This window comes from Marinobacter sp. F3R11 (assembly GCF_003318275.1).
In the GTDB taxonomy this organism is placed as follows: Bacteria; Pseudomonadota; Gammaproteobacteria; order Pseudomonadales; family Oleiphilaceae; genus Marinobacter.
The window spans coordinates 2,003-59,673 of record NZ_QOCH01000014.1 but is presented as its reverse complement, the minus strand read 5'-3'; the positions used below and the strand labels follow the sequence as shown (position 1 = coordinate 59,673).

General features: G+C 53.9%; 52 protein-coding genes, 2 rRNA genes, 1 other RNA gene and 1 pseudogene (1 of these 56 cut by a window edge). 12 read left to right on the top strand and 44 right to left on the bottom strand.

What is annotated here, in order from left to right; genetic code table 11:
• Window positions 1-194: the 3' portion of a dihydroxy-acid dehydratase gene (gene ilvD / locus DS878_RS08305; RefSeq protein WP_113815521.1), read on the top strand. The gene continues 1,642 nt to the left of window position 1, outside the view; 194 of the gene's 1,836 nt are visible here — the last part of the coding sequence; its start codon lies beyond the left edge, outside the window; it ends in the stop codon at window positions 192-194.
• Between the two features lie 95 nt (window positions 195-289).
• Here the strand turns inward: ilvD and DS878_RS08300 are convergent, their stop codons facing one another.
• Window positions 290-1,360: an AI-2E family transporter gene (locus tag DS878_RS08300; RefSeq protein ID WP_113815520.1), complete on the bottom strand. Its 1,071-nt coding sequence runs from the start codon at window positions 1,358-1,360 to the stop codon at window positions 290-292.
• A 119-nt stretch (window positions 1,361-1,479) separates the two neighbouring features.
• Between DS878_RS08300 and DS878_RS08295 the strand changes: the two genes are divergently transcribed.
• Window positions 1,480-1,821 (top strand): hypothetical protein, encoded by a 342-nt coding sequence (locus tag DS878_RS08295; RefSeq protein ID WP_113815519.1) that lies wholly within the window; start codon window positions 1,480-1,482, stop codon window positions 1,819-1,821.
• 151 nt (window positions 1,822-1,972) lie between these two features.
• On the top strand, window positions 1,973-2,872 hold the full coding sequence (locus tag DS878_RS08290) for a haloalkane dehalogenase (protein ID WP_113815518.1): 900 nt from the start codon (window positions 1,973-1,975) through the stop codon (window positions 2,870-2,872).
• Window positions 2,873-2,877: 5 nt separating this feature from the next.
• On the opposite strand, the gene DS878_RS08285 is transcribed toward DS878_RS08290, so the two are convergent.
• A complete protein-coding gene (locus DS878_RS08285; protein ID WP_113815517.1) occupies window positions 2,878-3,666 on the bottom strand; it encodes an acyl-CoA thioesterase in 789 nt (262 codons plus the stop codon).
• A gap of 197 nt (window positions 3,667-3,863) precedes the next feature.
• On the opposite strand from DS878_RS08285, the gene DS878_RS08280 reads away from it, so the two are divergent.
• Window positions 3,864-5,387: a DEAD/DEAH box helicase gene (locus DS878_RS08280; RefSeq protein ID WP_113815516.1), complete on the top strand. Its 1,524-nt coding sequence runs from the start codon at window positions 3,864-3,866 to the stop codon at window positions 5,385-5,387.
• Here DS878_RS08280 and DS878_RS08275 read toward each other — a convergent pair.
• The 4 genes from DS878_RS08275 to DS878_RS08260 all read right to left on the bottom strand — a co-directional run bounded on the left by DS878_RS08275 (window position 5,366) and on the right by DS878_RS08260 (window position 8,494).
• The gene (locus tag DS878_RS08275; protein WP_113815515.1) at window positions 5,366-5,881 is read right to left on the bottom strand and encodes a dihydrofolate reductase; all 516 of its coding nucleotides are present in this window, start codon (window positions 5,879-5,881) and stop codon (window positions 5,366-5,368) included. The genes DS878_RS08280 and DS878_RS08275 overlap by 22 nt on opposite strands.
• Before the next feature lie 180 nt (window positions 5,882-6,061).
• Window positions 6,062-6,901 carry a thymidylate synthase gene (locus tag DS878_RS08270; RefSeq protein WP_113815514.1) on the bottom strand — a complete coding sequence of 280 codons (840 nt, stop codon included), beginning with the start codon at window positions 6,899-6,901 and terminating at the stop codon, window positions 6,062-6,064.
• Window positions 6,898-7,686 carry a prolipoprotein diacylglyceryl transferase gene (gene lgt, locus DS878_RS08265; RefSeq protein ID WP_113815513.1) on the bottom strand — a complete coding sequence of 263 codons (789 nt, stop codon included), beginning with the start codon at window positions 7,684-7,686 and terminating at the stop codon, window positions 6,898-6,900. Before lgt ends, DS878_RS08270 begins: the two co-directional genes overlap by 4 nt.
• A gap of 10 nt (window positions 7,687-7,696) precedes the next feature.
• Window positions 7,697-8,494, bottom strand: coding sequence for a sulfite exporter TauE/SafE family protein (locus tag DS878_RS08260; RefSeq protein ID WP_113815512.1), 798 nt, complete (start codon window positions 8,492-8,494; stop codon window positions 7,697-7,699).
• Window positions 8,495-8,583: 89 nt separating this feature from the next.
• Here DS878_RS08260 and DS878_RS08255 point away from each other — a divergent pair, with 89 nt between their 5' ends.
• From DS878_RS08255 to dxs, 4 genes are all read left to right on the top strand, one after another.
• The gene (locus tag DS878_RS08255) at window positions 8,584-9,357 is read left to right on the top strand and encodes an NRDE family protein (RefSeq protein ID WP_113815511.1); all 774 of its coding nucleotides are present in this window, start codon (window positions 8,584-8,586) and stop codon (window positions 9,355-9,357) included.
• Between the two features lie 55 nt (window positions 9,358-9,412).
• Complete coding sequence (locus DS878_RS08250) at window positions 9,413-9,667, top strand: exodeoxyribonuclease VII small subunit (RefSeq protein WP_113815510.1); 255 nt, start codon at window positions 9,413-9,415, stop codon at window positions 9,665-9,667.
• On the top strand, window positions 9,667-10,566 hold the full coding sequence (gene ispA, locus DS878_RS08245) for a (2E,6E)-farnesyl diphosphate synthase (protein WP_113815509.1): 900 nt from the start codon (window positions 9,667-9,669) through the stop codon (window positions 10,564-10,566). Before DS878_RS08250 ends, ispA begins: the two co-directional genes overlap by 1 nt.
• 169 nt (window positions 10,567-10,735) lie before the next feature.
• On the top strand, window positions 10,736-12,667 hold the full coding sequence (gene dxs, locus DS878_RS08240; RefSeq protein ID WP_113815508.1) for a 1-deoxy-D-xylulose-5-phosphate synthase: 1,932 nt from the start codon (window positions 10,736-10,738) through the stop codon (window positions 12,665-12,667).
• A gap of 80 nt (window positions 12,668-12,747) precedes the next feature.
• Here dxs and ribA read toward each other — a convergent pair whose 3' ends face one another.
• The 6 genes from ribA to DS878_RS08210 form a co-directional block, all read right to left on the bottom strand.
• Window positions 12,748-13,362, bottom strand: coding sequence for a GTP cyclohydrolase II (ribA, locus tag DS878_RS08235; RefSeq protein WP_113815507.1), 615 nt, complete (start codon window positions 13,360-13,362; stop codon window positions 12,748-12,750).
• Between the two features lie 106 nt (window positions 13,363-13,468).
• Window positions 13,469-13,945 carry a cyclic pyranopterin monophosphate synthase MoaC gene (gene moaC, locus DS878_RS08230; protein WP_113815541.1) on the bottom strand — a complete coding sequence of 159 codons (477 nt, stop codon included), beginning with the start codon at window positions 13,943-13,945 and terminating at the stop codon, window positions 13,469-13,471.
• Between the two features lie 109 nt (window positions 13,946-14,054).
• Window positions 14,055-15,044, bottom strand: coding sequence for a Nudix family hydrolase (locus DS878_RS08225; RefSeq protein ID WP_113815506.1), 990 nt, complete (start codon window positions 15,042-15,044; stop codon window positions 14,055-14,057).
• A 2-nt stretch (window positions 15,045-15,046) separates the two neighbouring features.
• Window positions 15,047-16,264 (bottom strand): bifunctional glutamate N-acetyltransferase/amino-acid acetyltransferase ArgJ, encoded by a 1,218-nt coding sequence (argJ, locus tag DS878_RS08220; RefSeq protein WP_113815505.1) that lies wholly within the window; start codon window positions 16,262-16,264, stop codon window positions 15,047-15,049.
• Window positions 16,265-16,385: 121 nt separating this feature from the next.
• A complete protein-coding gene (gene secA, locus DS878_RS08215) occupies window positions 16,386-19,130 on the bottom strand; it encodes a preprotein translocase subunit SecA (RefSeq protein ID WP_113815504.1) in 2,745 nt (914 codons plus the stop codon).
• A gap of 179 nt (window positions 19,131-19,309) precedes the next feature.
• A complete protein-coding gene (locus tag DS878_RS08210; protein WP_113815503.1) occupies window positions 19,310-20,263 on the bottom strand; it encodes a M23 family metallopeptidase in 954 nt (317 codons plus the stop codon).
• Window positions 20,264-20,475: 212 nt separating this feature from the next.
• Here DS878_RS08210 and DS878_RS08205 point away from each other — a divergent pair, with 212 nt between their 5' ends.
• Entirely contained in the window at window positions 20,476-20,922 is a 447-nt protein-coding gene (locus DS878_RS08205) for a DciA family protein (protein ID WP_113815502.1), read from the top strand.
• Window positions 20,923-20,933: 11 nt separating this feature from the next.
• On the opposite strand, the gene lpxC is transcribed toward DS878_RS08205, so the two are convergent.
• The 18 genes and pseudogenes from lpxC to rsmI form a co-directional block, all read right to left on the bottom strand.
• Window positions 20,934-21,851, bottom strand: coding sequence for a UDP-3-O-acyl-N-acetylglucosamine deacetylase (lpxC, locus tag DS878_RS08200; RefSeq protein WP_113815540.1), 918 nt, complete (start codon window positions 21,849-21,851; stop codon window positions 20,934-20,936).
• A gap of 323 nt (window positions 21,852-22,174) precedes the next feature.
• Window positions 22,175-23,216, bottom strand: a pseudogene (gene ftsZ, locus DS878_RS08195) (cell division protein FtsZ); the annotation flags it as partial.
• Between the two features lie 96 nt (window positions 23,217-23,312).
• Window positions 23,313-24,548: a cell division protein FtsA gene (gene ftsA, locus DS878_RS08190; protein WP_113815500.1), complete on the bottom strand. Its 1,236-nt coding sequence runs from the start codon at window positions 24,546-24,548 to the stop codon at window positions 23,313-23,315.
• Between the two features lie 36 nt (window positions 24,549-24,584).
• The gene (locus DS878_RS08185; protein WP_113815499.1) at window positions 24,585-25,424 is read right to left on the bottom strand and encodes a cell division protein FtsQ/DivIB; all 840 of its coding nucleotides are present in this window, start codon (window positions 25,422-25,424) and stop codon (window positions 24,585-24,587) included.
• Window positions 25,417-26,391, bottom strand: coding sequence for a D-alanine--D-alanine ligase (locus DS878_RS08180; RefSeq protein ID WP_113815498.1), 975 nt, complete (start codon window positions 26,389-26,391; stop codon window positions 25,417-25,419). Before DS878_RS08180 ends, DS878_RS08185 begins: the two co-directional genes overlap by 8 nt.
• The gene (gene murC / locus DS878_RS08175) at window positions 26,384-27,832 is read right to left on the bottom strand and encodes a UDP-N-acetylmuramate--L-alanine ligase (protein ID WP_113815497.1); all 1,449 of its coding nucleotides are present in this window, start codon (window positions 27,830-27,832) and stop codon (window positions 26,384-26,386) included. Before murC ends, DS878_RS08180 begins: the two co-directional genes overlap by 8 nt.
• Entirely contained in the window at window positions 27,825-28,931 is a 1,107-nt protein-coding gene (gene murG / locus DS878_RS08170; protein WP_113815496.1) for an undecaprenyldiphospho-muramoylpentapeptide beta-N-acetylglucosaminyltransferase, read from the bottom strand. Before murG ends, murC begins: the two co-directional genes overlap by 8 nt.
• On the bottom strand, window positions 28,924-30,126 hold the full coding sequence (ftsW, locus tag DS878_RS08165) for a putative lipid II flippase FtsW (RefSeq protein ID WP_113815495.1): 1,203 nt from the start codon (window positions 30,124-30,126) through the stop codon (window positions 28,924-28,926). Before ftsW ends, murG begins: the two co-directional genes overlap by 8 nt.
• Entirely contained in the window at window positions 30,126-31,481 is a 1,356-nt protein-coding gene (gene murD / locus DS878_RS08160) for a UDP-N-acetylmuramoyl-L-alanine--D-glutamate ligase (RefSeq protein ID WP_113815494.1), read from the bottom strand. Before murD ends, ftsW begins: the two co-directional genes overlap by 1 nt.
• Window positions 31,482-31,496: 15 nt before the next feature.
• Window positions 31,497-32,582, bottom strand: coding sequence for a phospho-N-acetylmuramoyl-pentapeptide-transferase (gene mraY, locus DS878_RS08155; RefSeq protein WP_113815493.1), 1,086 nt, complete (start codon window positions 32,580-32,582; stop codon window positions 31,497-31,499).
• Window positions 32,567-33,958, bottom strand: coding sequence for a UDP-N-acetylmuramoyl-tripeptide--D-alanyl-D-alanine ligase (gene murF, locus DS878_RS08150; protein WP_113815492.1), 1,392 nt, complete (start codon window positions 33,956-33,958; stop codon window positions 32,567-32,569). Before murF ends, mraY begins: the two co-directional genes overlap by 16 nt.
• Window positions 33,955-35,439 (bottom strand): UDP-N-acetylmuramoyl-L-alanyl-D-glutamate--2,6-diaminopimelate ligase, encoded by a 1,485-nt coding sequence (locus DS878_RS08145; protein WP_113815491.1) that lies wholly within the window; start codon window positions 35,437-35,439, stop codon window positions 33,955-33,957. Before DS878_RS08145 ends, murF begins: the two co-directional genes overlap by 4 nt.
• A 4-nt stretch (window positions 35,440-35,443) precedes the next feature.
• Window positions 35,444-37,183 (bottom strand): peptidoglycan D,D-transpeptidase FtsI family protein, encoded by a 1,740-nt coding sequence (locus DS878_RS08140; protein ID WP_113815490.1) that lies wholly within the window; start codon window positions 37,181-37,183, stop codon window positions 35,444-35,446.
• A gap of 32 nt (window positions 37,184-37,215) precedes the next feature.
• Window positions 37,216-37,620, bottom strand: a complete 405-nt coding sequence (gene ftsL / locus DS878_RS08135) for a cell division protein FtsL (RefSeq protein ID WP_113815489.1) — start codon at window positions 37,618-37,620, stop codon at window positions 37,216-37,218.
• Window positions 37,621-37,622: 2 nt separating this feature from the next.
• Window positions 37,623-38,606: a 16S rRNA (cytosine(1402)-N(4))-methyltransferase RsmH gene (gene rsmH, locus DS878_RS08130; protein ID WP_113815488.1), complete on the bottom strand. Its 984-nt coding sequence runs from the start codon at window positions 38,604-38,606 to the stop codon at window positions 37,623-37,625.
• Window positions 38,603-39,055 carry a division/cell wall cluster transcriptional repressor MraZ gene (mraZ, locus tag DS878_RS08125; protein WP_113815487.1) on the bottom strand — a complete coding sequence of 151 codons (453 nt, stop codon included), beginning with the start codon at window positions 39,053-39,055 and terminating at the stop codon, window positions 38,603-38,605. The genes rsmH and mraZ overlap by 4 nt, the downstream gene beginning before the upstream one ends.
• 306 nt (window positions 39,056-39,361) lie before the next feature.
• An RNA gene (gene rnpB / locus DS878_RS08120) (RNase P RNA component class A) lies at window positions 39,362-39,723 on the bottom strand.
• 57 nt (window positions 39,724-39,780) lie between these two features.
• On the bottom strand, window positions 39,781-40,677 hold the full coding sequence (gene rsmI, locus DS878_RS08115; protein ID WP_113815486.1) for a 16S rRNA (cytidine(1402)-2'-O)-methyltransferase: 897 nt from the start codon (window positions 40,675-40,677) through the stop codon (window positions 39,781-39,783).
• Window positions 40,678-40,809: 132 nt separating this feature from the next.
• On the opposite strand from rsmI, the gene DS878_RS08110 reads away from it, so the two are divergent.
• Genes DS878_RS08110 through DS878_RS08100 form a run of 3 tightly spaced genes read left to right on the top strand, consistent with a single transcriptional unit; the run spans window position 40,810 to window position 43,668 of the window.
• On the top strand, window positions 40,810-42,672 hold the full coding sequence (locus DS878_RS08110; RefSeq protein ID WP_113815485.1) for a penicillin-binding protein activator: 1,863 nt from the start codon (window positions 40,810-40,812) through the stop codon (window positions 42,670-42,672).
• Between the two features lie 30 nt (window positions 42,673-42,702).
• Window positions 42,703-43,071, top strand: a complete 369-nt coding sequence (locus tag DS878_RS08105) for a YraN family protein (protein WP_113815484.1) — start codon at window positions 42,703-42,705, stop codon at window positions 43,069-43,071.
• 6 nt (window positions 43,072-43,077) lie between these two features.
• The gene (locus DS878_RS08100; RefSeq protein ID WP_113815483.1) at window positions 43,078-43,668 is read left to right on the top strand and encodes an SIS domain-containing protein; all 591 of its coding nucleotides are present in this window, start codon (window positions 43,078-43,080) and stop codon (window positions 43,666-43,668) included.
• A 54-nt stretch (window positions 43,669-43,722) separates the two neighbouring features.
• On the opposite strand, the gene DS878_RS08095 is transcribed toward DS878_RS08100, so the two are convergent.
• The 14 genes from DS878_RS08095 to DS878_RS08030 all read right to left on the bottom strand — a co-directional run bounded on the left by DS878_RS08095 (window position 43,723) and on the right by DS878_RS08030 (window position 57,427).
• On the bottom strand, window positions 43,723-44,136 hold the full coding sequence (locus DS878_RS08095; protein ID WP_261977700.1) for a ClpXP protease specificity-enhancing factor: 414 nt from the start codon (window positions 44,134-44,136) through the stop codon (window positions 43,723-43,725).
• Between the two features lie 59 nt (window positions 44,137-44,195).
• The gene (locus tag DS878_RS08090; RefSeq protein ID WP_113815481.1) at window positions 44,196-44,825 is read right to left on the bottom strand and encodes a glutathione S-transferase N-terminal domain-containing protein; all 630 of its coding nucleotides are present in this window, start codon (window positions 44,823-44,825) and stop codon (window positions 44,196-44,198) included.
• Between the two features lie 109 nt (window positions 44,826-44,934).
• The gene (locus DS878_RS08085) at window positions 44,935-45,690 is read right to left on the bottom strand and encodes a cytochrome c1 (RefSeq protein ID WP_113815480.1); all 756 of its coding nucleotides are present in this window, start codon (window positions 45,688-45,690) and stop codon (window positions 44,935-44,937) included.
• The gene (locus DS878_RS08080) at window positions 45,690-46,922 is read right to left on the bottom strand and encodes a cytochrome b (RefSeq protein ID WP_113815479.1); all 1,233 of its coding nucleotides are present in this window, start codon (window positions 46,920-46,922) and stop codon (window positions 45,690-45,692) included. The genes DS878_RS08085 and DS878_RS08080 overlap by 1 nt, the downstream gene beginning before the upstream one ends.
• Window positions 46,922-47,515, bottom strand: a complete 594-nt coding sequence (petA, locus tag DS878_RS08075; protein ID WP_113815478.1) for a ubiquinol-cytochrome c reductase iron-sulfur subunit — start codon at window positions 47,513-47,515, stop codon at window positions 46,922-46,924. Before petA ends, DS878_RS08080 begins: the two co-directional genes overlap by 1 nt.
• Window positions 47,516-47,759: 244 nt before the next feature.
• Complete coding sequence (gene rpsI, locus DS878_RS08070) at window positions 47,760-48,152, bottom strand: 30S ribosomal protein S9 (RefSeq protein ID WP_113815477.1); 393 nt, start codon at window positions 48,150-48,152, stop codon at window positions 47,760-47,762.
• 12 nt (window positions 48,153-48,164) lie between these two features.
• Complete coding sequence (rplM, locus tag DS878_RS08065; protein ID WP_113815476.1) at window positions 48,165-48,593, bottom strand: 50S ribosomal protein L13; 429 nt, start codon at window positions 48,591-48,593, stop codon at window positions 48,165-48,167.
• A 237-nt stretch (window positions 48,594-48,830) separates the two neighbouring features.
• Window positions 48,831-49,604 carry a TatD family hydrolase gene (locus DS878_RS08060; RefSeq protein WP_113815475.1) on the bottom strand — a complete coding sequence of 258 codons (774 nt, stop codon included), beginning with the start codon at window positions 49,602-49,604 and terminating at the stop codon, window positions 48,831-48,833.
• A gap of 22 nt (window positions 49,605-49,626) precedes the next feature.
• Complete coding sequence (gene prfC, locus DS878_RS08055; protein WP_113815474.1) at window positions 49,627-51,207, bottom strand: peptide chain release factor 3; 1,581 nt, start codon at window positions 51,205-51,207, stop codon at window positions 49,627-49,629.
• An 87-nt stretch (window positions 51,208-51,294) separates the two neighbouring features.
• Window positions 51,295-51,786 carry a ribosomal protein S18-alanine N-acetyltransferase gene (gene rimI / locus DS878_RS08050; RefSeq protein ID WP_113815473.1) on the bottom strand — a complete coding sequence of 164 codons (492 nt, stop codon included), beginning with the start codon at window positions 51,784-51,786 and terminating at the stop codon, window positions 51,295-51,297.
• A complete protein-coding gene (locus DS878_RS08045; RefSeq protein ID WP_113815472.1) occupies window positions 51,783-52,592 on the bottom strand; it encodes a 2-isopropylmalate synthase in 810 nt (269 codons plus the stop codon). The genes rimI and DS878_RS08045 overlap by 4 nt, the downstream gene beginning before the upstream one ends.
• A gap of 45 nt (window positions 52,593-52,637) precedes the next feature.
• Complete coding sequence (locus tag DS878_RS08040; protein ID WP_113815471.1) at window positions 52,638-54,188, bottom strand: 2-isopropylmalate synthase; 1,551 nt, start codon at window positions 54,186-54,188, stop codon at window positions 52,638-52,640.
• A 145-nt stretch (window positions 54,189-54,333) separates the two neighbouring features.
• Window positions 54,334-54,448, bottom strand: a 5S ribosomal RNA gene (gene rrf / locus DS878_RS08035).
• An 84-nt stretch (window positions 54,449-54,532) separates the two neighbouring features.
• A 23S ribosomal RNA gene (locus DS878_RS08030) occupies window positions 54,533-57,427 on the bottom strand.
• Between the last annotated feature and the right edge of the window lie 244 nt (window positions 57,428-57,671).

Below are 57,671 nucleotides of genomic sequence, written 5' to 3'. Positions count from 1 at the left end.
ATATTCCTCAGAGGTCCATCAATGTTCAGCTGGACCAGCAGGAACTGGATCGTCGCCGCGAAGCGCGGGATGCCAAGGGCTGGAAGCCCGAGCTACCCAGAGAGCGTGCGGTATCTGCCGCATTGAAAGCCTACGCCCTGCTGGCAACCAGCGCCGACAAAGGGGCTGTAAGGGATCTGGAAAAACTCGGTTAAGCCGGGCTTTTGCATAAAAAAACCGCGCAGGTTGCCTGCGCGGTTTTTTTAAATATCCCGGTCAGAACAACGACCAGTCACAATCCTCAGCAGCTTTACTCGGCATTATTACTCTGCTCTTGTGCCTCTTCGCTGAACTCTCTGATAAAGATTCCCCAGAACGCCATAAACAACGCCGCAACCAGCGGGCCCATTACAAAACCATTTATACCAAACATGGCAATACCGCCCAAGGTGGAAAGCAGCACAATGTAATCCGGTAACTTGGTATCCCTCCCAACCAGAATCGGACGCAGGAGATTATCAGCAAGCCCTATCACGACTACGCCAAATATAGTGAGTACCACAGCCGGGACAATATCGCCCACGGCAGCCAGATAGATCGCCGCAGGCACCCACACCAACGCTGCACCTACAGCTGGCAGCAATGAAAACATGGCCATCACCACGCCCCACAGCAGCGCCCCGCCAATCCCGAGAATCCAGAAAATAATGCCGCCCAAAGCCCCCTGAATGATCGCAATCAGAAGGTTACCTTTAACTGTTGCGCGGGTTACTTCCGCAAATTTTGCAAACAGCAGGCGCTCACGCTCATCACCCAGAGGCAATGCACGGATCATCAGATCAATCAGTTTGCTGCCATCCCGTAACAGGAAGAATGCCAGATACACCATAAGAGCCAGCCCAAGGAAAAACTGGAAGGTATTCTGGCCAAACCCCAGAGCCTGTTTGGCAAGGAACTGACTACCACCTACAAACAGATTGACGGCCCGATCACGGATTTCGCTAAAGCTGATATCAAACTGAGCCAGCAATGACTGAATTGCCGGAAAGGACTTGTTCACCTGATCAATATACTCACCGGGGTTTATCTGTCCGTCCTGAATCTTCTGATATAGCCCCAGCCCCTCAGCCACAAGAGACGTCACCAGAACCAACACTGGAATCACCACGATCAGCATACAGACAGCTAATGTAATCAAAGCATTCACGTTTGGCCGTTCACCAATCCGGCTTACCAGAAATACCTGGAAGGGGGAAAAAATCAACGCGATAGCAATTGCCCAGAAGATGGGGCCAAAAAAAGGCTTCATAAGAAACACGAAAGCCAGAGATACTCCGACCAACATGGCTAGAAAAGTTCGTGTCTCAAGTTTTTCGTACATAATTCCATTTATCCCAGTAAAGTTCAGACGCGCGTTAGCCTAACATGACCGCGTGGCCACTGGCGTGTGCTTCAGGTTATAGTGAACGGCTGTTGATCGGCAATTAAACAGGTCATGCGTTGGAACTGGAAACCTTTACCATAGAAACGGCTCTGGAAGCCGCGGCAGAATTGCGGCGGGTTTTGGCAGCCAGAACTCATCGCCGCAAAGTTCTGGGGCAGGAAGTTCTTGTACCGGGCCAGTTGGGCGAGGCACTGCAACTGCCACGAATTATAAACCGCCTCCAGAGCAAACAGCAGCGTTTCCGCGACCAGGGGCTGGACGACTTTCAGGAGCTCTGGCCAACCCTTTCGGCATCCACACGTGAAAAAGTCCTCAATGCGATCGGCTGGTACGACCCCAAGAATCTGGACTGGGATGACAAACGCTCCAACCGACGCCCAAAAATCGATCCTGACTAAATCTGATTCAAAGCCGCAACGCTCTGTTACGCAACTCAAACACATAAAATCCCCAACTGATTTATTCTTTTGCCTTGAAGAGTGTTGTAGCGGTTCCGGAAACTGGAAACCCTGGCAATCACGCAACCAATCAGTCAGGACAGTCGATGGCATGCGTATTCTGAGAACCGATGAGGACCGCTTTACGGGTCTCTTGGATTATCCCTTCAGCCCGCATTATCGGGAGGTCGAGCCTGGCCTGCGAATGCACTATGTTGACGAAGGCCCGGCAGGTGCATCACCCGTGCTTATGCTCCATGGAGAACCTTCCTGGTCTTATATTTACCGCCATATGATTCCTCTGGTAGTTGATGCCGGGCACAGGGTGTTGGCGCCAGATCTTGTGGGTTTTGGTAAATCTGACAAGCCTGCATCCGTTGATGATTACAGCTACAGCCGCCACATGACATGGCTTAAATACTGGCTTGAGACCCTGGATCTCAGGAACATAACCCTGGTGTGCCAGAACTGGGGTTCACTTCTGGGTTTGCGACTTGCAGCAGAACTGCCAAACCGGTTCCAGCGCATCATTGTTGCCAATGGCATGCTGCCAACCGGAGATACCAGAGCGCCTGCAATGTTCACGGTATGGAAGGCTTTTGCGACGCACAGCCCCTGGTTTCCGGTTAGCCGGATTGTGCAGCTCGGAACCGAGCGGACACTGAACAAGCATGAGCTGGCTGCCTACGAGGCGCCCTTCCCGTCTGCAGAGTACAAGGCAGGAGCACGTGCCTTCCCCAAGCTTGTACCCGTCTCACCAGATGATCCGGCGAGTAACGCCAACAAGGCCGCATGGAAAGTTCTGGACACCTGGAGGAAGCCTTTCATTACCTGCTTCAGCAGTGGCGATCCTATAACCCGTGGCGTAGACCGCGACATGCAGCGGCGTATCCCGGGGGCACTCGGACAGCCCCACATCACACTGCGGGGCGGGCACTTCCTGCAGGAAGACTCTCCTGAGGCTTTTGCCCGGATTATAATTGATGCACTAAGATCAGAAATGGCAGCCTGAGTCAGTTAACCGAATACAGTTACAGTCTGGCGGCTGATGGCCAGTAGCTCGCCTCGGGGCGTCCAGACCTCGGCGTCGAAATGACAATAGCCATTCCCGGCCTGATCAATTTTTGCCTTATATAACAACCAGTCACCAGGTTCGACGGGTGGTCTCGGGTGAATGATATCCAATGTCCACGACAACGAACTGGCTGGCACTCGGGACTTGAGGTGCTGAAGAACCGGCGCAGGCCATGCATCAATCAGCGCCACAATGTGGGCATCAGTCATAACCTCAGGAACTTCCCGGAACCGCATCCAGCCGCCCATTTCACGCCCACTTCCACCGGTGAACGGCATGCTGCCGTATGCCAGGCGCATTTCGATGTACCTGATAAACCCGGGGGTCACCCCTTCGATGAAGGGCAGGCTCTGGCACTGGTCCACAGGCTTTGCCTCCGGAGCAGGCGTTCCGTCAATGCACACAGCTGACTCCCGGTCACCCGCAAAACCTGCAAGACACACGAGCCGGGGCTCTCCATTCTGGACAATTCGGCCCTCCACCTGACTCACCGACCTACCTTCGCGCAGAATCTCCGCATCGAAAACCGCGGAAGCACCAGGCTCTACCGGCCCCACAAAAGACACAAGCATGGAGCGCACAGGCCGGTTTTCAGCAACCACCCGCTCCATCCGGTCAAAGAGCAGAGCGGTTACCAGCCCACCAAACGTTGCGCGCCCCTGAGACCAGGTTGCAGGCATTTCCAGCTCTTTACCGGTGCGGCCAAGGGCAATAAGTTCATCAAAGGTCATAGCGAATTCCTGTTAGCAACCTATCAGCGAAAACAGGAGATTGCCCAAAATGCCGACGCAACGCAATGCCAGCGCACCGGCAACTACCTACAGGTCGGGAAAGATTTTACGTATTAAAACTGACAAAAAGCGGTTATAATATCGTCACATAATGCATTGCCCGGCAATGCTCTACCTCCCGAATTCCGAGTAAATCAATGTCTGAATTGTCTTTTGCCGAACTGGGGCTTGATCCAGCCGTACTTGAAGCTGTATCTGCTATCGGCTATGAAACCCCAACGCCCATCCAGGCCCAGTGCATTCCAGCACTGCTCACTGGCAAACATCTACTGGGCGTTGCCCAGACCGGCACGGGTAAAACCGCTGCCTTTGCACTACCGCTGTTAAGCCGGATAGATGCATCTGTGACTGAACCTCAAATCCTGGTTCTGGCACCCACCCGGGAACTGGCCATCCAGGTTGCTGAAGCCTTTACCTCTTATGCCGCAAAGTTCCGTAATTTTCATGTTTTACCAATTTACGGAGGCCAGGACTTTTATCCACAGATCAAAGGCCTTAAACGTGGTGCCCAGGTTATCGTTGGTACTCCCGGCCGTATGCTGGATCATCTTCGCAAAGGCACTCTGAGACTGGGCAACCTGAAAGCTCTGGTACTGGATGAAGCCGATGAAATGCTGCGTATGGGCTTTATTGACGATGTCGAAGCGATCCTCGCCAAAACACCGGAAAACTGTCAGCGCGCACTCTTCTCTGCCACCATGCCACCGCAGATCAAGAAGGTTGCCAAAACCTACCTCAGAGATGCTGTTGAAGTTAAAATCGAAAGTGAAACTCGCACCGTTGACCGCATCGCCCAGTTCGTGCTGCCGGTTTATGCGGAACGCAAACTGGATGCACTGACCCGCATTCTGGAAGTAGAGCCAATCGAAGGCGCAATCATATTTGTACGCACCAAGGCAGAAACCACACTACTGGCCGAGAAGCTCAGCGCCCGCGGCCACGCAGTGGCACCTCTGAATGGAGATCTGAACCAGCGGCAGCGTGAACAGACCGTTGAAGACCTTAAACGCGGCAAAAAAGATATTATCATTGCGACCGACGTTGCAGCCCGTGGCCTTGATGTGCCCAGAATTACACACGTTATCAACTACGATGTGCCTTACGATACTGAAGCCTACATCCACCGGGTCGGGCGTACTGGCCGTGCCGGCCGCACAGGAAAGGCCATATTGCTGGTAACTCCTCGCGAGCGGAGCTGGTTACGCACCCTTGAGCGCGCTACCAACTCGCCCATGATCGCCTACGAACTGCCGTCACCGGTTGAACTGAAAAAAATGCGTGAAGAGCAGTTTGAATCCCAGCTGCTGGGTTACTCCGAGGATAAAAAACTCGCAAAGTCCATGGCATTGCTCGACGAGATCGCCGAACGCAACGAGATGGATATTGCCATGGTTGCCGGGGCTCTTGCCTGCTGGATGGAGGCAATGCAACCCGGGTCACTGCCGCTTGAACAGCCAGAGGCACTCCCGATAGTATCTTCGGCCCCACCTCGCCGTGACCGCAAGGGTGGTCGTCCGGGTGAGTTCCGCAAGGGGCCGCCAAAAGGTGGGTATAAAGGGCGTGGAGGGCCTGGCGGCGCCGGCGCTCGCGGCAAGCCACCTGGAAAAGGCGGCAAGCCTGGCGGTAAGCGCCCTCCCCGTCAGTCAGACGCCAAGCGCTGATAGACGACGAAGCTATAGTCGTATGGATTGTTATCGGACGCGGAGAAATCCTCCCGTCCGATTTCTTCCCACTCTTCCCAGTTCACTTCCGGAAAATACGCATCGCCATCCACCTCGGCATGCACCTGCGTGATGTATATGCGATCTACCGTGGGTAGCGCTTCTGCATAAATTTGCCCTCCCCCGATTATCATTACTTCATCGCCACCATCCAGTTCAGCCTGTGCTTCGGCTTTTATCAGAGCCTCTTTCAGCGATTGAGCAGCAACAGTTCCGGTGGGCGCTTCACGGTCTGCGTTCCGGGAAATCACCACGTTCATCCGGCCCGGCAGCGGCCTGCCAATGGAATCCCAGGTTTTCCTGCCCATAATGATGGGCTTGCCCATGGTCGCTTGTTTGAAATACTTGAGGTCGCCCGGCAGATACCAGGGCAGTTTGTTATTCTTGCCGATTACCCGGTTTCGGGACATGGCGACGATTAGTGCCTTACGCATGCTTTGTTCCTCTGGCTCGGAGCTTGCTGACTTCGGGGCGGCGAGGGTGCGGGAAGGGCTGTCCAAAAAACGCTGTGAATACGTCCGTGTACACTTGGCTCCGCCATCCATGGCTCCGCACATTTTTGGACAGCCCTTCCCGCACCCTCGCGGTCGAACTTTAGGTGAAGCCTGCCTGGTTTATATTGCTATAGGGGCTTTGATTCCGGGGTATGGGTCGTAGCCTTCAAATTCAAAATCTTCCAGTTCGTAATCAAATATTGAGTCTGGTTTGCGCTTGATCACGAGTTCAGGGAACGCCTTCGGCTCACGCTTGAGCTGTTCGAAAACAATGTCATCAGTCAGGTGATTTTGATAGAGATGACAGTCGCCAAACGTGTGCACAAACTCACCAACCTCCAGGTCACACTGCTGGGCAATCATATGCGTCAGCAAGGCGTAGGAAGCAATGTTGAACGGTACCCCCAGAAACAAGTCTGCGCTGCGCTGGTAAAGCTGGCAGGAGAGCTTGCCATCAAGCACATAAAACTGAAACAGGCAGTGGCAGGGAGCCAGGGCCATGCGACCCTCGCGGACGTTGTCCTGGGGGCCTACCGATTCGTCCGGAAGTTCCGCCGGGTTCCAGGCGGAAACAATCAGACGACGGGAGTTTGGCTTGTTGCGAATCTGGTCAATGACCTCGCTGATCTGATCAACTATGCGGCCATCCGGGCATTGCCAACTGCGCCACTGCTTGCCGTATATGGGACCAAGGTCGCCGTTTTCCAGTGCCCATTCGTTCCAGATAGATACTTTCCGCTCTTTCAGCCAGTTGTTGTCCGTAGACCCATTCAGGAACCAGAGCAGTTCGTAAATAATGCTTCGCAGGTGTACTTTCTTCGTGGTTACCAGAGGGAACCCGTTTTGAAGGTTGAAGCGGATCTGGCGCCCGAAAACAGAGCGGGTGCCGACGCCGGTGCGATCGCCTTTATCGAACCCGTTATCTACTACATCCTGCATAAGATCGAGGTAGGCTTTCATTCCACGTTTCTCCGGTAAGCAATAAACATCAAAACAGCCCCGGCCAGAAGCATAGGGAAAGAAAGTACCTGCCCCATGGTTAGCCAGTCAAACGCCAGATAGCCCAGTTGTGCATCCGGCTGACGAACGAACTCCACCAGAAAGCGGAAGATTCCGTAGCAAATCAGAAACAACCCTGACACCGCCATTTTTGGGCGAGGCCTGGACGAGAACCACCAAAGGATAATAAAAAACAGTACCCCCTCCAGGGCAAATTGATAAAGCTGGGAAGGGTGCCGCGCCAAGGCGTCCGGAGCCTGGCGGAACACCATGCCCCAGGGCAGATCCGTAGGCTTACCCCAGAGCTCTCCGTTAATGAAATTACCAATCCGGCCAGCTCCGAGACCTACCGGCACCAGCGGCGCCACAAAATCGGCAAGGCGCCAGAACCCTGTACCGATTTTGCGCCCGTATAACCACATGGCAAACATGACGCCAAGCAGCCCGCCATGGAAGGACATACCACCTTCCCATACACGCAGAAGCCATAAGGGGTCCGCGAGAAAAACATCAAAGTTGTAGAAGATAACGTAACCAAAACGCCCCCCCAGAATAACCCCAAGCGCCAGATAGAAAAGAAGATCACCCATCTGCTCTTCTGTTATCGGGGAGCCAGGTTTGCGGGCACGCAAGCGCCCCAGCCACCAGCCAGCGACAAAACCAACCAGATAAGTCAGTCCATACCAGTGAATCTTTAATGGCCCAATAGCAATAGCTACCGGGTCTATCTGTGGATGCTGAAGCATCAGAAACCTCTCAGGTCAGAAGAAAACGAAGACCAATCAACAAAAGCATTAACGCAAAGATACGCTTCAACACCCTGGCATTAAGCCGGTGCGCCAGATTCGCCCCCACTCGGGCAAACACTACGCTGGTCAGAATAATTCCGATCAGCGCCGGCATATAAACAAACCCAAGACTGTATTCCGGCAAAGCAGGCTCCTGCCACCCTGTCCAGGCATTACCCAGGGCGCCGGCCACAGCAATGGGCAACCCACACGCAGCAGAAGTACCAACCGCTTGCTGCATGCGGACGTTACACCAGCTCAGATATGGCACTGTGAGCGTACCACCGCCAATTCCGAAAATGGCTGAAGCCCAGCCGATTCCTGCACCTGCTGCACCCAGGCTCATATTCCCCGGCAGCTTCCTGCCAGGTGATGGGTTTACATCGAGCAGCATTTTGAAACCCACAAGGATGACAAATATGCCGATGATCAGTTCCAGTGCAGGACCGCTCAGTAACGAAGCTGTCCAGGCGCCAATAAAAGCTCCAACCACAATGCCAAAGATCATCGGGCGAAAAATATCCCAGCGTATCGCCCCGTGTTTATGATGCGAACGGATAGAGCTTAAAGAGGTGAAAACGATGGTTGCCAGTGAAGTTCCAACGGCCATATGAGCTGCGATTTCCGTGCTGAAGCCTTGCAGTCCGAAACTGAATATAAGCACCGGAACAATGATCAGGCCGCCACCAATGCCAAACAGACCGGCAAGGGTTCCGGCAAAGGCACCGAGTGCCAGATATACAGAAAATAAGGACAACAGGGACATAGCTGCTCACACATCCGGGAAAACAAGGCTGGTATGATACACACCAGCAACAACTTCAAATACCCCTTCACTCCGGAGAACAACCTTGCATGTGCCTGATCGCATTTTCCCTTGGCCAAAGCACCCGTTTTCCCCTGGTAATCGCGGCCAACAGGGATGAGTTTTTTCACCGGCCCACTGCACCTCTCGACTGGTGGACTACAGACTCCGGTAACCGGGTGCTTTCCGGAAGGGATCTGAAATCCGGCGGAACCTGGCTCGCTGTTTCCCCCAATGGCAGGGTTGCCGCCGTTACCAACGTCCGCGAAGGCACTCCCGAAGCCGGCCAGATAAGCCGTGGCGAACTCCCCCTGCGGGCGCTCACAGAGCCTCACTCTCAACTTCAGAATAACCTGACAAATACCGCCAGCCGCTACGCCGGATTCAACCTCATCAGCCTCTGCGACACCCATGGCTGGTATTTCAGCAATCGGGATGCACACCCGGGGCGCACAATTCACCGTGGCACATACGGCCTTAGCAACCACCTGCTTCAGACTCCCTGGCCAAAACTGTTACGGCTCAGAGAGGCCGTAGACCAGACAGTAAAATCAGCAGGCAGCAGCTCCGGAGACCTGCACAGAGACCTCGCTGTACTGCTCCAGGATGGGACACCGGCACCGGATCATCTGCTACCGGATACGGGCGTAAGTCGTGATACAGAACGCTTTCTTTCATCACCGTTTATAACCGGAGCCGAATATGGAACCCGTGCCACAACGATCGTCAGCATCTCAGGCACAGGTGAAATCCGGGTTACTGAGCAGAGCTGGGCTCCCGAAGGTCGCCCTGAAGAATACCGGGAGTTCCACTGGCAGCGATAGAGCTCAGCCTCTGATATAATCCGCAAAATTCGTTCACCCGATCGGAGGGCAGCCGATGGCTGGTCAACAAGACACCACATCCATTGCCGATTTTGAAAAATCCCTTGATGAGCTGGAAACGCTGGTACGTAACCTGGAGCAGGGCGACCTGTCCCTGGAACAATCGCTGGCTGCCTTCGAACGTGGCGTAAAACTGACCCGGTCATGCCAGCAGGCCCTCAAAAGTGCCGAACAACGGGTTGAGCAACTGGTGCAGAACGGCGACGGGACCCTGGAAACCCGTCCATTTTTGCCAGATGACTCCAACTGATGCGTAACAGGAGCGCTCCTGCCATGGACTTTCTGGAAACCTGTCGTGCCCGAGTGGACGCAGAGCTGTCTCGTCGCATTGAATCCGGTAGTTCCGCCTCTGAGCGACTCCAGGAAGCCATGCGTTACAGCGTACTGGGTGGGGGCAAACGCATTCGGCCTGCGCTGAGCCTTGCTGCTGCGCGTGCTCTGGGCCAGAGCGGTGATACCGCGCTGATCCCGGCCTGCGCCGTGGAGTTGATCCACGCCTATTCGCTTGTTCATGACGACCTCCCGGCGATGGATAACGACGAGTTGCGCCGGGGCCGGCCAACAGCACACATCGCCTTCGATGAAGCTACCGCGATTCTGGCCGGAGATGCCTTGCAGGCACTGGCATTTGAATGGCTGGCAGATGCCCCGGGTATCGATGCATCCGCACGGATCAGCATGATTCAGGAGCTGGCCCGGGCCAGCGGCCATCGAGGTATGGTAGGTGGTCAGGCAATTGACCTGGAATCCGTTGGCAAAAGTCTGACACTGGCACAGCTCGAAACCATGCACAGACATAAAACCGGTGCCCTGATTGAAGCCAGCATTCGGATCGGAGCACTGAGCGCGCCGGGAGTCAGCGAAGGCTCACTGAATGCCCTGGAAGGCTATGCCAAAGCCCTCGGCCTCGCATTTCAGGTTCAGGATGACCTCCTCGACATTGAAGGCGACACAGCAACCATCGGCAAACCCCAGGGTTCCGATATTGCACGCGCCAAACCAACTTACCCTGCCCTGCTTGGGCTTGCCGGAGCACGGGAGCATCTCTCCACACTGCTCAGCAACGCACTCGGGAGCCTCAAGGATTTTGGTCCGGAAGCCGACCCGCTGAGAGCCATGGCTGATTACGTAGTGGCAAGAACTCATTGAGCTTTCCTCTGATTTTTTCATTAAGTTCGCCATTGAACCCGGTTGCCGCAAAAGCGCACACTGGCAAAATACAAATTCGTTACATATGGTCCGACATGTGTGAAACAGGCACCCCTGTTCCCCTATAATGACGGCCAGTTACCGAACATCCCGGAAAAGACTCGAGTAGATGCAGGACACTTATATTTTCAAGGAAATCCCATCACAGCGGCCAAACACACCGCTGCTGGACAGGATCGACGTACCGGCCCAGTTGCGGGAGCTTCCGTCTGACCAACTAGTCCAACTCGCCCGAGAGCTGAGGGCGTTCCTGTTATGGAGCGTTGGTCAGACCGGCGGCCATTTTGGCGCGGGGCTTGGGGTGCTGGAACTTACTGTGGCGTTGCACTACACCTTTAATACACCGGAAGACCGACTGGTATGGGATGTTGGCCACCAGGCTTATCCACACAAAATTCTGACCGGCCGCCGGGAACAAATGGGCAGCATCCGCAGAAAGAACGGACTGGCCGCCTTTCCGAAGCGTGCGGAAAGCGAATACGATACCTTCGGTGTTGGTCACTCAAGTACTTCTATCAGTGCAGCGCTTGGTATGGCGGTAGCCGCCCGGGAGCAGAATACCGGCCGCAAAAGTATTGCGGTGATCGGCGATGGAGCCATGACTGCTGGTATGGCCTTTGAAGCATTGAATCATGCTGGCCACCTGCGCGCAGACATGCTGGTAATCCTGAACGATAACGACATGTCGATCTCCCGCAATGTCGGCGGGCTGTCCAACTATTTTGCCAAGCTGCTTTCAAGCCGCACCTACAATCAGGTCCGTGACAGCAGTAAGAAAGTCCTTCAGGGCGCTCCGAATCTCATGGCTCTTGCAAAGAAAACCGAGGAGCACTTCAAGGGCATGATTGCCCCGGGCACTCTGTTTGAGGAGCTGGGGTTCAATTATATAGGCCCCATTGATGGCCATGACCTGCCCCTGCTGGTCGAGACTCTGGAAAATATCCGTGAGCTGGAAGGCCCGCAGTTTTTACACGTGGTGACAACCAAAGGCAAAGGCTTCGCTCCGGCTGAAGCAGACCCCATTGGCTACCATGCCATCAACAAAATTGAACCTGCATCACCCAACCGGCCGGAAACTCTGAAGCCCGCACCAACCCGACTGAAATATGCCAACGTGTTCGGACAATGGCTATGCGATGCAGCAGAACTTGATGAGCGCGTAAATGGCATCACCCCCGCCATGTGCGAAGGCTCAGACCTGCTGGCATTCTCGGAGCGCTTCCCGGACCGGTACTTCGATGTGGCCATTGCCGAGCAGCATGCCGTAACACTTGCAGCGGGCATGGCATGCGATGGCGCAAAACCTGTAGTTGCGATTTACTCCACATTTTTGCAGCGGGCATACGATCAGCTTATACATGATGTGGCCATACAGAATCTGGACGTTCTGTTCGCCATCGACAGAGCCGGTCTGGTTGGTGAAGACGGCCCTACCCATGCAGGGGCCTTTGATATCAGCTATCTTCGCTGCATCCCGAACATGGTTCTGATGACACCATCTGATGAAAATGAAACCCGTCAGCTGCTGCATACCGGCTTGCTGTTTGAAGGGCCTGCAGCCGTGCGGTACCCGAGAGGCACCGGGCCCGGAGCAGAAATCCAGGAAAAACTTACGCCCGTGGAAATCGGCAAGGGGCGCAAAGTTCGCGACGGCAGCGGCATCGCTATTCTCAACTTTGGCACATTGCTCGCCCCTGCCATGGAGGCCGCGGAGAAGCTGGGAGCAACGGTAGCTGACATGCGCTTCGTAAAACCACTGGACACAACACTGATTCTCGAACTTGCCGAGCAGCATGATCTGCTGGTCACTCTGGAGGAGAACACCATCGCGGGCGGAGCAGGAAGTGCGGTTGCCGAATTCCTGAACTGCCAGGAGGTTTCAATGCCGGTGCTTCAGCTTGGACTACCAGACACCTTCATTGATCACGGCAGACACGAAGAATTGCTCAAGGACTGCGGACTGGATGCCCAAGGCATCTTCTCAGCCATAAATGCCCGTATGGAGCGACTGCAGCACCAGAGACTTAAAGCCGTCAAATAAAGCATAACGGTTTGCTCTGACGGAAAAAGCCCGCTTCGGCGGGCTTTTTCGTACGTTCGTATCCGGCATATGGGCAGTGCTTACAGCTGAGGATCATCATCCTGATGTGTTTCCAGCCAGTGCCCGAGTTTGCTCTGCTTGGTATTCAGGTAATGCTCATTATGGGGGTTACGACCCACCTGAAGAGGAACACGTTCCGCAATCTCAATACCGTAAGAGGTCAGCGCCTTTACCTTGCGTGGGTTGTTGGTCATCAGACGCAGGCTTTTTATGCCCAGGTGCTCCAGCATGTCCTTGCACATGCTGTAGTCGCGCAGGTCTGCCGCAAACCCGAGGCGCTCATTGGCTTCCACCGTGTCCGCACCCTGATCCTGAAGGTGGTATGCGCGAATCTTGTTAAGAAGGCCAATACCCCTGCCCTCCTGGCGTAAATACATAAGAATACCGCGACCCTCCCGGGCAATGCTGCGCAAAGCCTCTTCAAGCTGGTAGCCGCAGTCACAGCGCATGCTGTAAAGAGCATCGCCAGTAAGGCATTCCGAATGCGTACGTGCCAGCATGGGGCCTTCAGCATCCAGAGACCCCAAAGTCAGAGCAACATGCTCCTTTCCCGTGTCCAGCTCTTCAAAACCGTGCATATCGAATACCCCGAACGGGGTCGGCAACCGGCAGGTCTGGATGTAACGAACAGCCACAGTCTTTCCTCGTGGTTCAATAAATCGGGGCGCGCATTCTACCATGTGCCGACCGCAAGGCGTAATTCCCGTGTACCCGCGGTAAAATCAGCGAAACCAAACAGGATCAGTCAGCAGTCCAGTGCCCACTGCGGCCGCCTTTTTTCTCCAGTAGACGCACTGCACCGATTTCCATTCCTTTATCCACGGCTTTGCACATGTCATAGAGGGTCAATGCTGCCACGCTGGCAGCGGTAAGCGCCTCCATTTCAACACCTGTCCGGCCTGAAAGCTTGCAGCATGTGAGTATGTGCACGGACGCGCCATCAGCTCCCGGAGAGAGTTCGACCTTAACCGAGGTGAGGTTCAGAGCATGGCATAACGGAATCAGTTCATGTGTTCTCTTGGCGGCCATAATCCCCGCAATACGTGCGACAGCCAGCACATCCCCTTTCGGATGCTCTCCGTCTGTAATCATTCTCAGTGTTTCACACGTCATATGGATGGTTGCTTCTGCGCGGGCTTCGCGTTCCGTTACGGCTTTATCCGTAACGTCCACCATACGGGCTTCACCCTTGTCATCAAGATGGGTCAGTTTACTCACGGCGTCTCCCGGGATACAGATTTGAACAAATCGCCGCATAACCAGCGATGTATAAGAAAGTTCCGCCGGCAAGCATATCAGAGACAGGACCTGCCGAGGCTGGACATCCTCAGTTTTGTGGCCACCAATAGCGGATTCCAGCAATCCCTTGCCCTCCGACCCGCTTTACCTGATCCAGATCGGCCATCTCAAGGCCTCCAAGACCAAAGACAGGAATCGTTGCACGGGAAAGCAGTTCGCGAAACCGGGCCCAGCCTATGGCCGGCATACCGGGGTGAGTTGCCGTAAGCTTTACCGGCCCCAGAGTCACATAATCGGCACCGATTGTAACGGCATGATCTATCTGAACGGCATCATGGCAGGAAACTCCGAGCCATACCCTGTCTGGCACAGGCCTCACATCAAGCTTTTCAGCTTCACGCCAGGGCAGATGCAGCCCTGCCGCGCCCGGATTACCATCAAACACTGCCGGCGATCCATGCAGAACAAGACCGGCACCAGCAGCCTCGCAAATACCAGAGGCAAGTGTCGCGAGGGAACAATAGTCTTCCGCCGCCATACGGGGTGCGCGTAATATTACCAGTCCGGGGCTCTCCCCGTTTTGTTGTAGCGGTTCAGCCAGAGCACTGCGAAGTTGCCGGACCCCGGCATCAACAGTATCAATAGTTCCGGTTATAGCAAGCTGGGAAGGCAGTCTAAGCGCGCGGATGATCGGTCGGTTCGCTGCCGGAAAGTCATCATCGCGCAGGTCGTCCGGGTGCACCCAGTCGACGAACTGTCCCTCCCGGCCATGAGCCTCGCCTTGAGCCTGATCTGTTCTCCACACATCGAGAAAAACCCGCTTATCGCCATAATCATGGCGAATACCGATCACGGGCCTGAGCGTACCCTGTGGTATTTTTAACCCGGTCTCCTCATAAATCTCCCGGGCAAGCGCATCCTGAACGGTTTCATTCAGCTCAACCTTTCCACCTGGAAACTCCAGCAGACCACCCTGATGTACGTGGTCTGGCCGGCGAGCAATCAATACACGCCCCGCCCGGACGATGACGCCGACTGCTACATGAATTTCACGGACAGCTGTGCCTGTACCCGACATTCTTAACTACGGTAGTCAGCATTGATGGAGACATAATCGTGGGAAAAATCACAGGTCCAGACCGTCTCGCTGATGTCACCTCGCTTGAGGTCGATGGTGATAGTGATCTCCTCCTGATCCATAACTGCCTGCCCTCTCTCTTCGGAGTAGTCCTCCGCACGACCACCGCCTCTTACAAGACATACGTCTCCGAGATAGATTTCCAGCGCATTAACATCCAGACCTTGAACCCCGGCCCGCCCAACGGCAGCGAGAATCCGCCCCCAGTTGGGGTCTGAAGCAAACAGTGCCGTTTTCACCAAAGGTGAATGGGCTACGGTATAGGCCACATCCAGCGCTTCTTTCCGGGCCGCAGCGCCGTCCACACGAATAGTGACAAATTTCGTTGCGCCTTCACCATCACGCACGATGGCATGGGCAAGATTAAGATAGACTCCCTTCAACGCATCCCGCAGCGCCGGAAGAAGCGGGCTGTCCAGCGTGATTTCGGGGCCGCCGTACTGGCCGCTGGCTATCAGCATACAGGCGTCGTTAGTGGAGGTATCCCCATCAATAGTAATGCGGTTGAACGACTGCTCGCCCAGCTCCAGTGCCAGCGCCTGTAATGCGTCTGGTGCAATAAGGGCATCCGTGGCGATAAAGCCCAGCATGGTCGCCATATTTGGACGGATCATGCCGGCACCCTTACTGATACCCGAAATGGTAACCCTGTGACCATCCAGATCAACCTGTACCGACTCACCCTTCGGCCGTGTGTCGGTGGTCATAATCCCGGATGCGGCTTCAGCCCAACGATTATCCGCTGTGTTGGCCAAAGCATCGGGCAGCGCATCCAGAATTTTCCGGACTGGCAAGGGTTCACCTATCACACCGGTTGAAAACGGCAGCACCTCGGTGGTACTTACACCAGCCCCCTGCGCCAGCGCTTCACAACAAGCCAGCGCATCTCTCATGCCACGCTCGCCCGTGCCCGCATTGGCATTACCTGTGTTGATCAGCAAATAACGCGGCGCTTTCTCCGCCAGATGCTTGCGACTAAGAGTGACTGGAGCAGCGCAGAACTGGTTAGTGGTAAACAGGCCAGATACGCGACTTCCCGGTGCCAGCTCGAACACCACTATGTCTTTGCGCCCGGGCTTTTTGATACCGGCGCTGGCAATACCCAGCCTGACACCTGCTACCGGAAAGAATTCGGGTAAGCTTCCTGGTCCAACCGCCATCTTGCCACTCCTTCTGAAATTTCTTCTGAATTGAATATGCCTGAAAACGAAAAACCCGCAGTCTGCCAGTCAACTGGTCGATTGCGGGCTCCGTATTTTGGTTCTTGTCAGTGCCGGCTGGTCAGTTTACCTTGCCACAACACTGTTTGTACTTTTTGCCGGATCCGCATGGGCAGGGCTCGTTGCGGCCGACCTTGCGCTCCTGACGCACAAAGGTATCAGGAGTGGTCTGCCTGGAATCACCAGCACCGTCCCCTCGCTCAGAATCGCTCTGTGCGGCTGCGCTGGTCTGATCGTGGCGCAAACGCGCTTTAGCGAGTTCCAGCTCAAGCTCTTCCTTGCGGCGGCGCTCAATCTCTTCCATTTCTTCACGGCTCTGGACCCGAACGTGGCAAAGCACGCGGGTTACATCGCGCTTCATGTTTTCAAGCATGCCCTCAAACAGGTTAAATGCTTCCCGCTTGTACTCCTGCTTGGGATTTTTCTGAGCGTATCCGCGCAAGTGAATACCACGACGCAGGTGATCCATGTTGGAAAGATGCTCTTTCCACAGGGTGTCCAGAACCTGCAGAAATACCTGCTTCTCGAATTTGCGCATGGATTCGGCACCAGCCACCTCTTCCTTGGCACGGTATGCAGCAACAATTTCGTCCAGGATTTTCTGGCGCAGGTTGTCTTCGAAAAGCTTTTTGTCTTCTTCCAGCCAGGCCTGAACAGGCAGGTCGATTCCCATCTCCGACTGGAGCTGGGCTTCAAGGCCAGCCACATCCCACTGTTCGGGCATGCTCTGAGGTGGAATGTGTTCACTGATCAGCACGTCAACAACGTCCTCACGAATGGTATCAACCATTTCAGAGACATCGTCAGAGGACATCACCTCATTACGCTGATCATAGATAACCGTACGCTGATCATTCGCAACGTCATCATACTCAAGCAGCGTTTTACGCATATCGAAGTTGCGTCCCTCGACCTTGCGCTGGGATTTTTCAATAGCGTTGGTAACCATCCGGTGCTCAATGGCTTCACCCTTCTTCATACCCATCGCCTGCATCAGGCTTTTCACCCGGTCCGGCGCGAAGATACGCATCAGGTTATCTTCCAGAGACAGGAAAAAGCGGGAAGACCCCGGATCACCCTGTCGCCCGGCACGGCCACGCAACTGATTATCTATCCGGCGGGATTCGTGGCGTTCGGTACCAACAATGTGCAGCCCGCCAGCCTCTAACACCTGATTATGGCGTTCCGTCCATTCAGCCTTGATGCGAGCAATCTCTTCCTCTGAAGGATTGTCCAGAAGGGCAACTTCATGCTCCCAGTTACCGCCAAGCACGATATCCGTACCCCGGCCAGCCATATTGGTGGCAATGGTGACCGCTCCCGGACGGCCTGCCTGAGCAATAATCTGAGCTTCTGATTCGTGCTGTTTGGCGTTCAGTATCTTATGTTCGATACGAGCCTTTTTCAGCAGCATCGAAAGCAGTTCCGAGGCTTCAATTGAGGCCGTGCCCACCAGAATGGGGCGACCCTCGGCCGTCACATCCTTGATTTCGTCAATGATGGCGTGGAACTTTTCTTCCTGCGTCAGATAAACGAGGTCGTTGTAATCGATTCGCTGAATTGCCTTGTTGGGCGGAATGACCACCACATCAAGGGCATAAATCTGGCGGAATTCGAAAGCTTCGGTATCAGCAGTACCAGTCATACCCGCAAGTTTGTCGTATAACCGGAAATAGTTCTGGAAGGTTGTTGAGGCCAGAGTCTGGCTTTCAGCCTGAATCTTGAGACCTTCTTTAGCCTCAATCGCCTGGTGCAGACCTTCACTCCAGCGTCGCCCTGGCATCGTACGGCCTGTATGCTCATCTACGATGACAACCTGACCACCCTGAACGATGTAATCCACATCTTTCTGGAAGAGGTGATGCGCACGGAGAGCTGAATGTACGTGGTGCAGCAAACTGAGGTTGGTTGCCGAGTACAGGCTTTCGCCTTCTTCCAGCAACTGACGACCAAGCAACAACTCTTCAACGCGCTCATGGCCAGCCTCGGTCAATTCTACCTGACGGGACTTTTCATCAATGATGAAGTCGCCCGTTGGCTCTCCATCCTCACTCTCCTCGCCTCTTTTCAGGCTTGGTATCAACTCGTTGATAGCCAGATATGCCTTTGAGCTGTCCTCTGCGGCACCGGAGATGATCAATGGCGTCCGAGCTTCGTCGATAAGAATGGAGTCGACTTCATCGACAATCGCATAGTGGAGACCACGCTGTACCTTGTCAGCAGTGCTGAAGGCCATGTTGTCCCGCAGGTAGTCAAAACCGAATTCGTTATTGGTGCCGTAGGTGATATCCGCCTGATAAGCTGCACGCTTCTCCTCCGGAGACTGGCCGGCAACCACCACACCTACCTGCATACCAAGGAAACGGTATAATTTACCCATCCACTCAGCATCGCGCTTGGCCAGATAATCATTCACAGTTACAACATGCACGCCTTTGCCAGGCAAGGCGTTGAGATACACCGCACCGGTCGCCACCAGCGTCTTGCCCTCACCGGTCTTCATCTCCGCAATCCGACCCTCGTGCAGAGTAATACCGCCGATCAACTGTACATCGTAGTGGCGCATGCCCATAACGCGGCGCCCTGCTTCGCGAACTGTCGCAAAAGCCTCAGGAAGTAACGCGTCAAGGCTCTCACCTTCATCGAGCCGGCGACGGAATTCGGCCGTCTTGCCCTGCAACTCGGAGTCCGTCAGATTGCCAAACTGCTCTTCAAGCTCGTTAACACGCATGGCGATCTTGCGCATTCTCTTGATTTCTCGGGCATTTTTACTGCCGAACATCTTGGTTGCAAACTTTGAGAACATAGACCACTACTTCTTTAATTAATCGGAGGAAGCCGGCATTCTAACCTTATTTGGTAACAGTACAAAAGGCAGGGCTCACATAGCCAGACGTAAGGTGGCTATCCAATGCCAAATACCGGAGGCTAACGAACGTGATGAGCGGGCGGGAACAAGAAGAACGTCAGGTGAAGCCTGAAATTCTAACGACTGGCTCTTTTAATATAGGTTTCCGGATTCTCACTTTTTCCATTACGAATTACTTCAAAATGGACATGGGGACCTGTAGATCGACCGGTGCTTCCCATTAAAGCCAGCACTTGTCCTTTCTGGATAACGTCCCCCACACTCACCTTGATCGTTTTGCAGTGAGCATAGCGGGTCACCAGACCATCGCCGTGATCAACTTCTACCAGATTACCATAACCATGGCGCTCATCCGCGTATGATACAACGCCACCAGCTACAGATATAATATCACTACCTTCTTTACCCGCCAGATCGACACCTCCATGCCAGGTACGTTTCCCGGTAAACGGATCAGATCTATATCCATAAGGAGAGGATAACCAGCCCCAGGTGATGGGTCGACCTTCCAGATAAAGCTCATCCTCCAGCTTCTGACGCGAAGAAACCTGATCCAGAAGCCGCAGCTGTTGCTCACGATCCTGCATCTTTCGCTCAAGCTCATCGATCATCCGGGTCAGATCGGGTGCAGCAAAAGAATCAGCTGAAAGGGAATCCTCCGGACCACCCACAGCAGCCGGCTCATTGAAATCGAATTCATCGCTCGCAACCAGACCAGATTCCACGAATCGCTGACCCAAGGCATCAAGGCGCAGTAATCTGCCCTGAATTTCACCGAGTCTCAGCGTCAGTGCATCCACCTGATATTGTACATTCTGCTGCAGTACGGCAAGCTCTTCTTTCTGCTCGTCAAGTTTCCGTTTCCACTCAGCGACGAGCTCAGATTCAGAAGGTTCCCTGGCTTCTACCTGGCTAACAGCGATGCTGTATCCGCCCCAGGCTGTGGCGATTAGTAGTGCGGCTACAAAGACTGCCAGAACAAAAGCAACGGTGCCGTTCAGAGAAAGCACGCGGGAAGCTTCGTGGCGCTTGCCAACAAAAATGATATTCATATTGTCTTCTGGTTTCATCGATGAGCTGCAACCGCATCCTGTAGTATTGCAGCCTGGAGTGTTCAGAGTGGGTCTGCCATCCTTAGCAACAACTACGTACTGACAAATCGCAGCGCCCGGTAGACATACTCTTTCACTACAAGGTAAAACAAGAGCAGTACAGGCACCACGCGAAAAACGTACAGAAGTGTAACCAATCGTTATCACGGCCGTCGAGAAGAAAACACCCGATGAAAAGGAAAAGTGAACAAAAAATAACCTTTGATAGTCTGCGAGGAGCCCCTGTTTTACGCGAACTCGTGGCAAAGGCCCACGCACACCGTCAGGCAGAAGAGCAGGTTTTGGCGTCTTTACCGCCAGCCTTGGTTGCGGGCACCCGGTTTGTCTCTTGCCTTGATGGAGAATTGACGCTATCAGCAGAGAGTGCGGGAAAGGCCAGTCAGATTCGCTTTCGTCAGCATGAAATCATGGAAAAGCTGCGCGAGAACGAATTGTTCCGTTTTGTATGGAAGCTAAAGGTAAAAGTGGCACCACCACGGTTTAACGAAAAGCCGCCGGCGAAAAAAATTCCTTTGAGCAAAGAAAATGCCCGGCTCCTCAAAGAGGAAGCCGGGCACACGAAGGATCAAAAACTACGCGAGGTTCTCGAAAAACTCGCAAGCCACGTCCGCGATTAAGGCATCCCGCCTTAAGCCGGCACCGCCAGCACAGGTTTCATGTAGGAGATAGGCGCGGTTTCTTCGTTAACGAAGGTAACCACTTCCCATGCATCCTCTTCCGCCTTGAGCTTGCGCAGTAGCTTATTGTTCAGGTCGTGACCGGACTTGATGCCACGGAACTCCCCGATCAGACTGTTGCCCAAAAGGTACAGATCCCCGATCGCATCCAGTACTTTGTGCTTGACGAATTCATCTTCATAACGAAGACCATCTTCGTTCAGAATCTTGTAATCGTCGACCACAATGGCGTTGTCAACACTGCCGCCCAATGCAAGATTCATCGCACGCAACTTTTCGATATCACGCATAAACCCGAAAGTTCGTGCGCGACTGACCTCTTTCACGAAAGACGTACTGGAAAAATCAACAGTCGCGGTCTGGGCACGGCCTTTGAACACAGGGTGGTCAAAGTCGATACCAAAGCTCACCTTGAAGCCTTCAAACGGCAGGAAAGTTGCTTTCTTGTCGCCTTCTTCGAGGGTCACTTCCCGCTTGATGCGAATGAAGCGCTTTGCCGCTTCCTGCTCAGCTATACCGGCAGACTGCAGCAAAAAGACAAACGGGCCGGCAGAGCCGTCCATGATCGGCACTTCCGGAGCGCTCAGCTCAACATAGCAGTTGTCGATACCGAGACCAGCCATGGCTGACAGCAAATGCTCAATTGTCGCCACACGGACACCGTCTTTTACCAGCGTCGTGGACAGCATGGTCTCACCCACATTTTCGGCACATGCAAGGATTTCAACCGCAGGGTCAAGATCTGTACGCCGGAAAATGATTCCCGAATCTACCGGAGCAGGCTTCAGGGTGAGGTAAACCTTTTCCCCTGAATGGAGCCCGATCCCGGTAGCACGGATCGTGTTTTTTAGTGTCCGTTGTCTGATCATCGGTTCGTTATTCCGTAAAATGGCGATATTCAAAGCAAAAATCTGGGCGCAGAATATCAAAATATACGACTGATTACCATTTGCCCAACCTTCTATTGCCTGAAATTCATGCAATAACAGCCATAGGTTTTCAGCGCTGCAGTATCCGGCTTGGTAGTTCAGGTTTAGAGGTACCTACCCACACCGGATGATATTTGCAACATATTATCAGTCTGCCTGCCTGCGAAGGAATGCGGGAATATCGAGATAGTCGACTCCCTGCTCTTCACTTTCTTTACTCTGATCAACCGCCACATTGCCGTGTGAAACCGCACGACGACGCAGGATTGCCGGGCGATCAAGCTGGTTGTAGTCAGTTTTTCCATCCAGAGTACGTGTGTTATCGACCACTTTGGTCGGCTTTTCACGATCACCGCCCAGCCCTGTGGCAACAACAGTCACCTTCAGTTCGTCGGTCATTTCCGGATCGATGACGGTACCAACAACAACCGTTGCAGAGTCAGATGCAAACTCACGCACAATATCGCCAACCTCGGAGAATTCGCCCAGGTTCAGATCCATACCGGCGGTGATGTTGACCAGAATCCCTTTGGCTCCCTGCAGGTTTACATCTTCCAGCAGTGGGCTGCGGATAGCCGCTTCAGCAGCTTCTCGCGCACGGTTCTCGCCTGTGGCGCGGGCAGTACCCATCATGGCCATACCCATTTCAGACATGACCGTTTTCACGTCGGCAAAGTCGACGTTGATCATACCGTTGCGGGTGATCAGATCAGCAATACCCTGAACCGCTCCGAGCAGAACGTCGTTTGCTGCTGCAAAAGCGTCCAGAAGACTGGTCTTTTTGCCCAGAACTGCGAGCAGCTTTTCATTTGGAATCGTAATCAGAGAGTCAACACTCTCTTCCAGCTCCTTGAGCCCAGATTCCGCAATGCTCATCCGCTTGCCACCTTCAAAATTGAAAGGTTTGGTCACCACGGCGACAGTCAGTATGCCCAGCTCCCGTGCAACTTCTGCAACTACCGGGGCTGCACCCGTACCAGTACCGCCACCCATGCCTGCGGTGATGAACACCATATCCGCGCCTTTAATGGATTCAGCAATACGATCGCGATCTTCCAGAGCCGACTGCCGGCCCACTTCGGGATTGGCTCCAGCGCCCAATCCTTTAGTGATGTTACCGCCCAGCTGGATAATCTGGCGCGCATCCATATCGGTCAGCGCCTGAGCATCTGTGTTGGCACAGATGAACTCAACGCCTTCGATGTCGCTGTTGAGCATATGACGCACTGCGTTACCGCCGCCACCGCCAACACCAACTACCTTAATGACCGCGTTTTGTTGGACATTATCGACAAGTTCAAACATTCCCCTTCTCCTTCGTGCTGTTTTCAGCCTTGTTCCAGGCTGTTAATTCAAGAGTGTATTTTCGAGATACCTTCGTTTTTTACTTGCCCTTAACCGTCAGAAATGACCGGTAAACCAGGCTTTCATGCGCTCAAACAGCGTGGGTGCATCTTCACCCTTGAGCACCGGTGCCCGGCCAAGGTCCATCTGCCGGAAACCATGAATCAATAACCCGACGCCAGTGGCGTAGATGGGGTTATTAACAACTTCTGTCATGCCGGAGACTGCGTGCGGACACGCAAGCCGTACCGGCATGTGGAAGATTTCTTCCGCGAGCTCCACCACACCTTCCATGGTTGAAGAGCCACCCGTTATCACGATGCCGGCCGGAATCAGATCTTCAAATCCGGAACGACGAAGTTCGGATTGCACGAGGGTAAACAGCTCCTCGTACCGTGGTTCAACTACCTCCGCCAGCGCCTGACGCGAAAGATCGCGAGGTGCACGGTCACCAACGCTGGGCACCTTGATGGTTTCATCTGCGCCGGCCAGTTGCGTCAAAGCACAGGCGTATTTGATCTTGATCTCTTCCGCATTCTGCGTAGGTGTGCGAAGAGCCATTGCGATGTCGTTCGTAACCTGGTCACCTGCAATAGGAATGACCGCGGTGTGACGGATAGCGCCACCGGTAAACACAGCGATATCCGTGGTACCGCCGCCTATATCCACCACGCAGACACCGAGCTCCTTCTCGTCCTCTGTGAGAATCGCGTGGCTGGAAGCCAGTTGCTCCAGAATGATGTCATCAGCTTCAAGACCGCAGCGACGGATACATTTTTCAATATTCTGTGCAGCGTTGACGGCACAGGTCACCAGATGCACCTTTGCTTCAAGGCGTACCCCGGACATGCCCATGGGCTCTTTGATGCCCTCCTGGCTATCGATCACAAATTCCTGCGGAAGAATGTGCAGAATCTTCTGATCTGCCGGGATGGCAACGGCCTGGGCCGCATCGATGACCCTGTCAATATCCGCCTGGGTTACTTCCCGGTCCCGGATAGCAACAATCCCATGGGAATTGAGACTCTTGATGTGGCTGCCTGCAATCCCCGCATACACTGAATGAATGCGGCAACCTGCCATCAGCTCGGCTTCCTCGACAGCCCGCTGGATCGCCTGAACCGTGGTTTCGATATTGACCACAACGCCCCGCTTCAGCCCCCGCGAAGGATGTGAGCCTATACCCACAACCTCAATGGTTCCGTCCATCTTGCGTTTGCCGACGATCGCAACCACTTTCGAGGTTCCGATATCGAGGCCGACAATCATGTTTTCCGTTTCAACCGATGACATGTGTTCCACCAAACCGTAGGTCTGAATTTACTGTTTCTATGTTTTCGGGCCGGAAGCAGCCTGGGCTTGCTTCCATTGAACCGCGACACCGTTTGTGTAGCGGGCATCTACCCGGCTGACTTCATCCGACCGTGATACCAGCCGGTTTTCATACACTGTAATAAAACGCTCAAAACGCTTGGCTACCTGATCCCGGCCAAGTACCACTTCAATGCCATTCGAGAGACGCAGCGTCCAGGCCCCTCGTCGCTCCAGCGACAGCCCTGAGAAACCCAGGCCATGCCCCACCAGCTTGTCACTCATTTTCCTGGCCATGCTGATCACGTCACGCACCCGCTCGTCGGGCCCTGCAAGCTGTGGCAGGCGCCCTGCCACCTCTGGATTTGGCGGCCGGAACAACTCACCGGTGCGACTAACCAGACGACCGTCTGTCCAGTAAGCCAGTGGCTTCTTTTCTCTGATGTCGATTTCCAGGCGATCTGGCCAAACCCGGCGAACGGCTACGGTTTCAATCCATGGCCGCTTCTCGAGATCAGCCTTGATTTCTGAAAGATCTGTGGAGAAATAGCTTTTGCCGATCCAGTTCCCTGCCTGACGCTCAATAGCAACGCGGCTGTCGCCCAGAAAGTCTCCTTTCACATCAACAGCCATAAACTGCTGATCCATGGCACCCAGAACCTTCCCCGTACCCCAGGGCACCAAACCCGCTAACAGCAATACGACAACTCCTATACTGGCCTGCAGCCAGGGCACAGCTGCCAGCACGGCTTTTAACACTCCAAACCGGTCCTTCTCCGGTCCCAGGGAAGTTGCTCCCCGGCGCCGGGGAGGGTCGGACGGAATCGCCCGGCTCCGGATCAGCAGTGTTTCAAGCATTGGCATCCTCCAGGGTGTCGAGAAGAATCCGTACGACCAGCTCTTCAAAGCTGATTCCAGCGGCCCTGGCAGACATAGGCACAAGGCTGTGATCAGTCATGCCCGGCACCGTATTGACTTCCAGCAGCCAGAATTCACCATCTTTATCCTGCATGATGTCCACCCGCCCCCAGGTTCGGCAGCCCACGACCCGGAATGCTTCCAGGGCAAGATTCTGCAACCTGACTTCATCCTCAGGTGACAGGCCGCAGGGGATTCTGTAGCGGGTGTCATCCGCCAGATACTTAGCGTCATAGTCGTAGAACACATGATCTGTGCTCAGGCCAATGGCCGGAAGCGCGCTGTCCTGCAGCAGGCTCACTGTAAACTCCGGCCCTTCAATCCACTCCTCAACAAACACCAGATTGTCGAGCGCAGCGGCAGCCTCATAGGCCTGCGCCAATTCAGCGGCAGTATTCACTTTGCGGATCCCGATGCTGGAGCCTTCGTGAGAAGGCTTCACACTCAATGGGGCACGCAATTCCTGAACAATTCGCTCCGCCTCATCTGCAGCTGACATGGTTCTGAATTTCGGTGTTGGCAGGCCACAACCGGCAAATACGTATTTGGTCCGCAACTTGTCCATCGCCAAAGCGGAGGCCATCACTTCACTACCTGTGTAAGGGATACCAGCCTGCCCCAGAATGGCCTGCAGTGTTCCGTCTTCTCCTCCGCGTCCGTGCAGGGCGATGAAAACCCGATCAAACTCCGGGTTCTCAACTGTCTTCAGCAGGCAGCCCTGAACATCCAAAGCAAAGGCATCCACACCCGCAGAGACCAGAGCTGCAAGAACAGCCTTGCCACTCTTCAGAGAAACTTCGCGCTCTGCAGAGTTTCCACCCATAAACACAGCCACACGCCCCAACGCCCGAACCACGTCCGGCTCGGCCTGATACGCTGGTATTCCGGGATGCTGTAGATCACTCACCTGCAAGTACTCCTGCTTCTGCTAACCGAATCGCTACGCCACCAATGTCGCCTGCACCCTGTGTAATAAGGAGGTCACCGTCCTGGAGTACACTGTCCAGCAAGCTCTCGATTTCCCGGTTGTCCTCTACGAATACAGGCTCCACTTTGCCGCGCTGCCGGATACTTCGGCACAGGGCTCGACCATCCGCACCAGGAATGGCTGACTCTCCAGCGGAGTAGACATCCATCAGCAACAGGCCATCAACTTCCGACAGAACCCTTACGAAGTCTTCGTACAGGTCACGGGTCCGGGTAAACCGGTGGGGCTGATACAACATCACCAGCCTGCGTCCCGGCCAGGCATCGTGGGCGGCGCGAATAACTGCTTCAACTTCAGTTGGGTGATGCCCATAGTCGTCCACCAAGGTAACCGTGCCACCCCGGGAGGTTTTATAATCTCCATTCACCTGGAAACGACGACCAACGCCGGCAAAAGCTGCCAGCCCCCTGCAGATGGCTTCATCCGCAAGACCTTCGTCGGTTGCGACGGCAATCACCGCAAGCGCATTCAGCACGTTATGGCGCCCGGGCATTTTCAGTTCTACTGTCAGATCACTGCGCCCACCGGGGCGTTTCACCAGAAAATGGGTTTTCAGACCATCTGTTACGATATTTTCTGCGCGGTAATCTGCATCCGGATTACTGATGCCGTAAGTAATGATCGCGCGGGATATTCTCGGGATTATTTCCTGAACATAGTCATCATCCGCACACATCACCGCAACGCCGTAGAACGGCAGGTTGTGGAGAAAGTCCACAAAAGTCCGTTTGAGCTTTTCAACATCGCCGTCGTATGTATCCATATGATCGGCTTCGATATTCGTGACCACAGAAATAACCGGCGTCAGGTGCAGGAAAGACGCATCGCTCTCATCTGCCTCTGCCACCAGATAGCGGGAACCACCGAGCTTGGCATTGGTGCCCGCGCTGTTCAGCTTGCCTCCGATAACAAACGTTGGATCAAGCCCTGCCTCACCAAACACCGATGCAATCAGGCTGGTGGTGGTGGTCTTTCCGTGAGTTCCGGCCACGGCAATCCCATGACGGTAACGCATGATTTCTGCCAGCATCTCTGCACGGGGCACAATCGGAACCCGCCGACTACGCGCCGAAACCACTTCCGGGTTATCGGAGCCTACAGCCGAAGACACAACAACCACGTCAGCCCTGGCGCTGTTTTCTTCCCGGTGACCTATCTGAACTTCAATGCCCATGGCCCTGAGGCGAGCCGTAACCACACCTTCTTTCAGGTCTGAACCGGAGATCTCATACCCCTGGTTTTTCAGCACTTCCGCAATACCACTCATGCCGGCTCCACCTATGCCGACAAAGTGGATGCGGTGAATCCGGCGCATTTCCGGCACCTGAAAAACGAGTGGCGGATCGGTTATATCAGCCATTAGCGGCCTCCAGACAGTAATTCACGACTCTCTCCGTTGCGTCAGGACGAGCCAGCGTGCGCGCAGCCGTTGCCATATCCATGATCCGGGCGCGGTTCCCCGCGAGATCACCCAGAGTCTCAGCCAATACCGCTGGCGTGAGCTGGGATTGTGGTATGAGTACCGCCGCCCGGGCGTTTACCATTTGCTGGCCATTTTTCGTCTGGTGATCATCCACCGCGTGGGGGAATGGCACCAGCACAGCACCAACACCAGCAGCACACAGCTCAGATACCGTCAAGGCACCTGCACGACATAACACAACATCGGCCCAGCTATATGCTTCCGCCATATCTTTAATGAAAGGTTCAACCTCAGCCTCAACTCCGTGCTGCTCATATGAAGTACGCGCAGCTTCCAGATGTTTTTCACCACACTGGTGACGAACCTCCGGCCTCTCCGTTTCAGGCAGCATGGCCAGTGCTTCCGGCAACTGCTGATTGAACACCTGAGCACCGAGACTGCCACCAATCACCAGCAGTCGCAGGGGACTGGATTGTTCGTCAGGGCCAGACAAACGTCCGGCCAGTCTCTGTTCCGGAGCAGGTAAAGTCGTCAGGTCTTCCCGCACGGGGTTGCCGGTACAACGGGTAATCACATCAGCCCCAAAACTGCCGGGAAAAGCTTCCAGTACCGTTTTCGCAAACCGTACAAGAATGCGGTTGGTCATCCCGGCGATGGCGTTCTGTTCGTGAATAACCAGTGGCGTTCGCGTGAGATATGCGGCAACACCGCCCGGGCCGGTCACAAACCCGCCCATACCGACTACGCAATCAGGGCGTATCCGGCGCATGATGGTGAAGGCTTCACCCAGGGCACGCATCAAACGAAACGGTGCCATGGCCAGAGCCAGTTTGCCTTTGCCCCGGAGCCCGGAAATATGAATCAACGACAGCGGAATACCTGAGCCGTCGATCAACCGCTCTTCCATGCCCCCGACAGCACCCAGCCAATGCACTTCGTGCCCCCGGGCCTCAAGAGCCCGGGCAGTGGCGAGTGCTGGAAACACATGACCTCCAGTGCCCCCGGCCATCATCAGAAACCGGCGCGATTCACTCATAACGCGCCCCTCCCCGCTTGCGGCTGCCAACTTTAGCGGCGGCCTGCTTTTCCTTATCCAGGCGCTCCATTTCAACCCTGGCCAGAATCCCGATACAGACACAGCTGATCATCAAACTGGAGCCGCCATAACTCACCAAAGGCAATGTAAGGCCCTTGGTTGGCAACAATCCGGTACTGACCGCCATATTGATCCCTGCCTGAAGGCCAATCAGCAGAGTAATGCCATAAGCGAAGCAGGCTCCAAATGGCATAGCAGCCTTCTCGGCACGGCGGGCTATAACAAAACCTGTCACCACAAGCACCGCAAACAGTCCCAACACGAGCAGAGAACCTAACAAGCCGAACTCTTCAGCGATTATTGCGAAAATAAAGTCGGTGTGCGCTTCCGGCAAAAAGAACAGTTTCTGTATCGAATTACCCAGGCCAACACCACTCCACTCACCGCGCCCGAAAGCAATCAGCGACTGAGTCAGCTGATAGCCCGTATCAAACTGATCCTTCCAGGGATCGAGATAACTCACCACGCGTTTCAGGCGATAGGGTTGGGTCAGTATCAAAACGACACCGATAACCACCAGAGTCGCGATAAGCGGGACAAACCGGCTTAGGCGCACACCGCTCAGGAAAATCATTCCCGCTGCCGCGGTAACCAAAACAACTGTGGCGCCGAAGTCAGGCTGAATAACCAGCAGTGCAGATGCCACACCCAAAACCACCAGGGGCTTCAGAAAACCCGGCCAGGTATTCAGCAGCTCATCGCGCCGACGAACAACATATCCCGCCAGATAGGCAATCAGGCACAGTTTGGCGACTTCCGAAACCTGTACATTAAACAAGCCAAACGGAATCCAGCGCGTTGAACCGTTCACCGTACGACCCAGGGGTGTAAGTACCAGCATCAGGACCAGCAGCCCGATTCCAAGCAGTAACCAGCCACTGCGCTCCCACCAGGCCACTGGCACATTGACTGCAACCAGCGCGAGCATACAGCCCATGGCAGCAAACATAAGCTGACGGATCACGTAGTGGTAACTGTTACCCATCGTTTCCAGCGCCATATCCATGGAGGCTGAAGAAATCATCACAACCCCTACGATCAACAGAGCCACCGAGCTCAGAATCAGGGTTGAAAGCGGCTGGATTTCACCAAGCCATTGTGTCCGCGGGGCGGCAACTGACAGTCCTGCTTCCATCACAGCACCTCCCCTAGAGACTGGACCAAAGCCCGAAACTGATCACCACGATCAATATAATCCCGGAACATATCAAAGCTCGCGCAAGCGGGGGAAAACAGAACCCGATCGCCTTCCTGAGCAAGCTCCGAGGATTTTTCCACGGCCTCTGCCAGAGTTTCTGCGCGATAAACCGGAAGGCCGGCGTCCAGAACCGAAGCAATACGACCGGCATCACGCCCGATCAGTACGACGGCCCGGCAACAGGTTCTGACCGGCTCTGCCAGGTCGTCGAACTCAGCGCCTTTGCCATCGCCCCCGGTAATCAAAACCATTTTTCCGTCACCTTCAGGAACCAGGCTTTTTATGGCTGCGACTGTAGCTCCGACATTTGTGCCCTTGGAGTCATTAATGTAATCAACACCAGAAAGCCGGCGAATGAACTCACAACGGTGAGGCAAACCACTGAAATGCCGGGCAACATCAAGCATGACTTCCAGAGGAAGCCCGGCCGCATGACCTAAGGCCAGTGCTGCCATCACGTTACTGAGATTGTGCCGCCCCATCAGCTGAAGCTCATTGGAATTCAGAATGCTATCGAATCCGAACGTCAGCCAAAGGCCCTGATCATCTTCCCGGGTGCTGAAGGTCTCGGGATTAACGCGATGAAAACCAAAGCAGATAAACCGAAGGTTATCTCGCGCCATGGGTGTGCTGAGTGCATCGTCCAGATTGACGATCGCGTTCTTGCACCCACGAAAAATTCTTTGCTTGGCCTGAAAATACGCCATCTTGTCCGGGTAGCGGTCGAGATGATCATCACTGACATTCAGTATTGTCGCCGCCAGAGCATTCAGTTCCGCAGTGGTTTCCAGCTGAAAGCTGGAGAGTTCAAGTACATACAGATCGGCGCCGCGGCCCAGAAGATCCAGTGCCGGAGTTCCGATGTTTCCGCCAACCTCAACCCGGCGACCAGCTGCCTTAGCCATCTCACCTACTAACGTAGTGACGGTGGTCTTGCCATTCGAACCTGTTATGGCCAGAACAGGGGCATCGGCTGCTTCGGCAAACAAATCAATATCGCCCCGGATACGGACACCCTTTTCGGCAGCGTAGGCAATGGCAGGGTCAGCGATACTGATACCCGGGCTTACGATCAGCTCGTTAAAGCCCGCAAACAGTTCTTTATCAAACGGCCCCAGGAATACAGGGGTATCAGGCCACCCGGCACGCAGCTCATCCAGGCCCGGGGGTGCTCCGCGGCTGTCAGCCACTGCAATTTCCCGACCCTGTGCAGACAGATAGCGCACGCAGGAGAGCCCGGTTTTACCGAGTCCTACTACCAGTGTGCGACGGTCTGACGTGATGACACTCATAATCGATCCGGTTTCCTAACGTATCTTCAGACTGGCCAGGCCAATCAGAACTAGAACCACGGTTATCACCCAGAAACGCACAATGACACGTGGTTCTGGCCAGCCTTTGAGTTCAAAATGGTGATGCAATGGCGCCATCCGGAAAATCCGGCGCCCGGTGAGGCGGAACGAAGCCACCTGCAAAATCACAGATACGGTCTCCATCACAAACACCCCGCCCATGATGAAAAGAATAATTTCCTGTCGCACAATCACGGCGACAACACCCAGAGCTGCACCCAGGGCAAGCGCGCCAACATCGCCCATGAACACCTGAGCGGGATAGGTGTTAAACCAGAGAAAACCTAGCCCGGCGCCAACCAATGCCCCACAAAACACAATGAGTTCGCCGGTTCCCGGCAGGTATGGAATCAACAGGTAATTTGCGAACTGAACGTTGCCGGAAACGTATGCGAAGATGCCAAGAGCACCGGCGACCATCACCGTAGGCATGATTGCCAGACCGTCCAGGCCGTCCGTCAGATTCACCGCGTTGCTGCTGCCAACGATCACAAAATACGTCAGCAGAATAAAGAGCACTGGCCCCAGAGTCAGTGATACGTTTTTAACAAACGGTAGGTATAACGACGTTTCCTGGGGTAATGCGGAACTGAAAAAGAGCACTATGGCCGCAGCAGCACCAATAAGCGACTGCCAGAAATACTTCCAGCGCGCAGGCAACCCCCTGGGGTTGCGCTCGACAACTTTGCGGTAATCGTCAACCCAGCCAACTGCACCAAACAGCAAGGTGACCAGCAGGGTAACCCAGACATAACGGTTCGACAGGTCAGCCCACAGCAGTGTGCTGATGCCAATTGCAACCAAAATCAGGGCGCCGCCCATGGTCGGGGTGCCTGCCTTGCTGAGGTGTGTCTGTGGGCCGTCATCCCGAATCGCCTGACCAATCTGATACTGACTCAACTTACGGATCATCAGCGGGCCGATAAACAGCGAGATCAACAACGCGGTCAATATCCCCAGAATCCCACGCAGGGTCAGATACTGAAACACTGTCAGTGCCGAAAAATATTCTGATAAAACCCCTGTCAGCCAGAGCAGCATGCGCTATTCACCTTGTTTTTGATCTCCTCCACCACGATATCCATGGCGGAACTTCTGGACCCCTTCACCAGCACACTCATGGGCCGCTCATTTGTGCGAACGATGGTCTGCGCGGCCTCTTCGTGTGTCTGATACATTTCGCTCGCTTCACCAAACCCCTCGGCGTAGCCGTCGCAGCCGGCCCCGACTGTCAGCAGACGATCAATTCCGACTTCGGCAGCAAAAGCTCCGACTTCACGATGCAATTCACGGGCGGTTGGCCCGAGTTCGCCCATGGCGCCCAAAATGGCAATGCGCTTGCCGCCCCGATTAGCGAGGACTCGCAGTGCCGCTTTCATGGAAGCCGGATTAGCGTTGTAACTGTCATCAATAACCGACAACTCCCCCGGCAGGCTGATAACCTGCAATCGCCCGCGAACTGGCTGCATCCCGGCCAGGCCTTCGATGATGGCCGTATCCGCAGCACCCAACTCACGCGTTGCCGCAATAGCAAGCAAAGCATTGGTTATGTTGTGGTCGCCTTCCAAAGGCAGAACAAGTGAACAAGACCAGCCGTCAGGACCGGATACGACGATCTCCGGCTTATGGCTCTGCTGCGTCGGTATGAGGGTGCTGTAGTCTGCTTCGGTATGGCCGCAGCAGCTGACACTTACGACCCGCCGCGAACCCGCACGTGCATGCCATTGATCAAATGCTGGATCATCACGGTTCAGCACCACCAGGCCGCCGTCGGTAACACCTTCAATAATTTCGCCTTTGGCTCGCACAATATTTTCGTAACTGCCAAAACCTTCAAGATGTGCCTGACCCGCGTTTGTGACAATCACCACCTGCGGCCGTGTGATGGCTACGGCATGTGCGATTTCACCCGGCCCACTGGCTCCCATCTCGATAACGCCGAACCTGTGCGCAGGCTCCAGCCCTAACAGGGTTAAAGGAACACCAATGTGATTGTTCAGGTTGCCGCGAGTTGCCAGGGTGTCGCCCATCCGACCAAGAATGGCGGCACTCAGCTCTTTAACGGTGGTTTTACCGCTACTGCCAGTGACTGCAATCAATTTCGCGCTGCTTTCGCCACGGTTGCCGGCGGCTATAGCTGCCAATGCCTCAACAGTGCCACCCACAATCAACTGAGGCAGATCCAGATTGCTATCAGGAGTGTCAACCACTGCAGCGCAGGCCCCGAGCTGCTTTGCAGCCGATAAAAACCTGTGGCCATCAAAATTTTCACCACGGAGAGCAACAAACAGATCACCGGACTTCAAAGCGCGCGAATCTGTGGACACACCAGTGAATTGCACACCGCTCAAGTCATCAGATGAACAGGTGGCTCCGGTGAACCGAACGGCATCAATCAGGGAGAATGCGCGCATCATGCGACACCCCCTTCAAGCCTAAAAAACTGACGTACCTGGTCGACATCGCTGAATGGCAACTTTTGCCCGGCAACTTCCTGCCAGGATTCATGCCCCTTACCGGCTATAAGTACGAGATCTTCAGGTTGAGCCATATTGAGTGCGAAACGAATAGCCTCCGCCCGATCATGAATAACCTTTACAGATTCCGGGCCAGCGAACCCCTGCAGAATATCCTGCACGATGCGTTCCGGGCTTTCTGTACGCGGGTTGTCATCCGTTACGACGATGACATCTGCACACTTTTCCGCTTCCCTTGCCATTTCCGGGCGCTTTCCGCTGTCCCGGTCTCCACCACAACCGAATACACAAATCAGCCTGCCAGCCACATGTGATCTCAAGGCGGCTAAAGTATTTGCCAGGGCGTCCGGGGTGTGGGCGTAATCCACAACAGCACGGACACCGTCCGGACTGCTAAAACGTTCAAGACGGCCGGGCGGAGGAACAAGCTGGCTCACTGCCTGCTGCAATTGCTCCACAGACACCCCCAACGTCATAACTGTTGCAGCTGCGGCAAGCACATTGCTGGCGTTAAAGCTGCCCATCAAAGGCGCAGAGAGTTTGAACGGTCCCCACTCACCATCGACTACGGCTTCAAAGCCATCATCAGTGGGGTGAAACTCCTTCAGCCAAAGCTCTGTCTCTGATTCATGCAGGCTATAACGAACGCGATCACATTTGCCTTCGAGTTTTTCGTACAACTGGCGCCCAAAAGGGTCATCAAAGTTGATCACCGAGAAGTGCACATCCTCGCGTTCGAACAGGCGGGCTTTAGTTGCTCCATAGGCGTCCATGGAACCGTGATAGTCGAGATGATCCCGTGTCAGATTGGTAAAGATTGCAGCGGTTATTGTCAGGCCGTCCACCCGCCCCTGATCCAATCCGTGAGAAGAAACCTCCATCACTGCTGCGCGAGCGCCCTTAGCAATGAGCCCCGACAACGCCCGGTTTATCTGAACAACATCTGGCGTAGTATGGGTTGTTTTCTTCAGTGCTCCTGGCATGCCATAACCCAATGTCCCCAGAACACCACACGGCGTTCCCGCCTGGCTTAATAGCTGAGCAACGTAATGACTTACTGAGGTTTTTCCGTTAGTGCCGGTAACACCTATTAACCGAAGCCGGCGGGAAGGATGCTCGTAAAACCGGGCGGCAATCTTGCCCGTCGACTGCCTGAGGCCGGCAACCGGCACAACCAGCGCTCCATGGAACTCTGAACACTCGGTTTCTTCATCGGATTCCAGAAGCACCACTGTCGCACCAGCGGCAATGGCCTTCTCCACGTAATAGTCCGCCGGCGTCTCCGTGCCAGCCAACGCAATAAATGCATCGCCGGAGCTGACTTCGCGGCTATCGGTTTGCAGGCCGTGAATGGTAACGTCGAACACTGCGGGTACATAAACTATGCCCTGCAACAAAGTACTGAGGGATGTCATGCACATAGACTCATCCCCTTTCTCCTGTTTTTCCTGTTTGCAGACCCGCTGTACCAACTTCCAGTTCCGGCTTCACATTCAGAAGTCGCAGCGCATCGCTCATAACCCGCGAAAACACAGGCGCAGCCACTTCGCCGCCGTAGTATTCGCCTGACTGAGGCGCGTCTACAGCTACAACAGTGACAATTCTCGGGTTATCAATTGGCGCCATTCCAGCAAAAATCGCTTTATACTGGCTGTCCTGGTACCCCTGAGCACCAACCAGATGAACCGTTCCGGTCTTACCTCCGGCGCTATAAAATCCGGGCTGGGCACGTTTTCCTGTGCCCCTGGAAACCGCTTCGCCCAGCATGACTCTCACTTCGCTGGTTACCCGCTCAGACAATACTCTTTCGCCAACCGGCTTTTGCTCGAGCTTCATCAGGCTGAGCGGGTATCGTATACCGCCATTAGCGATCACCATGTAGGCTTGCGCTAACTGAAGGGCATTCACACTCATCCCGTAACCATATGAGAGCGTTGCTTCTTCTACCGGGCGCCATTTAGGTGGGGCAGGCAATACACCCACAGCCTCACCCGGGAACCCGATACCTGTAGGCTGCCCAAGCCCCATTCGCGCATAAAGGTTTCGAATCGTATCGCCACCCAGCTCTGTGGCTATCTTGCTGATGCCAACATTACTGGATTTGACGATGATATCGGTGAGACTCATGACTCCGTAGTTGCGGTGGTCGCGAATCGTAAACCTGCCAAATCGCCGGTAACCCGGCGATGTATCAATCGATGTATCCACGGAATACTGCCCGGACTCAAGCGCCGCAGCCATGGTGATTGGCTTCATGGTAGAGCCGGGTTCAAACAAGTCGGTAATCGCTTTATTGCGCAGATTCTCCGGAGCTAACTGGCTACGATCATTGGGGTTATAAGACCCCTGATTGACCATGGCGAGCACCTCACCCGTCTCGACATCCAACATGACAAGCGTGCCGCCGCGCGCATCATGAGCGCTGACAACGGCTTTCAGTTCGCGATAGGCGAGATACTGCAGGCGCAGGTCGATACTCAACTCAAGATTACGACCGGGACTGGCATCACGGATAAGCGTCAGATCCTTGATAATCCGTCCCCGGTTATCCTTCAGTACACGCTTACGCCCAGGCTCACCAGATAACCATTCGTTATACGCCAGCTCCATGCCTTCCTGGCCACGCTCATCAATATTGGTAAACCCGACAATATGAGCAGTAACCTCGCCCGCCGGGTAATAACGCCGATACTCCTGGCGCGTATAAACACCAGGAATATCCAGTTCCATCGCTTTAGTGGCCAGCGCAGGCTGTATCTTTCGACGGAGGTAAATAAATTCGCGGCCCGCGTATGTTGCAAGACGTTCACGCAACCTTGCTTCACTGATATCCAGAACCCGCGCCAGGTTTGTCAGGCGCGGCTCATCAGGATCTATTTCTGAGGGATTGGCCCAAAGGGTCTGCACTGGAGTGCTAACAGCCAGCGGCTCTCCATAGCGATCCGTAACCACTCCCCGGTGAGCATCAATCGCTTCTACACGAATTGTCCGGACATCGCCTTGCTTGCGCAGGAAATCATTATCAACAACCTGCAAATCAACCAGACGCCAGCCAATCGCCAGCACAACCATCAGGAACAAGCCCAGCACAGAACCAAAACGCCAGGCCTTCAGGCCCGCCGCAATCTTCTGGCTCAATGTTCTTGCTGATTCCTGACTGGACAATCAGATCACCCTGCGACTGTTGTTATCATGAATTACCGGGATGCCAGCGGCGACATCAGAGGCACCAGAACAATGTCCTGACGCCCCGGAGCCACCATACTGAAACGCTCAGCCGCAAGCTTTTCCACACGACCGTGACCGCCCAGAGCGCTCTGTTCCAGAAGCAACTGACTCCACTCCGCCTGAAAATGATCACGCTCGGCCTGAAGCTGGGACAGCGTATTAAACAACCCTCGATTCTCGTGGGCACTGACAACAACACCAATAGATGAACCCACCAGCATCAGCGCAAGGACCAGGGTCACAAAAACGTTTTTCTGCCGTGTGGCATCAAATACACGCCGCGAAATCCGGACAGCTGCAACAACACCTCCCCGGACCTTTTCTTTGTTCAGCTTTACCGGCTTTACCGCCGGCTCTATGGCCACCGCGCCCATAATTACGCGCTCCCCTGCGATTTCTGTTTATTGTCGATACGCTCCAGAACCCGCATAACTGCACTGCGGGCACGAACGTTCTCACTGACTTCGCCGGCACCGGCTTTACTCGCCTTGCCAATCAATCTGAATTCTGAGGCCTCCTGCTCAGCCGTCACAGGTATGCCTTTAGGCAATCTGGGGCCACGAGCAAGGTCTCGCATAAAACGTTTTACCAACCGGTCTTCCAGCGAATGAAAGCTGATGACAACCAGCCGCCCTCCTGGCGCCAGCTTGTCTACCGCTGCCTGCAATCCAGCCTCCAGATCTTCAAGCTCGCGGTTAATAAAAATGCGAACAGCCTGAAAGGTGCGGGTTGCCGGGTGTTTGTGCTTTTCCTTTTTCACTACCGCCTCGCTAACCAATGCGGCCAGCTGAAGCGTGGTCTCAATCGGCGCCTCTTTGCGGCGCTCAACTATCAAACGTGCGATACGGCGGGAAAACCGCTCCTCTCCGTAGCGCCAGATCACATCCGCAATCTCACTCTCTTCCGCATTTGCCAGCCACTGGGCCGCACTTGGCGACTGAAGCGGATTCATTCGCATATCGAGAGGACCTTCACGCATAAAGCTGAAGCCTCTCGAAGCATCATCAAGTTGTGGTGAAGACACACCCAAATCCATCAACACGCCATCAACCTGATCCCAGCCAGCATCGGAGACTGCACGACCCAGTTCAGCAAATGAGCCATGAAAATACCCAAACCGGGAATCATTATCTGCCAGCACCTCAGCTGCACGGATCGCCTCAGGATCCTTGTCAATACCCAGCAATTGGCCCGACGGCCCCAGGCGTCCGAGAATAAGCTGACTATGACCACCACGACCGAATGTGCCATCTACATACTTGCCATCGGAGTCACCGACCAGAAAGTCGACCGCCGAATCCAGAAGAACCGAGCGATGCGAAAACTCCGCTCCCGCCTCCTGACTGCGACCGGGCGTCATAAAGAGAGCGCCTCCATCTCGGGCGGCATATCTTCATCACCGCAAGACTCATCAAGCCACGCAAACCAGCGTTCCTCACTCCAGAGCTCAAGCTTTTTACCCTGCCCGATCAACATCAGCTTTTTCTCTAGATGGGCATAATTTCGCAATGTGGGCGGCACCAGAATGCGGCCGGCCGAATCCATTTCCATGGGGGCAGCGTTACCAAGCAACAGCCTCTGCAATCGCCGCACGGCTTTATTCATGTTGGGAAGAGCCTCGATTTTAGGGCGAAGAATTTCCCATTCCGGCTCCGGGTAAACCAGCAGACACCGCTCTTCATCAGCATTCGCCGTCAATACAATGCGGCCAGCGCAAGCCTGCGCGAGGCTTTCGCGCACCTTCGCAGGGATCGCCAAACGACCCTTTGCATCCATATTGATGGCATGACTGCCGAGAAAATTGCTCATTTACACCGTCTCTGAAGACTCAAAAACCACAAATAACCACAAGAAACCACTTTTTCCCACTCGTGCACACTATAGAAACACGCAATTCACAATGCAAGCGCCGCAAACAGCGGCCCTCTTGGGAAAGTTCCTTTTGTGACAACAGGTTACGGGCTTTGACGCAAGAAACGGGTGACATTACGGATAAGAAAAGAAGGAAAATCAAATACCTGCAAAAGAGTCTGAAGAAGAAAAGAGAGGTTTAAGATTTTTTAGCTATAAGAAGCGTGCCATAAGAGCAGACACGCTTCATTAATTGAGGAGAAGAAGGCGAGCTCGCCGATAAGCCGGGTTCTGTCGTGGACAGTCATTCATCTAGGGCCTGCGTCACCACAGGCCTCAAGCAACCTACCCGAGTCCAGCGCGGGCCACGCCATAGGACTCCTATTTGGTCTTGCTCCAGGTGGGGTTTACCATCGCCGTGGACTGTTGCCAGCCACGCGGTGCGCTCTTACCGCACCGTTTCACCCTTACCGGCACCCGTGAACAGGTCACGAGCACTTAGGCGGTCTGCTTTCTGTTGCACTTTCCGTCGGCTCACGCCGCCCAGGAGTTACCTGGCACCTTGCCCTGCGGAGCCCGGACTTTCCTCCCCCGGTTAAACCGGCGGCGACTGTCTGGCGAGCTCGGGCGAGACAATACTCCTGCGCCAGGCCCCATGCAAGAAAAAGCGCCTTTTCGGGGCGTCAGCTATCCTTGAACTCAAGGGCCCGCTGGTACAGTTCATTTTTACCCAGCCCGGTCAGCTCAGAAGCAATCTTTGCAGCTTTCTTAAGTGGCATCTCTACCATTAACAGCTTCAGCAACCGGTCTACATCAACTTCGCCGGCCATCAGCCCGCTACCTGCTTTTTCGGCACCACGAACCATGACAACAAACTCTCCACGGTTGCCGTGAGGGTCCCCTGTCAGCTCACCAAGTACCTCAGCAGCCTCTCCTGAGTAGAAGGTTTCGAAAGTTTTTGTAATTTCCCGTCCCAACACCACTTCACGCTGCGGCCCCAGGACCTCAGCTATATCCGCCACTGTGTCCAGTATCCTGTGGGGAGACTCATAGAAGACCAGCGTTGCGGCATCCTTTCGCAGCTCTTCCAGGACTGAACGTCGGCCTGCGCGCTTTGCAGGCAAAAACCCGACAAACAGAAAGCGATCGGTAGGCAGGCCTGCCGCACTCAATCCCGCAATCAATGCACACGGCCCGGGAATCGGACTCACCCGGATGCCTTCATTCCTCGCTTCACGAACCAGCACATACCCCGGATCTGAGATCAGCGGCGTACCTGCGTCTGAAATCAAGGCCACATCTGACCCTTCTGACAGCCGCTCCAATATGCTCTGAACTCTGCCGCGCTCATTATGATCATGCAATGCAAGCAAAGGCTTATTTACACCAAGGTGCTGAAGAAGGCGTCCGCTATGACGGGTGTCCTCTGCAGCAATAACCGCCACCTCCGAAAGCACTTTAACCGCACGCGGAGAGAGGTCCTCCAGATTACCAATAGGGGTAGCGACGATATAGAGCGTTCCACGGTCATCAACCGTTTTTATCACCTCTCGGGCCGGCTGGCCTGATTCAGATTTCAAAATATATGCCTCGCACGCTGGGACATTGGCAGCATGACACCTGCGTCATGTGAATTAGTCCGGGAGCTGTTAAACTTGCCACCATCAGATCGGCGCCACAAGCCCAAAACTCCGGAATCTATAGAGAGTGCCATGACTAAAAACCCTGTTCACCACCTTGCCTTGGCGGGAATGCTTGCCATGAGCCTGTTATTTACCGGTTGCGCCAGTGTCGACCTGGAGTCGCACGTTGCCCAATCACCCTCTCAGGCTCTTGAGCTCGCAGCAAAAGAAAGCAACACCGAAACAGCACAGCGCTACTTGTTAAAGATTGCCAGCCAGTTCCAGGAACAGGGCGATCATCACGGGGCCCGCACATTACTGCAGAGCACTCAACTTAAGCAACCCGCACAGCCGCTGCAAGCACAGAAACAGTTACTGGCCATGGCCAGCGCTGTCGCACTCGAAGACCGGGAGTGGGCCAGCAGTATTACCACCTCGCTTTCACCGGATAACTTCCGAAGCTACAACTCGGACCTTATTGGCCGGGCGGCAAACCTTCAGGCGAAAACCTACGCACTGGCGGGCGACCGCCTCTCTGCGGCCATGACCCTGATGCTTCTTTCACAAACAGATGGCACGATAAATCCTCAGGCAATTCACGACCAGATCTGGGCATTTCTGAAGGCAGTTCCAGACCGGAAGCTTACAGCGGCAAACGAAGACATTATCGGATTTGAGAGCGAAGGATGGCTTGAGCTCACTTCCAGCCTGCGCTCTCCCGGGCTGAGTATCGATGACCAGGGCCGCGTTATACGTCGCTGGCAAAGTAACTGGCCGAGCCACCCAGCAGCACAAATACTGCCGTCCGAACTGCAGCTAATCGCCAGCATGGCAGAAAACCGGCCTGAAAAAATTGTCCTGGCTCTGCCTCTCCAGGGAACTCTCGCCAGCGCCGGCAAAGCAATCCGCGATGGCTTCCTTGCTGCCTACTATCAGGATGCTTCAGCAGACCGAAGTAAAACCGACATCCGCATTGTGAACACTTCAGATCGACCATTTGATGATCTGTATAAGGAACTTGCCGCCCAGGATATTGACCTTGTGATAGGTCCCCTTGAAAAAGAAGCACTGGCAAGCCTTACCAGCCTGAAGATTCTGCCAATTCCTGTCCTCGGCCTTAACTACCTGGCCACGGACAAAAAAGCACCGGAAGGGCTCTACCAGTTCGGCCTTTCCGCCGAAGACGAAGCCCGACAAATAGCAGACAGGCTCTCGGAGCAGGGCATCAATCAGGTTCTGGTACTCATTCCCAAAGGGGAATGGGGCGACCGGGTAGAGTCAGCACTACTGAAGCGCATGCAACATAACGGGGCTGTTGCCCTGGATATCCAACGATTCTTCCGCGAAGATAATCTGCGTGCAATTACAGCAGAACTGCTGGGCATTACTGTATCCAGAGACAGAGCCATTCAGGTGGAAGAAACCATTGGCCTCAATGTGGAATTCGAACCCAGGCGGCGTCAGGATGCCGAGGCAATTGTAATGGTCGCCGAGCCTGCGGTCGCACGCCAGTTCAAGCCCTTGTTTGCGTTTTACTTCGGTGGCGACCTCCCGGTCTACTCCCCCTCCATAATCTACGAAGGCACACCGGATCCTGGCCGGGATCGTGATCTCAATCAGGTAATATTTACAGATATCCCCTGGGTTCTGGACACTGAAAACTCATTGCGTGACGAGGCCAGCAAGTCTCTGCCCGGCACTCGTGGCCAGCTCGGCAGGCTATTTGCGATGGGGGCTGACGCGTGGCAATTAAGTAAACGCCTGCCCCTGCTCCGCCAGGTGCAGACCGCCACTGTAAACGGACAGACCGGCGATCTAACCATGACACGCGAAGGCAGTATCCACAGAAATCAACTTTGGGCACAGTTCCGCGGCGGCGTACCCGACCTTCTACCCACGAAGGCAGACTCCGGCGAAGAAGTTAACAACAATGCCCCACTGAAGGCTAACTGACCCAGGGGCCACAAAGGGATACCTGATGCCATGGAAGGCAGCAAAGCCATCGGAGCACATTTTGAAGGGGTGGCCGCACGATATCTGACAACTCGCGGAATAGAGATCCGGGAAAGAAACGTCTACAACCGGGGAGGTGAAATCGACCTGATCGGGCTGGATGAGGACACCATTGTGTTCTTTGAGGTACGCTATCGCGGCACCGGCAGCCTCGTTAATCCGGCGGAGTCAATATCTTACTCAAAAAGGAAGAGGCTATTGAAGGCCGCTGCGTTCTATTTACACCGACATAGTCTGTGGGATTCACTCAGCCGCATAGACGTTGTGGCCATCAGCCCGGGAACCGTAAAAAAATACCGGGTACAATGGATCAAAAATGCAATCCAGGCGGACATATAGATTCTGATGAGCGAAACGGGAAATCTGATCAACCAGTTGTTTGCGAGCCATATGGAGCATACGGCTCAAGCGGCCAGCACCGCAGGATCTGCTATCGAACAGGCAGCAGACGCTTTTGTAAGCGCACTTCTCAATGATGGGAAAATTATCACCTGCGCCAATGGCAACGCCAACATAATCGCCCAGTATTTCTGTACCGCATTTCTGAACCGCTTTGAGCAGGACCGACCGGCGCTACCGGCAATCAACCTCGGGGCCGATGCAACCACCTACTCAGCTATCTGCAGGGATAATCGTTTTAATGACACCTTCTCACGTCAGGTTAAAGCCATCGGCAAGCCTGGCGACCTGCTATTCGTGATTGTTGACGACGGCCATAAAGCGAACCTCATTCAAGCGATTCAGGCCGCACACGACAGAGAAATGAATGTGGTGGTACTGAGCGCGAGAAAAAAGTCTGACATCACCTCACTTATGCACGCAGAAGACCACGAGATCGCCCTCAACGACCTTTCTCCCACAGAAGCCGCCCCTCTGTTTCTTCTTGCAATCAATGCCCTGTGCTCACGGGTAGATGGAAAACTGTTCGGAGGCTGACAAAAAAGCCGGCAAACGCCGGCTTTTGTTAAAGCAGTTATCGGCTTCAGCCTACTACTTAACAACCTTGAGAGTCGGCCTGCCCGACGGACGATCTTCCTGCCCTCCGGATTGCCCTGCTCCTTCCCTGTCATCGGTGCCGTCTGGATCCGGGGATCCGGGCTCACTGCCAAACACCATACCTTCGCCGTTTTCCTTGGCGTAAATAGCCATCACTGCCTGAAGCGGAATGAATACCTGCATGGGCACACCGCCGAAGCGAGCGCTGAACTCCAGCGCACCATTACCCACCACCAAACCACGTACAGCTCCAGGACTGACATTCAGAACAATCTGCCCGTTCGCTACATGCTCGGTAGGCACCTGAACACCCTGAACGCCAGCATCCACCACGATGTAAGGCGTGCAGTCGTTGTCCAGTATCCACTCATTAAATGCGCGCACCAGATATGGACGACTGGATGTCATGGTGATCTTGTTATCAGACACTGCTTGCCTCCTGTTCCGTATAGCGGATACCCGCCAAATCAACTACGGATGTCTTCCTCAAGATCAGAGAGGCTAGCCTTGAAACCTTCACGGCTGAATATGCTCTCCATATACTTGTGCAGCGGCTTCGCTTGCTTGTCATTGAGCTCTATACCCAATGATGGCAAACGCCAGAGGATAGGAGCGATGCAGCAGTCCACAATGGTGAACTCCTCGGAGAGGAAAAACGGCATTTCACCAAACAATGGAGCCGTGGCAAGCAGGCTTTCACGCAGCTCTTTTCGTGCAGTCTCTGATGCTTTGACATTCGGCTGCCCCAGAATCTGGTCTACCAGACCACACCAATCCTTCTGGATCCGATGGATCATCAAGCGGCTGTTGGCACGAGCTACCGGATAGACCGGCAACAACGGCGGGTGTGGAAAGCGCTCATCAAGGTATTCCATCATGATGTTAGGTTCATACAGAACCAGATCACGATCTACCAGAGTTGGCAGGGCGTTATACGGATTCAGATCAGCCAGCTCGGCTGGCGGGTTGTCTGGATCAACATCAACGACATCAACGGTAACACCCTTTTCCGCCAAGACAATACGCACCCTGTGGCTATAGTGGCTGGCCGGATCTGAGAAAAACGTCATCGATGACCGCTTGGTCACAACGCCCATAGAACTACCTCACGAGTAAACAAACCTAAATGGTCCTGAAAAACGCAAAAATTCCAGCGGGCCGTTTAACGCCCGCTGGAACTCAGGGAACAGGATTATACCCTATTTCTTAGTGTACGTCCTTCCAGTACTCACGATTGAGCAGGTAGGCGAATACAAAGAAAATAGCGACAAAGATTAAAACAAAAATCCCGAGACGCTCGCGCTCAACTTTGACCGGATCCGCCATGTAGGACATGAAGTTAGTCAGATCGTACATAGCACGGTCAAACTCTGCTCCAGACATACTCCCTTCAGTAACATACTCCGGACAAGCACTTGCATTCTTGATGTTCCCGCTCAGCGGCTCAACGCTGGGTCCATGACCAATGTTCGGCTTGACCGCACAGAGCCCCTGAAGGTCGACCAGCACATGAGGCATACCGACCTTGTCGAACACCACGTTGTTTACCCCTAATGGCCGGGTCTCATCCTTATAGAACCCCCTGAGATAGGAGTAAACCCAGGACTCACCGCGCAGACGGCTTTCCAGCGTAAGATCTGGTGGCGGAGCACCAAACCAGTCGGCAGCCATGTCCTTGTTCATGGAGTTTTTCATCAGCTCACCGATCTGGGCACCAGTGAAGATAAGATTTTCCTCATACAGTTCGAGGGGAATCTCAAGATCTTCGGCAACCCGCTTGTATCGGGCATACTCCATGGAGTGACACCCCATGCAATAGTTCGTGAACATTGCGGCACCACGCTGAAGAGATGCCTTATCAGTGTGATCCGTCTCGATGTGATCAAGCGGAACACCGGCACCAGCTGCCAGCCCGAGAGCCGGGAGGAATGCGATGAAAAGACCAAAAATCAGCTTTCTCATTATCCTGTCACCCTCTCTGGTACTGGCTTGGTTTTCTCCATGCGCGTATAGAACGGCATCAGAATGAAGTATAGGAAGTACACAACCGTCAGAATCTGGGCCACTGTAGTACGACCTTCAGTTGCAGGCACAAGCCCCAGATAACCCAGAACAACGAAACTTACTGTGAACAGTGCCAGCGCAATACGGCTCAGCCACCCTTTATAGCGGATAGAGCGTACCGGACTCTTGTCCAGCCAGGGCAGCACAAACAGAATCGCAATAGCTCCACCCATGACAACAACACCCCAGAACTTCGCGGACAGGCCGAACAAGTCCACCGTCACTGCACGCAACATCGCGTAGAAGGGTGTGAAGTACCAGACAGGCGCAATGTGCTCAGGAGTCTTGAGAGCATTCGCCGGCTCAAAGTTCGGCTTCTCGAGAAAGAGACCACCCATTTCCGGGAAGAAGAACACCACGATAAAGAAGATGAAGAAGAAAACTGCCACGCCCACAAGGTCGTGCACAGAATAGTACGGATGGAACGGAATACCATCTTTGGGTATACCATTTTCGTCCTTGTTCTTCTTGATATCGATACCGTCAGGGTTGTTGGAACCCACTTCATGCAGAGCAAGTATGTGAAGAACAACCAGGCCAAGCAGAACGATCGGCAGCGCAACGACATGCAGGGCGAAGAAGCGGTTCAGGGTAATACCCGAAATCAGGTAATCACCGCGAATCCACAAAGACAGATCTTCACCAATAACAGGAATGGCACCAAACAGATTTACAATGACCTGCGCGCCCCAGTAGGACATCTGCCCCCAAGGCAGCAGGTAGCCCATGAAAGCTTCCGCCATCAGGACCAGATAAATCAGCATACCAAATAGCCAGATCAGCTCGCGGGGTTTCTGGTAAGAACCGTACATCAGACCCCGGAACATGTGGAGATAAACCACAATAAAGAAGGCCGATGCACCCGTGGAATGGAGATAGCGCAAGAGCCAGCCCCACTGGACATCACGCATGATGTACTCAACAGAAGCGAAGGCACCTTCACCAGTCGGATTGTAGCTCATGGTGAGCCAGATACCGGTTACCAGCTGGTTGACCAGCACAAGCATCGCCAGAGAACCGAAAAAATACCAGAGGTTAAAGTTTTTCGGCGCGTAATATTTAGCCAGATGGTTATTCCAGGCATCAATAACTGGCAGACGCTCGTCTACCCAATTCAGAAGTTTCTGCATTACGCTGCCTCCGGATCAAGACCAATCGTAAGAGTCACGTCATCGTCATACCGATGAGGCGGAACCTGCAGGTTCAGCGGTGCAGGCTGAGCCGTATATACCCGTCCAGCCATATCATAGCGGGAACCGTGACAAGGGCAGAACAACCCGCCGAGCCACTCATCACCCAGATCAGCAGGGGCGATATCCGGACGATAGGAAGGCACACAACCCAGATGAGTACAAAGACCAACAAGAACGGCCATTTCGGGCTTCAGGGACCGCAATACACCATTGATGTATTCTGGCTGCTGCGGAGCTTCAGACTGAGGATCTTTCACCTTGTCATTAAGCTTTTCTATATTACTCACCATTTCATCTGTACGGCGGATAAGCCAGACTGGCATACCCCGCCATTCAACGGTGACCTGCTGGCCTGGTTCAATCTTACTGATATTGACGGTTACCGGCGCACCAGCCGCCTCTGCCTTGGCACTGGGATTCCAGGATGCCACGAAAGGGACTGCCGCACCGACGACGCCGACTCCACCTACCGCAGCCGTAGCGCCGATAAGAAATCGGCGCCGACCTTGGCTCACGTCGCCATTATTCATTATGGTTTTCTCCCATCAGGCGATGTCACAGCCCGCAAGACAGCCGACAGTGTGCATCGAAAAGAACTTCACAACCCAAAAATATAAGCGCTCAAATGGTAATGAAATTACCATTTGCTTACAAGTCAGAAAGCCGCTGCCAGAGCCTCTTCTCTGCTCCAGATCAATTTGTTTGCCATTGACCCTGAAACAAAAAAACCCGACCAAAATAGCCGGGTTTTCCTGAGATCTGCTCCAGCGAATCTTAACGCTTGGAGTACTGAGGACGCTTACGCGCCTTACGCAGACCAACTTTCTTACGTTCAACTTCACGAGCGTCACGGGTTACATAGCCCGCTTTGCGCATCGCCGGACGCAGAGTTTCATCGTAATCCATCAGAGCGCGGGTCAGACCGTGGCGGATAGCGCCCGCCTGGCCACTGATACCACCACCTTTAACAGTAATAGTGATATCAAAGCGATCAGTTGATTCAGCTACAACCAGAGGTTGACGCACGATCATACGCAGAGTTTCACGACCGAAAAAATCTTCGATGGTGCGACCATTGATAGAAATATTACCGCTTCCCGGCTTGATGAACACCCGAGCCGTGGACGTTTTGCGGCGACCGGTACCGTAATTTTGTGCTACAGACATATCCGCCTTCCGTTAAATGTCGAGTTCTTTGGGCTGCTGGGCTGTATGAGGATGCTCAGCGCCTGCATAGATTTTCAGCTTCTTGAACATGGCACGACCAAGCGGGCCCTTCGGAAGCATGCCTTTTACAGACTTCTGAATAACTTGCTCAGGCGCCTTTTCAACCAGCTTCTCGAAGCTGATAGATTTGATCCCACCCGGAAAGCCGGTATGACTGTAGTACATCTTATCAGATGACTTGTTGCCGGTAACCCGCACCTGGCCCGCATTGATCACAACAATGTAATCGCCAGTGTCTACATGAGGGGTATACTCAGGCTTATGCTTGCCCCGCAGACGACGGGCGATTTCGGTTGACAGACGACCCAGCGTCTTGCCGGCTGCGTCTACAACGTACCAGTCACGTTTTACGGTTTCTGGTTTCGCACTCAGAGTCTTCATTGATTCCGCCTTGAACGCTATAAAAAGAAACGTTAAAAACCACCGCCGGAAAGTGTATTACACCCGGAGGAGGTTCTGTACCTGTAATTTGATCGGCAGTGACACTATTCGGGGCTGAGATAGTGACATCACCTTGAAAAGCCAGGGCGCGAAGTATACTCGAACGATTATTTAATTCCAACCCCGAACTGTACTGTTTTATGGTAAGCCCATTACCACAACTTTATGGTAAGCCCATTACCACAACGACCGTCCATACAGCGCTTCAGTATTTGCGAACAATACAGAAGCGAGATATTCCGCTCGCTCGCCCCGGATTTCAGCAAGACACTCCAGAATTCTGAGCAACTGAACCGGCGAATTCTGGCCTGCAGCAACGCCTTCCGGGGCCATATCCGGCGCATCCGTTTCAAGCACCAGAGCCTCCACAGGCAGACGGGCAATTGTATCCCGGGTTTTACGCGCCCCGGGATGGGTAATTACCCCGCCGACCCCGATAAAGCACCCCTGATCAACCAGGTTTGCTGCTTGCTGATAGCTGCCGGAGAAACCATGCAGCAAAGCTTTGATACTCCCCTTACAGCACCTCAGGATGGCACATACTTCATCGTGAGTTTTCACTGAGTGGATAATCAGCGGAAAGCCAAACTTTGATGCCAGCCCTACCTGTGCTTCAAACCAGGGATACTGCACAGCCAGATCCCCATGCAACCGGTCCAGACCACACTCACCGACGGCTACGCAACGTTCAGGCCGCGCACTCAGAAGCTGCTCCAGAGCGTCCAGATCATCGGAGGTATGCTCGCTGACAAACCATGGGTGAATGCCAAGACAGTAAAAAAGGCCCGGGTATGCCTTGGCTGTATCCCGGATCCGCCCCCAGTCACGACGGCGCACACCAGGAATAACCAGCCCGACAATGCCGGCCGATGCGGCAGCCTGCAGTTCATCAGCCCGACACCCATCGAACCGGGAAAAGTCAAAATGGCAATGGGCATCAACTAACTTCAAAATAGACTCCACCGCTAACAGATCAGTGCTCCCGGGTTTTGTGGAACTCCACCTCCGGAAAACGTTCCTGAGCAAGATTGAGGTTTACCATAGTGGGGGCGATATACGCCAACCTGTCGCCTCCATCGAGCGCGAGATTGTCATTATTCTTGCGCTGGAACTCATCCAGCTTACGATCATCTGTGCAGGTTACCCAGCGTGCGGTAGCCACGTTTACAGGCTCATAGACAGCTTCAACCTTGTATTCTGTCTTGAGGCGGCTGACGACCACATCAAACTGCAGTACACCAACCGCACCGACAATCAGGTCGTTATTTCGCAGCGGCCGGAAAACCTGCACAGCACCTTCTTCGGAAAGCTGAATCAACCCTTTCTGAAGCTGCTTCGCTTTCAACGGGTCTTTCAGGCGAATGCGACGGAACAACTCCGGCGCGAAATTAGGAATACCCGTAAACTTCATGTCTTCGCCAGCAGTGAAGGTGTCCCCTAACTGAATCGTGCCATGGTTATGCAGGCCTATGATGTCCCCGGCATAAGCTTCTTCAGCATGCTCACGATCCCCGGCCATAAACGTCAGCGCATCGGAAAAGCGTACATCCTTACCAATACGCACATGGCGGGCCTTCATACCCTGGCTGTATTGACCAGAGACAATACGCATAAACGCAACCCTATCCCGATGCTGAGGATCCATATTGGCCTGGATCTTGAAAACAAAGCCAGTGAAGGCTTCATCATCAGGCTGAACCAGTCTCTGGTCCGTTTCACGAGGCTGAGGCTCGGGGGCCCAGTCAACCAGCCCGTCGAGCATGTGGTCAACACCAAAATTACCCAGCGCGGTACCAAAAAACACCGGTGTGAGTTCGCCTGCTAAAAACAGGTCAAGGTCAAACTCGTGAGAGGCCCCCTTGACCAACTCGACTTCGTCCCGTAAATCACTCGCGTATTCACCCAGCGCCGTATCGAGTTCCGGATTATCCAGCCCTTTAATGACCCGCAAATCCTGAATCTCATGACCATGCCCGCTTTGGTACAGGATCACCTCATCACGGAGAAGATGGTAAACACCCTTGAAATTCTTTCCCATCCCAATAGGCCAGGTGATCGGCGCACAGGCAATTTTCAGAATATCCTCAACTTCATCCATAAGCTCAACCGGGTCACGGGTATCCCGGTCCAGCTTGTTCATGAAGGTCAGAATAGGGGTGTCACGGAGTCGCGTTACCTCCATCAGCTTGATGGTACGCTCCTCAACCCCTTTGGCACTGTCGATAACCATCAGGCAGGAATCTACAGCTGTAAGGGTTCGGTATGTATCCTCCGAGAAATCTTCGTGACCCGGTGTATCCAGCAGGTTTACCAGTTTGCCACCATAAGGAAATTGCATTACGGATGTCGTTACCGAGATGCCCCTCTCCTTTTCCATCTCCATCCAGTCGGATTTTGCATGCTGACCGGACTTTTTACCCTTGACCGTGCCAGCCTTTTGTATAGCGTGTCCGAATAAAAGGACTTTTTCGGTAATCGTGGTTTTACCAGCGTCCGGGTGAGAAATGATCGCAAAGGTGCGGCGTTTAGCCACTTCCTGGGAAAGGTGAGACATTGTTGAAAAGCAACCTGCGTCAGATGTTCGGAAAAGGCAGCCATTATAGGGGCTAAGATGTGATTACGCGAACACAAGGAACGACCGTCAGGACTGCAGTAACAGCGCCATCACCCTGGCATCTTCCCACCCGGAAGCAGCGGGGTAATATCTGGGGCGACGGCCGATTTCCTCAAAGCCTTCTTTACGATAGAGCTTGCTCGCAATGTTGTTACTCAGTCTTACCTCCAGAAGAATCTGATTCATGTTCTCCCTCGCAGCTTCGCCGATAAGATGGCGCAGCAAAAGCCGCCCTACTCCCTGGCCACGATACCCGGGATGAACGCAGAGATTCAGGAGGTGGGCCTCATCAAGTACATAGGACACAACCGCATACCCGACGAGTACACGATTTTCATTTATTCCCCATAGACGATAGCCCGGCTTGAAGCAATCCAGGAATATCCTTTCTGTCCAGGGGTGAGAGTATCCCTGAAGCTCAATATTCATAACCTCGGGGAGGTCTTTGGATTCCAAAGGGCGTATCGCCAGCTCCGAACCGTAGACAGCTGGACATGAACCGTCTTTCACTTTATTCATACACTGACTGACGGCCTCAGTTTTTGCCACAAAGAGCGCTTCAAACCCGGATTGCTGGCGAGCTCCGCTAGGGTGTATTCAAAATAAATATCAGGAGAACGCTTGAGTGTTTCGGCCAACCAGCCATGATTGCCGAGGCTACCCAGAACAATCACTTTCCTGGAACCTGAAGCGGGCAGGATCTCCTTCATTAAAGAGATCAAATCATCAACTCCCTGCCCTGCGACCAGGCGATTGTTGAAAACCGGCCACTGAACCCATTTAACTGGCTCCAAGTGTACATCCCCGATACTTTTCAATATGTTTCCTGCAAGAGTTTCCTGCAAACCCAAGCTCGCATCCCTGGAGATATCCGCTATTAAAATGTGCCCCTCCCCGATAAAAATGCGCATATTCAGACTTAGCCTCTGGTCTGCACGCACTTCGGGCTCTGCCGCAGGTTCAGCAACCGCTTCCAGGTCTCCTGACGGTATGCCTGTATCTGCCGGCGCCTTTTGGACTGGTAAGTTTTCACTTCCCCCTCCATCCTTCTCCCCCATCAGGGCCTGAAGGCTGGCAATCCGTTGAACCCCGCGCTGATCCGGTACGGGCGACACGGGTACAGAACCAGTTACGACAGGAGTAGCTACCTGCGCGACCCCCGGAGTATCAACTAACTCCAGCGACTGAACACTGGCTTGCTGATCCAGCTCAGGGAATTCAAATTCCGGGCTGGGTGCTGCGCCTGGCAGCGGTTCACGGGCATACCAGAGGCGGATACCCGCAACGCCCAGATAGAATTGTCTATCAACTTCTGTATGAATCATTCAAACAACCTACGGACCCACCAGAAAAACGGGCGAACTGTAACATCAGACATCAGCCACCTGAGGGTGCTGCCTTATACCACCGCGACTGATCAGGTTAAGAGCCTCGATATAGGCCTTGGCTGAAGCAATAATAATATCTGTATCCGCACCAACCCCATTTACAATCCGGCCACCACGGCTCAGCCGAACAGTGACTTCACCCTGGGCATCAGTGCCACTGGTGATATTATTTACCGAATAAAGCTGCAGGTTACAGCCTGAATCGACTAGCGACTCAATCGCTTTGAATGTTGCATCTACCGGGCCACTACCTTCAGCTTCTGCACTGTGCTCTTTTCCGTCCATGGTCAGTGTTATGGTGGCCTTTGGAACAACTCCGGTTTCAGAGCAGACCTGAAGGCAGACCAGACCATAACGACCATCTTCATCCTTCTGTTTGGTGTCGCTTGCTATAGCTTGCAGATCTTCGTCAAAAATTTCATGTTTCAGGTCAGCCAGCGCTTTGAAGCGTGTAAATGCCTCATTAAGCTCGGTTTCGGTCTCAAACTGGATACCCAACTCAAGCAGGCGGGTACGGAAAGCGTTACGACCGGAATGCTTACCCAGAACCAGACTATTGGTATGCCAACCGACATCTTGAGCCCGCATGATCTCATAGGTCTCACGATGTTTCAGAACACCATCCTGATGAATACCCGATTCATGGGCAAATGCATTTGCACCGACTATGGCTTTATTTGGCTGCACCGGGAAGCCGGTAATTGTGGAGACGAGGCGTGAAGCCGGCACTATATGCTGAGCATTTATCCGGGTATCAATATTGAAAAAATCCTGACGGGTTCGAACAGCCATCACAATTTCTTCCAGGGAAGCGTTACCTGCGCGTTCACCCAGACCATTGATAGTACACTCTACCTGTCGGGCCCCCCGGGTCACAGCAGCAAGCGAGTTTGCGACTGCAAGCCCAAGGTCATTATGGCAATGCACTGAAAAAATCGCCTTGTCCGCGTTGGGGATACGATTAAGTAATTGGTGAATAGTTTCAGCAAATTGCTCAGGGATAGCATAACCGACGGTGTCGGGAATATTGATAGTATTGGCACCGGCATCAATGGCTGCCTCAATGATGCGACACAGAAAGTCCAGTTCCGAGCGACCAGCATCCTCACAGGAGAACTCCACATCATCAACATGGCTCCTGGCGCGTTTAACTGCCCGTACAGCCTGTTCAATCACCTCATCCGGCTCTACCTGGAGCTTGTATTTCATATGGATAGGCGAAGTCGCAATAAAGGTATGAATACGCCCCCTCTCTGCAGGGCGGATGGCCTCGGCTGCACGATCAATATCCACATCGAGCGCGCGCGCAAGGCTACAGACTGTGGATTCTTTAATAGTCTCTGCGATCGACTTGACCGCTTCAAAGTCACCCTGGCTGGCGATTGCAAAACCGGCTTCGATGACATCTACTCTCAACTTCTCAAGAGCCTTGGCAATCCGCAGCTTCTCCGCCTTGTTCATGGTGGCGCCAGGGCTCTGCTCACCGTCACGAAGAGTCGTATCAAATATAACCAGATGGTCGTTGCCAGACATTGAGGTGCTCCATATCGAATTTGGCTTTATACCGGCAGTATATCACCGGGACGGATAAGGGAGCAGCGATCTCCAGCTCAGGGAGCCTGTTTTCAGACAAAAAAAAGCCCCGGCAGCAACGCTGTCGGGGCGATTTCAATTAAGAGTCTGACGATGACCTACTCTCACATGGGCAATGCCACACTACCATCGGCGCAGGCCTGTTTCACTTCTGAGTTCGGGATGGGATCAGGTGGTACCAGGCCGCTATGGTCGTCAGACAAAACGGTCGATCACTGGGGGATGAGATAAAACCTATGATGCAATTCTTTCACTGCGATATCCGCAATTGTCTTGGGTGTTATATAGTCAAGCCGCACGAGCAATTAGTATCGGTTAGCTCAACGCCTCGCAGCGCTTACACACCCGACCTATCAACGTCCTGGTCTTGAACGGCTCTTCAGGAGGCTCAAGGCCTCAGGGAGATCTCATCTTGGAAGGGGCTTCCCGCTTAGATGCTTTCAGCGGTTATCCTGTCCGAACATAGCTACCGGGCAATGCCACTGGCGTGACAACCCGAACACCAGAGGTTCGTCCACTCCGGTCCTCTCGTACTAGGAGCAGCTTTCCTCAAATCTCCAACGTCCACGGCAGATAGGGACCGAACTGTCTCACGACGTTCTAAACCCAGCTCGCGTACCACTTTAAATGGCGAACAGCCATACCCTTGGGACCGGCTTCAGCCCCAGGATGTGATGAGCCGACATCGAGGTGCCAAACACCGCCGTCGATGTGAACTCTTGGGCGGTATCAGCCTGTTATCCCCGGAGTACCTTTTATCCGTTGAGCGATGGCCCTTCCATACAGAACCACCGGATCACTATGACCTACTTTCGTACCTGCTCGACGTGTCTGTCTCGCAGTTAAGCGGGCTTGTGCCATTACACTAACCGTACGATGTCCGACCGTACTTAGCCCACCTTTGTGCTCCTCCGTTACGCTTTAGGAGGAGACCGCCCCAGTCAAACTACCCACCACACAGTGTCCTCATCCCCGATAAGGGGACAGAGTTAGAACCTCAAACATGCCAGGCTGGTATTTCAAGGTTGGCTCCACGCAAACTGGCGTTCACGCTTCAAAGCCTCCCAGCTATCCTACACAAACATGTTCAAAGTTCACTGTGAAGCTATAGTAAAGGTTCACGGGGTCTTTCCGTCTAGCCGCGGATACACCGCATCTTCACGGCGATTTCAATTTCACTGAGTCTCGGGTAGAGACAGCGCCCCCATCGTTACGCCATTCGTGCAGGTCGGAACTTACCCGACAAGGAATTTCGCTACCTTAGGACCGTTATAGTTACGGCCGCCGTTTACCGGGGCTTCGATCAAGAGCTTCGCACAAGTGCTAACCCCATCAATTAACCTTCCGGCACCGGGCAGGCGTCACACCGTATACGTCCTCTTACGAGTTTGCACAGTGCTGTGTTTTTAATAAACAGTCGCAGGGGCCTGGTATCTTCGACCGGCTTCTGCTCAACCCGCGAAGGGCGTCACATACCACCGGCGTGCCTTCTCCCGAAGTTACGGCACCATTTTGCCTAGTTCCTTTACCCGAGTTCTCTCAAGCGCCTTGGTATTCTCTACCTGACCACCTGTGTCGGTTTGGGGTACGGTCTCAAATAGCCTGAAGCTTAGAAGATTTTCCTGGAAGCATGGCATCAATGACTTCGCTCCCGTAAAGGGTGCTCGTCGTCACGTCTCAGAATTGTGGACCCGGATTTGCCTAAGTCCACTCCCTACACGCTTAAACCGGGACAACCGTCGCCCGGATCACCTAGCCTTCTCCGTCTCTCCATCGCAGCTATCCAAGGTACGGAAATATTAATCCGTTTCCCATCGACTACACCTTTCGGTCTCGCCTTAGGGGCCGACTCACCCTGCGCCGATTAGCGTTGCGCAGGAACCCTTGGTCTTCCGGCGTGCGGGTTTTTCACCCGCATTGTCGTTACTCATGTCAGCATTCGCACTTCTGATACCTCCAGCAAGCTTCTCAACTCACCTTCGCAGGCTTACAGAACGCTCCCCTACCCCGCATACAAAGTATGCAGCCGCAGCTTCGGTGACCAGTTTGAGCCCCGTTACATCTTCCGCGCAGGCCGACTCGACTAGTGAGCTATTACGCTTTCTTTAAAGGATGGCTGCTTCTAAGCCAACCTCCTAGCTGTCTGAGCCTTCCCACATCGTTTCCCACTTAACTGGTACTTTGGGACCTTAGCTGGCGGTCTGGGTTGTTTCCCTCTTCACGACGGACGTTAGCACCCGCCGTGTGTCTCCCGGATAGTACTCACAGGTATTCGGAGTTTGCATCGGGTTGGTAAGTCGGGATGACCCCCTAGCCGAAACAGTGCTCTACCCCCTGTGGTATTCGTCCGAGGCGCTACCTAAATAGCTTTCGGGGAGAACCAGCTATCTCCGGGCTTGATTAGCCTTTCACTCCGATCCACAAGTCATCCCCTGGCTTTTCAACGACAGTGGGTTCGGTCCTCCAGTTGATGTTACTCAACCTTCAACCTGCTCATGGATAGATCGCCCGGTTTCGGGTCTATGCCCAGCGACTGATTCGCCCTATTCAGACTCGGTTTCCCTACGGCTCCCCTAAACGGTTAACCTCGCCACTGAACATAAGTCGCTGACCCATTATACAAAAGGTACGCCGTCACAGAACAAGTCTGCTCCGACTGCTTGTACGCATACGGTTTCAGGATCTATTTCACTCCCCTCACAGGGGTTCTTTTCGCCTTTCCCTCACGGTACTGGTTCACTATCGGTCAGTCAGGAGTATTTAGCCTTGGAGGATGGTCCCCCCATATTCAGACAGGATACCACGTGTCCCGTCCTACTCGATTTCACTAGACTCAGGTTTCGGATACGGGGCTATCACCCACTATGGCGGCACTTTCCAGAGCCTTCTCCTACCAGTTGTCTAGCTTAAGGGCTAGTCCCCGTTCGCTCGCCGCTACTTAGGGAATCTCGGTTGATTTCTTTTCCTCGGGGTACTTAGATGTTTCAGTTCCCCCGGTTCGCCTCTTACACCTATGTATTCAGTGCAAGATACCCGACCGAAATCGGGTGGGTTTCCCCATTCAGAAATGTCCGGATCACAGCTTGTTTGCCAGCTCCCCGAACCTTATCGCAGGCTTCCACGTCTTTCATCGCCTCTGACTGCCAAGGCATCCACCGTATGCGCTTAGTTGCTTGACTATATAACCCCAAGACAACTGTGTTCCATTCATCAGCACCTGGTAAACCAGGAGACCAACAACTGGAGACAGTTCCTTGAAGCGATATAACAACCACTTCAACGACAACACCGGATAACGCTTGAAAAAATCGCTATCACATTGAACACATTTTCTCGGAGATAATGAGAAAATGTCTTCGTGTTCTATCTCATCCAATTTGTTAAAGAGCAAATCTGACCCAGTGATCAGAAAGAAGAACTTCG

Coding starts and splice junctions, on each gene's coding strand:
- ispA (WP_113815509.1), top strand. CDS start 9,667: ATGCGTAACAGGAGCGCTCCTGCCATGGACTTTCTGGAAACCTGTCGT.
- ftsW (WP_113815495.1), bottom strand. CDS start 30,126: ATGGAAGCAGGACTGTCAGTTGCCGCCCCGCGGACACAATGGCTTGGT.
- mraY (WP_113815493.1), bottom strand. CDS start 32,582: ATGCTGCTCTGGCTGACAGGGGTTTTATCAGAATATTTTTCGGCACTG.
- DS878_RS08095 (WP_261977700.1), bottom strand. CDS start 44,136: ATGACATCCAGTCGTCCATATCTGGTGCGCGCATTTAATGAGTGGATA.
- rsmH (WP_113815488.1), bottom strand. CDS start 38,606: ATGACGCCCGGTCGCAGTCAGGAGGCGGGAGCGGAGTTTTCGCATCGC.
- DS878_RS08045 (WP_113815472.1), bottom strand. CDS start 52,592: ATGATTCATACAGAAGTTGATAGACAATTCTATCTGGGCGTTGCGGGT.
- DS878_RS08110 (WP_113815485.1), top strand. CDS start 40,810: ATGACTAAAAACCCTGTTCACCACCTTGCCTTGGCGGGAATGCTTGCC.
- DS878_RS08270 (WP_113815514.1), bottom strand. CDS start 6,901: ATGAAAGCCTACCTCGATCTTATGCAGGATGTAGTAGATAACGGGTTC.
- DS878_RS08280 (WP_113815516.1), top strand. CDS start 3,864: ATGTCTGAATTGTCTTTTGCCGAACTGGGGCTTGATCCAGCCGTACTT.
- DS878_RS08300 (WP_113815520.1), bottom strand. CDS start 1,360: ATGTACGAAAAACTTGAGACACGAACTTTTCTAGCCATGTTGGTCGGA.
- DS878_RS08260 (WP_113815512.1), bottom strand. CDS start 8,494: ATGTCCCTGTTGTCCTTATTTTCTGTATATCTGGCACTCGGTGCCTTT.
- DS878_RS08285 (WP_113815517.1), bottom strand. CDS start 3,666: ATGACCTTTGATGAACTTATTGCCCTTGGCCGCACCGGTAAAGAGCTG.
- DS878_RS08210 (WP_113815503.1), bottom strand. CDS start 20,263: ATGAAACCAGAAGACAATATGAATATCATTTTTGTTGGCAAGCGCCAC.
- DS878_RS08250 (WP_113815510.1), top strand. CDS start 9,413: ATGGCTGGTCAACAAGACACCACATCCATTGCCGATTTTGAAAAATCC.
- murC (WP_113815497.1), bottom strand. CDS start 27,832: ATGGCTGATATAACCGATCCGCCACTCGTTTTTCAGGTGCCGGAAATG.
- DS878_RS08145 (WP_113815491.1), bottom strand. CDS start 35,439: ATGTGCATGACATCCCTCAGTACTTTGTTGCAGGGCATAGTTTATGTA.
- lpxC (WP_113815540.1), bottom strand. CDS start 21,851: ATGATCAGACAACGGACACTAAAAAACACGATCCGTGCTACCGGGATC.
- rpsI (WP_113815477.1), bottom strand. CDS start 48,152: ATGTCTGTAGCACAAAATTACGGTACCGGTCGCCGCAAAACGTCCACG.
- mraZ (WP_113815487.1), bottom strand. CDS start 39,055: ATGAGCAATTTTCTCGGCAGTCATGCCATCAATATGGATGCAAAGGGT.
- DS878_RS08105 (WP_113815484.1), top strand. CDS start 42,703: ATGGAAGGCAGCAAAGCCATCGGAGCACATTTTGAAGGGGTGGCCGCA.
- DS878_RS08100 (WP_113815483.1), top strand. CDS start 43,078: ATGAGCGAAACGGGAAATCTGATCAACCAGTTGTTTGCGAGCCATATG.
- ftsA (WP_113815500.1), bottom strand. CDS start 24,548: ATGTCATCGGTTGAAACGGAAAACATGATTGTCGGCCTCGATATCGGA.
- DS878_RS08225 (WP_113815506.1), bottom strand. CDS start 15,044: ATGTCGGGTACAGGCACAGCTGTCCGTGAAATTCATGTAGCAGTCGGC.
- DS878_RS08090 (WP_113815481.1), bottom strand. CDS start 44,825: ATGGGCGTTGTGACCAAGCGGTCATCGATGACGTTTTTCTCAGATCCG.
- DS878_RS08040 (WP_113815471.1), bottom strand. CDS start 54,188: ATGTCTGGCAACGACCATCTGGTTATATTTGATACGACTCTTCGTGAC.
- rplM (WP_113815476.1), bottom strand. CDS start 48,593: ATGAAGACTCTGAGTGCGAAACCAGAAACCGTAAAACGTGACTGGTAC.
- rimI (WP_113815473.1), bottom strand. CDS start 51,786: ATGAATAAAGTGAAAGACGGTTCATGTCCAGCTGTCTACGGTTCGGAG.
- DS878_RS08085 (WP_113815480.1), bottom strand. CDS start 45,690: ATGAGAAAGCTGATTTTTGGTCTTTTCATCGCATTCCTCCCGGCTCTC.
- argJ (WP_113815505.1), bottom strand. CDS start 16,264: ATGGCGGTTGGACCAGGAAGCTTACCCGAATTCTTTCCGGTAGCAGGT.
- DS878_RS08290 (WP_113815518.1), top strand. CDS start 1,973: ATGCGTATTCTGAGAACCGATGAGGACCGCTTTACGGGTCTCTTGGAT.
- petA (WP_113815478.1), bottom strand. CDS start 47,515: ATGAATAATGGCGACGTGAGCCAAGGTCGGCGCCGATTTCTTATCGGC.
- murG (WP_113815496.1), bottom strand. CDS start 28,931: ATGAGTGAATCGCGCCGGTTTCTGATGATGGCCGGGGGCACTGGAGGT.
- dxs (WP_113815508.1), top strand. CDS start 10,736: ATGCAGGACACTTATATTTTCAAGGAAATCCCATCACAGCGGCCAAAC.
- ftsL (WP_113815489.1), bottom strand. CDS start 37,620: ATGGGCGCGGTGGCCATAGAGCCGGCGGTAAAGCCGGTAAAGCTGAAC.
- DS878_RS08255 (WP_113815511.1), top strand. CDS start 8,584: ATGTGCCTGATCGCATTTTCCCTTGGCCAAAGCACCCGTTTTCCCCTG.
- murD (WP_113815494.1), bottom strand. CDS start 31,481: ATGAGTGTCATCACGTCAGACCGTCGCACACTGGTAGTAGGACTCGGT.
- murF (WP_113815492.1), bottom strand. CDS start 33,958: ATGATGCGCGCATTCTCCCTGATTGATGCCGTTCGGTTCACCGGAGCC.
- DS878_RS08185 (WP_113815499.1), bottom strand. CDS start 25,424: ATGCTTGAAACACTGCTGATCCGGAGCCGGGCGATTCCGTCCGACCCT.
- DS878_RS08080 (WP_113815479.1), bottom strand. CDS start 46,922: ATGCAGAAACTTCTGAATTGGGTAGACGAGCGTCTGCCAGTTATTGAT.
- DS878_RS08205 (WP_113815502.1), top strand. CDS start 20,476: ATGAAAAGGAAAAGTGAACAAAAAATAACCTTTGATAGTCTGCGAGGA.
- secA (WP_113815504.1), bottom strand. CDS start 19,130: ATGTTCTCAAAGTTTGCAACCAAGATGTTCGGCAGTAAAAATGCCCGA.
- DS878_RS08275 (WP_113815515.1), bottom strand. CDS start 5,881: ATGCGTAAGGCACTAATCGTCGCCATGTCCCGAAACCGGGTAATCGGC.
- prfC (WP_113815474.1), bottom strand. CDS start 51,207: ATGTCTCACCTTTCCCAGGAAGTGGCTAAACGCCGCACCTTTGCGATC.
- lgt (WP_113815513.1), bottom strand. CDS start 7,686: ATGCTTCAGCATCCACAGATAGACCCGGTAGCTATTGCTATTGGGCCA.